This window comes from Flavobacterium panici (assembly GCF_903819335.1).
GTDB classification, from domain to species: domain Bacteria; phylum Bacteroidota; class Bacteroidia; order Flavobacteriales; family Flavobacteriaceae; genus Flavobacterium; species Flavobacterium panici.
In genome coordinates, this window is sequence record NZ_CAIJDE010000017.1 from 115,343 (window position 1) to 173,013 (window position 57,671).

Below are 57,671 nucleotides of genomic sequence, written 5' to 3' on the forward strand. Positions count from 1 at the left end.
GGTTTTAATCTTTTGCCCGAAAAATTTACTTTACTGCAATTAATGCATCTTTATGAAGAAATACTGGGAATTGAATTGGACAAATCTAATTTCCGCCGAAAAATTCTGCATATGAAGCTGCTTTTGGCACTCGATGAAAAGCAGCAGGATGTTTCGCACAGAGCTGCAAAACTCTATAAATTTGATGCCGAAATCTACAAGAAACTGACTGAAAAAGGATTCAATTTTGAGTTTTAATTAAAAAATTGAATTCTACGATTTAACTATCCATCGTACATCATTCCAGAATCCAAAACTTTGCGCTATCTTTGCCCCTTAATAAGATGCTATGAAACAATTGTTATAGCGCAATTTGCATCCAAAAAAACACTTAAAATCGATTAGAGAACTGATATATTAAAATGAAGAAGATACGTAACTTTTGCATTATTGCACACATTGACCACGGTAAAAGTACACTGGCAGACCGATTATTGGGCGCTACTCAAACTGTTACAGCTCGTGAGGAAAAAGCACAATTGCTTGACAACATGGACTTGGAGCGCGAGCGCGGTATTACCATTAAAAGTCACGCCATACAAATGGAATATACTTATAAAGGTGAAGAATATATCTTAAACTTAATCGATACTCCGGGGCATGTTGACTTTTCATACGAAGTTTCAAGATCGATTGCTGCCTGCGAAGGTGCGCTTTTGATTGTTGATGCGGCACAAAGTATTCAGGCGCAGACTATTTCTAACTTGTATTTGGCTTTAGAAAATGATTTGGAAATTATTCCGGTTTTAAATAAAGTTGATTTACCAAGTGCTAATCCAGAAGAAGTAAGCGACGATATTATCGATTTATTAGGATGTAAATTAGAAGATATTATTCATGCTTCCGGAAAAACCGGTTTTGGTGTTGAAAATATTTTAGCAGCAATTATCGAAAAAATTCCTGCTCCAAAAGGAAATCCTGATGAACCATTACAAGCTTTGATTTTTGACTCGGTTTACAATCCGTTTCGTGGAATCGAAGTAATCTTTAGAGTTGTAAACGGTGAAATTAAAAAAGGTCAGAAAATTAAATTCATGGCTACGGACAATGAATATTTTGCTGATGAAATTGGAACTTTAAAATTAAATCAAGTTCCTAAAAGCGTAGTTTCTGCCGGAGATGTTGGTTATTTGATTTCTGGAATTAAGGAAGCGCGCGAAGTAAAAGTTGGTGATACAATTACGGATGCAAAAGTTCCGACTACGAATATGATTACTGGTTTTGAGGACGTAAAACCAATGGTATTTGCCGGAATTTATCCTGTTGATACTGAAGATTACGAAGATTTACGTTCTTCGATGGAGAAATTACAATTGAATGATGCTTCGTTAGTATTTACTCCTGAGAGTTCTGCAGCGTTAGGGTTTGGTTTCCGTTGTGGATTCTTAGGAATGCTTCACATGGAAATTATCCAGGAACGTTTAGAGCGTGAGTTCGATATGACTGTAATTACTACAGTTCCTAACGTTTCGTATTTGGCTTACACTAAAAAAGAGCCTGAAAAAGCATTAATTGTAAACAATCCTTCTGATTTGCCGGAACCTTCAAAACTGGACAGAGTTGAAGAGCCATATATTAAAGCTACAATTATTACAAAATCTGATTTTGTTGGAAACGTAATGAGTTTATGTATCGAAAAACGTGGTTTAATTACAAACCAAACGTATTTAACGACTGAAAGAGTTGAATTGAATTTTGACATGCCTTTGGCCGAAATTGTATTCGATTTTTACGATCGTTTAAAAACAGTTTCTAAAGGTTATGCTTCTTTTGATTACTCTCCTATCGGAATGAGAACTTCGAAATTAGTAAAACTTGACGTTCTTTTAAATGCTCAAACGGTTGATGCGCTTTCTGCATTGATTCACGAAGATAACGCATATAACATCGGTAAAAAAATGACCGAGAAATTACGTGAATTAATCCCAAGACAGCAATTCGACATTCCGATTCAGGCTGCAATTGGTGCTAAAATTATCGCTCGTGAAACGATAAAAGCACTTCGTAAAGACGTTACCGCAAAATGTTACGGTGGAGATATTTCGCGTAAGCGTAAACTTCTTGAAAAACAGAAAAAAGGTAAAAAACGTATGCGTCAGGTAGGAAACGTTGAGATTCCGCAAGAGGCGTTTATGGCTGTTTTGAAATTGAACGATTAGATTTTTTTTTATTTTTAGAAGAAAGAATAAAGAGAATAGAATATAGATTTAACCCGATGACTGACGTTATCGGGTTTTTGTTTTTTTTGGAGTTGTGGATTTTGATTGTGTAGATGTAAAGCTAATTATTTCTTTGTTGATCTACTGGATCTAGACGCACTGCTGTGCGTCTCTACGGATATACTTTGTGAAAAATATATTTCTACTACGTCTAATTTTCCCGTACAGAATTGTAGAGACGCACAGCAGTGCGTCTACGCAAAGTATGTCGACAACAGCAAAAACCAAAAGAAATAAAACATGGATTTACTGGACGTAGACGCACTGCTGTGCGCCTCTACGGATATACTTTGTAAAAATATATTTCTACTATGTCTATTTCCCCACACAAAATTGGGTAGAGACGCACAGCAGTGCGTCTACGCAAATTATATCGACAACAGCAAAAACCAAACGGAATAAAATATGGATTTACTGGACGTAGACGCACTGCTGTGCGTCTCTACAGATGTACATTATGAAATATTTCTAACCTGCCTATTTACGACACAGAATTGTAGAGACGCACAGCAGTGCGTCTACGCAAAGTATGTCGACAACAGCAAAAACCAAAGGGAATAAAATATGGATTTACTGGGCGTAGACGCACTACTGTGCGTCTCTACAGATATAAATTATGGATAATTTAACCAATTAATCTGTCCTAATTTGAGACAGGTTTTTTATTTCTTTAAACTCTGAACCTTTGTATCTTTGAACTTTGTAACTTTTCAAAAAACCTAAACCTCCAAAAAAATGCTCGACGAAAGCCCAAAACGATTTGACCGAATTGTTGCCATCCTGATTCAATTACAATCTAAAAAAATTGTAAAAGCTCAGGAATTGGCAGATCGTTTTGATTGCAGTCTGCGAACAATTTATCGGGATATTCGAACTCTTGAAGCTTCTGGCGTTCCTATTTACAGCGAAGCCGGAGTTGGTTATGCTTTGATGGAAGGTTACCGACTTCCGCCTGTAATGTTTACGCGCGAAGAAGTAAGCAGTTTTATCGCTGCTGAAAAACTGATGCAGAAATTTACTGATCCATCTTTAGGAAATCATTATGCATCGGCGATGTACAAATTGAAATCGGTTTTGCGAAGTACTGATAAAGATTGGGTTTCAAACATAGAATCACGAGTTGTAATGAGCACGGCGGAGCCAATGTTCAATAATAATTCACCTAATACTTTATCGCTGCTTTTTGAAGGTATTGCAGAGAAAAAGCAGATTTTACTTTTGTACAAAACGTTTGATGCTGATGAAACTACACAAAGAAACATAGAACCTGTGGGCGTTTTTCACGATAATAACAATTGGTATTTTTTAGGATATTGCCATTTGCGACAAGATTATCGTCAGTTTAGAACAGATAGAATTCAGGGTATTAAAAAAACAGATTGTGATTTTACAATCGAACACGATGCTTTAGAAACTTATTTAAATAAAACAGAAACTTGCCCAACAACAAAAGTCCGCATTTTAATTGAGAAGAAAATTGCAAGATATTTGTCAACCGAGAAAAAATATCACGGTTTTATTTCTGAAAAAGAAATCGACGACAAAATAGAAATGACGTTTATGTGCCGCGATATTGACAGTGGTTTTCCGCGTTGGTTTTTAATGTTTGGAGATCATGCTGAAATTCTTGAACCGCAAATTTTAAAAAAACGAACTTTAGAATTACTGGAAATTAACAGACAAAGACTTTTATAAAAAAACTCCCGAGAGATTATCTTTCGGGAGTTTTTTATTTTATTTCTGTTTTACAACATTATAAAAATTATAATCTGTATTTGAGGCGTCGGTAATTCCGATGTTTCGTCCCATTGTTACAATCTGGCCTCGGTGATAAGTGCCGTGATTAATAACCTGAATTAAATAATCGGCAATTGGCTGTTCGCATTCAAACCACGGATTAACGATTTTAACTTCTTTAACTAAATCTTCTTCTGACAATGAATTAATAAGATGTTTCAATTTTGTCGATGAATTTAATAAGCCTGCAAAGATTTCTTCTTTAGACAATTCGGTTTCCGGTTTCTTTTCTGACATGTCTTTTTCAGCAATAACAGAAAACCAATATTCTTCGGTAGACCAAATATGATCGAGTGTTTTTACAATTGTTGAAAAACTCGAAGGCACTTCTGCATACAGCAGTTCATCAGATTTCGGCGAAAGCCAATTTATAAATTGCTGATTTACCCATAGATTATAATCTGCATAATTGGTCATTATCTTTTTTAAACTCATAGCCATTAATTTTAGATTTATTCAATAAAGTTACAATTTTATCAGATTATCTTTCCCAAAAAAATGGCGGTTCGATATTTAAAGCTCTTAAATACACATAAGCCTGTCCACGGTGATGAACTTCATTATCAATAAAATATAAAATATTCTGAATAACAGGAAACTCATATTGTCCAAAAAGATTAAAGGTTTCGCTGAAATCTTCAATAGACAATTGTTCCCAATATTTATTGATTTCTGCTGTCGCTTCGTCCCATTTTTCAAGATACTGCGCTTTAAAAATCAATTTTTCTGCTCCTTCTGAGAACGGTGCGGTTTCTTTAGTTACAATTCCTTTCAAACCTGGAACCGCAATTGCTAAAAGTTCATCAACTAATTTTGCAAAAGGACGCATTCCGCCAATTGAAAATTCGAAGAAATCTTTCTCTGGAAAAATTTCAATTAAACGACGTGTAAGGGCACGGTGACCTTGCCAGTGTTTTAATAAATCTTCTGATGTAATTACTTGTGCTTCTAATGTTTTCATGATTTTAAAGTTTTTAAATTTCTATACATCAAAAGTAAAATGGGCTGGTGACAACAGTTTGTCAGCAGGAAAAAAAATAATTTAAAATATTTTTTTTCCTGCTGTTGAAACGCACGGTAGAGGTGCATTGTATAATTGTAGAGATGTATGGTAGAGACGCACAGCAGTGCGACTCCCGCAACGTAACCCCAATTTATTAAAAAAAATAAAAGTGATAAATTAGATATATGGAGCAAATTGTGGTTACTGGATCTTAGACGCACTGCTGTGTGTCTCTACAATACATTTGTACCAAATAAACATGCTAGAAAAAAACTTAGCGTCTTAGAATTTCAGTCCCGATAGCTATCGGGATAGCATCTTTAAAAAAAACCTTTGTACCTTTGCCCCTCACAAACTTTGGAACTCAGAAAAAATGATCGAAGATAAAAATCCGCAGCGTACCAGTTTAGCACAATTAGGCGAGTTTGGCTTAATTGACCACTTAACCCGAAATTTTGATGTTACTCAGGAATCTACTTTAAAAAGCATTGGCGATGATGCCGCAGTTCTTGATTTTGCGGCTAAAAAAGCCGTTATTTCTACAGATTTATTGATAGAAGGCGTACATTTTGATTTGGCTTATATGCCGTTGAAACATTTGGGTTATAAATCAGTTGTAGTAAACCTATCTGATATTTGCGCAATGAATGCGAAACCAACTCAAATTACGGTTTCTGTTGCGGTTTCTAATCGTTTTCCGTTAGAAGCATTAGAAGAATTGTTTGAAGGGATTACACACGCTGCAAAAGAATATAAAGTTGATGTTATTGGAGGTGATACAACCTCATCTCAAAAAGGATTAATTATCAGCATTACGGCAATTGGTGAAGCAGATGAAAATGAAATCGTTTACAGAAACGGTGCAAAACAAACTGATTTATTAGTTGTAACCGGAGATATTGGCGCTGCTTATATGGGATTACAGGTTTTGGAACGTGAAAAACAGGTTTTTCAGGTAAATCCAAACAGTCAGCCAGATTTAGATCCTTATACGTATTTGGTCGAAAGACAGTTAAAACCAGAAGCAAGAACTGATGTTCGCACACTTTTGCATGCTCTTGAAATTAAACCGACTTCAATGATTGATATTTCTGACGGATTATCTTCAGAGATTATTCATTTGTGCAAACAGTCAAAAGTGGGTTGTAATTTATATGAAGATAAACTGCCGTTAGATCCGCAGTTTATTTCGACTTGTGAAGAATTTAATATCGACAGCACAACGGTTGCTATTAATGGCGGAGAAGATTATGAACTTCTTTTTACTATTGATATTAATGATTTTGATAAAATTAAAGGGAATCCAAACTTTTCAATAATTGGACATATGGCCGATGAAAGTGAAGGCGTTCATTTAGTAACTCGTGCCAATACTAAAATTGCTTTAAAAGCTCGCGGCTGGGATGCTTTGAGTGAATAAATGATTCTTTAAATTTTCAATAAAAAAATTCCAAATTCCAACATGATTATCAGTTTTGGAATTTGGAATTTTTTATTTGGAATTTCATTCTAAAAAAGCCCTTTGCTTTTTGCTTCTTTTACTAAATCATCATCAGAGCCGGATCGTATTTTAAGGAGTTCTTTAAGGCTTGTTCTGCGTTTCTCGATTTCGGTTATCGAAATAGGAATGTATTGCGGCATTTCCTCAACTTCGGTTCCTTTTGATAAGTGAAATAAAATTTGTTTATCAAACTCATCAATTTCTATTGAATTGTGCGGTGATTGATTGAGCATTTTTACGACAGACTGACTGTAATATTTTTCGCTTTTCATTACTTTATCAAATGCAAAAAGCAATTCATCAAAAGTCAGATCGTTTTTAATAATTAATCCGTTTGGGTTAATTGTTCTTATGATTGTTTTGATTTTGAGCAGTTCTGTGTACATTGTCAATAAAACAATTTTGCAGTACGGCATCTTCTTTAAAATCAATTTTGCCAGGTCTTCACCAGAAAAAAGGTTTTTTTCTTCATAAGCCGGCATACTGATATCTAAAAAAGCGATTTCAAACTGCGGCGTATTTTCGTCTTCTAATAATTCATAAGCCGATCTACAGTCGTGCGCCTGCGCAATTATAAAATCATATTCTTTTGGGTTATACCGTGTTATTGCATTTTTATACCCTTCGATGATAAAAGGGTGATCATCAACAATTAAAATGTTAGGCTGAATTAATTCCGAATTTGGGTCTTTGAAATTAAGTGTCATTTGTCTGTAGGTTTATTTTTTGATCAATTGGAACTTTGACAACTAAGAGTGTTCCTTCTCCTTTAGCAGATTTTATGGCAACGGTGCCTTTACATTCTGCCGCTCGATATTCAATATTATGCAATCCAATTCCATTTTTGGTGCGTTTGGTATTAAATCCAACTCCGTTATCCATAATTGACAAAACCAAATGATCAATTTCGCTTTTAAATTCCACCTTAATTGTATCTGCTTTTGCGTATTTATTGCAATTTTGAAGTGCTTCCTGAACAATCCGATATAAATTGATTTTTACCATATTGTTTACAAGCTCCCATTTTATATGGGAATCAAAAGATGTTACCAGTTTTGAAGGATATGTATTCTTTTGATTTTCAAATAGCTTTTTTAATATTACGACAAAGTTATTTATTAATTCAGATTTTTCTCTATTTAGGTCATGCGAAATTTCCCTAATATCTTCTTCAATATGTTTTAGCTCTGCCAAATATTTTTTTCGTTTCGCGGCCGCTTGTTCTTCATCCATTTTATCTAAACTATCCAAGCTTATTCGAATACCAAACATTCGGCCTAAAACGCCGTCGTGTAATTCCTGTGCTACTTTTTTCTTTTCTCTTATTCGGGTCGATTCAATTTCATTTTGCTGCGAAATCATTAGATTATAAACATCTTCATTTGCAATTTGCTGCTGTTGTTTAAAAAGTAATTCCCGGTTTTTTGCCTGCTGTGTTTTGTAAACATAAAAAAACAAACCTATTAAAGTACAAATACTAAAAACATAAACCAGCGTTTTATTCTTCTCCTGCAAACTTGAGTTCTGATCTTTTATTTCATTCGTTTCGTATTCTATACGGGAGAATTTTTCTCCCATTTTACGTTCTGCTTTCAGCATTTTATCATTAAGCTGAATATATTCTTTAGAATATTTAGAGGCATTTTTAGGATCAACAATAGCTGTTTGTTTAAGCGCTTCTAAAGTGTTTATTAATTTACTGTTTGTTCGTGATAATGTTAAGGCTTGTTTTGATAATTGCAATGCTTTAAAAGTATCTTTTTTAAAAGCAAAATACTCTGACAAATGTATTTTACTCGAAACTACTCCGGATGTAAGTCCAAGACTGTCCCGGATTTTTAAAGATTCATAAAACAAATCAGGTAATTTATTTGATTCTTTTAGTTTGAATTTAGCATAACCCAGATTATCAAGCAAAATTGCATATAAACTTGCTCTGTCTTCAAATAGTTTATCTTCTTTTAAACCTCTTTCAAAAAAAACTTTTGCCTGTTTGTAGTTCCCCATTTTCAGATATATAAAACCTACATTATTTAATGAAGCGGCTTTATACTGAAATATGGAGGATATTGATTTGTCTTCTAAAGTTTTTAAGGCTTTATTTTGAAACTCTAAGGCTTTTGAATATTCTTCTCTTTCATTGTATAATATGCCCAGCAAATTATAGCTTTCATAATAAAGGTCATTTGCTTTCTGCAGTTTCTTTAAACTGCCCAAAGCTTTAAAAACGGCAATTTCGCTTTCGAAAAAATCACCTTCGTTATATTGCAGGCTTGCTTTATTTAAAAATGTTTTTGCCAGATTATACTGGTCATTTAATTTTAGATAAAGTTTTTCTGCTTTAAAATAATGCATAAAAGCACTGTCTGAAACAGATTGTGATGCATAATAATCTCCCAGATAAGTATAGGCTTTTGCCATATGCAATGAATCTTTAGACTTTTGTGTTCGGTCTAAAATCAGTTTGGTGATCTTTAAATAATCTTTCCAATCGCTCATATTGTAGTAACGATTAGCAACTTTAAACAGATTTACTTTATTAAGCGAATCATCTTTTTGATTTAAAATTATATGTAACGCTCTTTGATTGTAATTCTGTTTAATATCTAAAGGAAGATTATTTTCATTTGCTAATGAAAGATAGGTAGAAAGGCTATCTACTAAAGAAATTGTATTTTTATCTAATTCTTTTTTCTGGTTACAAGCCATAAAAACAAAGAATAGAAGTAATAGTATTTTACAATTTTTTTTCAATTGCGATTTTGTGTTTTCATCAAAAATACTAAAACTATTCACACAAAAAAAAAGCTGCCAAAAAATTGGCAGCTTCAATGCTTATTTAAAATGTAGTTAGTCTACTTTTTTATCTGTTCCGATAGATTGATTAACACTCGAAAAACCTAGTTGTTTGTTTACTGCATGAAAATCTTGTTTCTTTTGACCTCCTGTTGCTCCTCCGTCAATTGTTGGTATTCTTAATTTTTCATTTGAAACGATATTTGGGTTTGCAAATGAAGTTGCTACTGCTACTAAAGAAAATAATCCGAATGTTAAAGCTGTCTTTTTCATAACTCTTAATGTGTTTAATTTGATTTTTGTATTTGGGGTTTTTGATTGCTTTTGTGAGCGAATCATGGTGTAAAACTAACACCATAACCCAAAAAAATCTATATGAAAAAATAGCTTCGTGGTAGAACGTACCCAATTGATAGTCAATGGATACCAAATTTATGTAACCAGCTAATTACTAGATCTCTAGATAATTACCTTTTGAGAAATCAGCAATAATTAAATCGACGTTTGCTTTGTAGGTTTTTGAAAAAGGAATCTTTTTCGTAGAGTTTTTTATATAACAAACTGAGTTTCCGTTATGAATTCTTGCAATGTAGTTGCGATTAATAATATAACTGTTGTGAATTCGAATAAACGGATAGGTTAACACCTGTTCAAAATGTTTCAGCGTTTTGAAAGCAGTTACCATATCACCCGAATTTAAATAGATATCGGTTGAATTATTATCGGCTTGAAAATAACAAATATCGTCTGCGTTAATATAACGATGATCACCGTACGATTTAATGCAGATTACAAGTGGTTTATAAAACTCTTGATTTGTATTTTGATCTGGAATTGCTACAGGAATGTTTTCTGCCTTTAAAACAGGTATTTCATTGGCAATATTAATATCAGGTTTGGTTTCTATAGATCGTGACTCTTTGGGCTCTAAAAACATCCTTTCGAACTTTAAAAGCGTTTTTAGTAAATCTATATGGGTTAAAGGTTTTATGATGTAATCAAAAACGTTGTATTGAATGGCTTCAAAAGCCAAATCTTTTTTAGTTGTGGTTACAATGATTTTTGGGATAATTGATAAATACCGGTATAATTCGCCAATAAATGAAAGTGATAAATGACTTAGTGAATCTTGGGGATCAATTTCTAGAAACACAAAGTAAGGACGATGTTCTAAAACCAAATTAAGTCCCTGACGGTAATTCGTAGCTGAAGCAATAAAAGTTAATTCTGAAAAACCTTCTGCAACGATTCTGGTTTTCAAAACACTTTCAGCGTCATTGTCAACAATAATATACGAATACTTCTTCAACTTTAACTTTTATTGATTTTCATAACTTCCTGACAGCGTTTCCTCAATGCTTAAAAAAATGTTTTGAGGTATAGAAAATGCCCAATTAAATTTAAGCATTTCAATTATCCAAACATTCTATTGTTGATAGATTAATCGATTATGTTAATACATAAAGATGAAATGCTAAAAAACTCGTCGAAACGCAGGATTTAAAATTAAAAAAATCCCAAACTCCACAGAGGAATTTGGGATATTTATATCATGTTAATTAAAAAATTACATTTTCATCAACCAGTTTTTCATCGAAACTTCGTTTTCAATAATACCTCTTAATTCAGATATCTTAACGCGATCTTGTTTCATTGTATCTCTATGACGAATTGTTACTGTTTCGTCTTCAAGAGTTTGATGATCTACTGTAATACAAAATGGTGTTCCTAATGCATCTTGTCTTCTGTAACGACGGCCTACTGCATCTTTTTCATCATACGCCACATTGAAATCCCATTTTAAATCTTCGATGATTTTTTTAGAAACTTCCGGTAAACCATCTTTTTTAACTAAAGGCAATACCGCTGCTTTTGTAGGTGCTAAAACTGCTGGCAATTTTAGTACTGTTCTTGTTGAACCATCCTCTAAAGTTTCTTCTTGCAACGATGTTGCAAAAACTGCCAAGAACATACGATCAAGACCTACAGACGTTTCTACTACGTATGGCACGTAGTTTTCGTTTAGTTCAGGATCAAAATACTGAAGCTTTCTTCCTGAATATTGTTCGTGCGCTTTTAAGTCAAAATCGGTACGAGAGTGAATACCTTCAAGTTCTTTGAAACCAAAAGGGAAATTAAACTCAATATCTGCAGCTGCATTTGCGTAATGCGCTAATTTTTCGTGATCGTGAAAACGGTAATTCTCTTTCCCTAATCCTAAAGATAAATGCCAGTTTAAACGAGTTTGTTTCCAATGCTCATACCATTGCATTTCTTCTCCCGGACGTACAAAAAACTGCATTTCCATTTGTTCGAATTCACGCATACGGAAAATGAATTGTCTTGCAACGATTTCATTTCTAAACGCTTTACCTGTTTGAGCAATTCCAAAAGGAACTTTCATACGGCCTGATTTCTGAACATTTAAAAAGTTCACAAAAATACCCTGCGCTGTTTCCGGACGTAAATATAAATCCATTGCAGACTCTGCAGAAGCTCCAAGTTTAGTTCCGAACATTAAGTTGAATTGCTTAACGTCTGTCCAGTTTCTTGAACCAGTTTCAGGATCAGCAATTTCAAGCTCTTCGATTAAAGCTTTTACATCTTCAAGATCTCCATTTCCTAAAGAACGTCCTAAACGCTCTCTAATTTCTTTTTCTTTTGCTAAATATTCAACTACTCTGGCATTTGTAGTTACAAATTCCTGTTCGTTGAATGCATCACCAAAACGAGCTTTTGCTTTGTCAATTTCTTTTTGCGCTTTTTGGTGAATTTTTTCAGCAAAATCTTCCACTAAAACGTCAGCTCTATATCTTTTTTTAGAATCTTTATTATCAATTAACGGATCATTGAAGGCATCAACGTGGCCTGAAGCTTTCCAGGTTGTTGGATGCATTAATATTGCAGCATCAAGGCCCACAATATTTTCATTCATCTGAACCATTGATTTCCACCAATATTCACGGATATTCTTTTTTAATTCGACTCCATTTTGTGCATAATCATATACTGCACTCAATCCATCGTAAACTTCGCTTGACGGAAAAATAAATCCGTACTCTTTTGCGTGCGAAACCACATTCTTAAATAAATCTTCTTGTTTTGCCATAGTAATGCAAAAATATAAAAAGTACTTATAAAAAAAAGAAAAATAAAAAAGATTGAAGTTTAAATTTGGTTAGTTTTGTAACTAAATTCTTTCTATTTGTGTTTAATTTTATAATTGATCTCTTTTTCCCTAAAGTTTGCTCTGGCTGTCGTGCCGTTTTAATGACAAACGAAACCGTTTTATGCACGAATTGTCGTCATGAACTGCCTCTAACTCAATATTATTTAGATTCAAATAATGAAGCCGTCAAAAAGTTTTATGGTAAAATAGAAACCGAACACGTTTCTGCCTTTATTTATTTCATTAAAAAAGGAATTGTTCAGGAACTCATTCACAACCTGAAATATAAAGGCCACGAAGAAATTGGAACCGTTTTAGGAAATTGGTATGTAGAGGATTTAAAAGAACTGAAACTTGATACGCCATTTGATGCAGTAATTCCCGTTCCCTTGCATCCGCGAAAATTTAAGGAGCGCGGTTACAATCAGGTTACCACTTTTGGAAAGGCTTTAGCCGAAGGTTTGAAAATTCCGTATAACGGCTCGATTTTATATCGAAAGAAATATTCTAAAACACAATCAAAAAAGAATCTCTTGGGAAGATCTGAAAACATCGAAAATATCTTTGATGCAATTTCAACCGAAGAAAATCATAATAAACATTTTTTAATTGTTGATGATGTACTTACAACCGGAGCAACACTCGAAGCTTGTTCAAGGGCATTATTAAAAATTCCGGGAACAAAAATCAGTATTGTTTGTATGGCGATGGCGAACTCTTAAAAAAGGAAATTCCAAATAAATAATAAAATTCCAATAAAAAAGAAATTCCAAATTCCAATTAAAACTTGGAATTTGGAATTTAAAATATTGAGATTCAATAATTTTAGTTGACTATTATTTTCTTAACTGTTCTTCTGTTTCCATCAATAACAGTAACTAAATAAATTCCTGCCGAAACATTTGGAAGCTGAATGTTTTGATTAAAATCTCCAGATGCTGCGAAGGTTTGGGTGTAAACACTTTTTCCTAAAATATCGTGTACAAAAACCTGAACATTATTTGATTCACTTGCAAATTGGACTGTAAAACTTCCTTTATTTGGATTTGGATAAAGTGCAAAATCAAGAGTTTCAAAATCGTCTGTTCCTAAAGTAAATGTTTTGGTACAGATGTTGACTGATGCTGAATTTATTGTTCCAAACATTCCCGAAACAGCGTCACGAACTCTAAATGTCCATGTTCCCTGTTGTGTCTGCCCATTAAAAGCACTCAATTCATTAACCGGAATAACAATTTGTTCTGTTATTTTGCTGCAATCTAAAGCATTTCCTGAATCATCAAAATTAAGAATCAATGTTGAGTTTAAACTTGGACATGATTTATTAAACAAACGAACTGTTGTTCCCTGCGGACTCACGATTTGGATTTCAAGATCAGATAATCGTTCGTGTGTAACATTTACCAAAACATTTACATCTGAAATTGTTCCTGTTGCACTTGGAACGCTAACTGCTTTTGTTGTATAACTTGTTGAAGCTATAATATTAAAAGGACTTTCAAAACTATAGTTATTACAGCTTGTTGTTGTTGTATACCCAATAGCAAACGGTTTGCTGTTTAAAGTATAATAGATATTTGCCGTTGGTTCAATAAGAAGTCTGCAATTTGTAGATGAAGGAATACTAGCAGGCAGAGCAATAACTTCTGAACCATCATTTGGTGTATTAGCCGCTAAAGTTGTTGGAAAAGTTAAACCGCCATCTGTAGAAAGTTTGATATTTACTAACGAAGATCCCTGCAGATTATTCGTATTGTTAACGCTCCAGGTAATAGTTTGACTTGAGCCTTGCTGCCAGCTTACATTATCGCCATTATGCGATGTTACTGCAAAAGGTCCGGCTGTTGAAACCACATTAACAAACATTGCACTTGTATTGGTCTGCGCTGTACCTAAAGCTGCATTATCTCTACCTGTTAAAGTAAAATTTAATGTTCTGGCGATAGACGAAACAGACTCCCAAGTTGTGGTCAATTTATTTTGTAATACGGAATCATAACTTGGAAAATAACGAATAGGTGAAGTTGTTGGAGCAAATGATCTGAACAAAGGCCCGTCTGGTTTTGTTGGATATGCAATACTGTTTGCTTCAGATGTCGTAGTAGCATTATCATATTCTTCCCAAGTGTACGTGATAATATCCCCTTCTGGATCTGAACCGGTTCCTTTTAAAACAAATGGTGTACCAATTGGGATCGTATAATTACTTCCTGCACTAATTACAGGCGGATTATTGGTTAAATTGGTGCTAACCGGACAGCTTTTTCCAGCAAGCGTATTCTGAATCTGTAAAATACTTGCATATGCAAAATAGTCATCAGAATTATTTTGAATATCATAATCACCCGTAACTCCGGCATATCCCATTATTGTAGAACCGCTTCCCGGCTCAACATTCACTGATGTTCTTTCCCCTGAATCGTATGAAAAAGTATGATTTGCTCCCAATTGATGTCCAAATTCATGTATCACAAAATCAATATCAAAAGTATCGCCTTCAGGTTTTCCGTCTGAAGGAGACGTGAAAGCACTTCCTTTTGCTAAAGGATCACCTGTTGTTGGATTTGAACAAATACAACCTATGCAGCCGGCATTACCTCCTCCGCCAGAAGCTCCGAATAAATGTCCAATATCATAATTACTATTTCCTATAACATTTGTCAACGTTGTTTGAACTTCCTGATTCCATGCGCCATCTGCACCATCTGAAGCTTTAGAATAAGGCTGAGTTGCAACATTGGTATAAATTACAGCATCATTATTGGCAATCAAAACCAGTTTTAATGCTAAATCTTTGTTTAAAATGCCGTTGACTCTTGTTAGTGTTGCGTTCATTCCTGCTAAAGCTCCGGCTTTTGTTCCACCAAAATACGCTGTATATTCTGCTGTACAGGACAATGCTAAACGAAGTGTTTTAAAAACTTTATTATTAGATGTTGTTTTTGCAGTTTTTCCTTCTTTGTTATTTATAACGGCATCTATAGTTTTACATACTAATTTTGCTTTTGAAGCTGCATCTTTTGAAGAAAACAAAACATATTCTGCCTTGTTATCTGGGTTTTGCTCTATAAACTCAGTCGGTTTATCAGCCCTAAAAAGCATTGTTTGAAGCCCTCTTGGCGAAAGACTAAAATGTATTTTTGCCGATTTATCGTCTAAACCACTTCCTTCGTAAGCTCTAATTTCCGGGTATTTTGCCTGTAGTTCAGGATCAAAATTTGAAGATTCCCAAACCTGAAATCTTTCTAAAACTCCTTTTGCATTTGGAATCGTAATTTCGGCATTTGAACTTAACGAAGATTTTTGAGTTGTTTTGGCCAATTTTGCTGTTAAGGATTCTGTATTTAATTTATAATACAGTTTATCAGAATCAGTTACTGAAGCTTTTTTTCCAGAGACTGAAACCGAATTAACCTTTTGCCACAGGTCGTCATTTTGGGCATGAAGTTGTACAAATGAAAAGATAATCAGAAAATAAAGTAATTGTTTCTTCATGCTTAGTGATATTTTTTATGAAATCAAATTTAGTCGAATTAAATCAAATTCTTACATCTAAACGACATTTAACGTTTTTTAGTCGACGAATCCGTGATTTTTTCGACAAAAGAAGTATAATATTCCTAAAAAATCAATTGCCCTTAGTACAAAATTTAAAATAGATAGTATAAATTTGCAGCATCTTAAATAATTTGTTTTGAAGCTCTTTCATTCTATAAACGATTTCCATTCGACCAAGAAAACAATTTTAACTCTTGGTACTTTTGATGGCGTACATATTGGTCATAAAAAAATTCTGGAAAGAATTACTCAAAACACGGAAAATGGAAAATACGAAAGTTTAGTACTTACATTTTTTCCGCATCCGAGAATGGTTTTACAAGAAAAATCAGAAATAAAATTGCTCAATACTATTGCTGAAAAAACAAAACTTTTAGAAGCAACCGGAATTGAAAATTTAGTTATTCATCCGTTTAACGAAAGTTTCTCAAGATTAACTGCCGAAGAATTTGTGAGCACTATTTTGGTTGATCAGTTTCATATTCAAAAAATAATTATTGGCCACGATCATCGTTTTGGAAGAAACAGAACGGCCAATATTGATAATTTAATTGCTTTTGGTGCCGAATATGGTTTTGAAGTGGAACAAATTTCTGCAGAAGAAATACAAGATGTTTCTGTTAGTTCTACCAAGATCAGAAAAGCTTTAGACGAAGGAAATATGGAATTAGCCAATGAATATTTAGGCTATGACTATTTTTTGAGCGGTGAAGTTGTAAAAGGAAGACAGTTAGGAAGAACAATTGGTTTTCCAACAGCAAATATTCAAATTGAAGAAGAATACAAATTAATTCCAAAAAATGGAGTTTATGTTGTGAAGGCTTTGATTGATAATTTGGAAGTTTTCGGAATGATGAACATCGGCTTCAATCCAACAGTAAATGGACAAAAACAAACTATCGAAGTAAACCTTTTTGATTTTGATGCTGATATTTACGGCAAAAAAATTGAGATTTCATTATTGCAATATCTTCGCGGAGAACAAAAGTTTGGCTCACTTGATTTGCTGAAAGCTCAATTAAATCAGGACAAACAAGATTCTTTAGATTTTGTGAGTAAGCTTCAATAATTACTTTTAGATATGTAGTCCCTACGGGACAAAATGGAATGGTTTATAATATATTTTACCAATATAAAATCTCTATGAGATAAACCCCGTTAGGAGTTAAATATCGGTAGCAAAAAAATACCACACCTGTATTAATGTCCTGTAAGGACTTCACTCGAGATTCTTTGAGTAACTTCAACAAATAAAATATATAGTCCCTACGGGACAAAATAAATACTTGAAAATTGTATTCTACCGATATTAAATCTCTACGAGATAGATTTGTTAGGAATTAAAAATCAACCGCAAATATTACGCATCTGATTTCCATCATAATAAACTCTCTAGAAATACTCCGTTAGGAGTTAAATATCGGTAGCAAAAAAAATACCACACCTTTATTAATGTCCTGTAAGGACTTCACACGTTTCAACAAAAACATTATTCCAAAACGTTATTTCTTGATCTATAAGATTTTACCAATTTTAGATCATCGTAGTTATTTTTTTAGTAAATTTGATATAGGACTCTGTTTCCCAAACATTTACTATTAACTTCTTTAAAAATAACCACTATGAAATTACCTAAAGAAATAACAAACGGTTTTTTAATATTCCTTGGAATTGGCATTTATTTTTTATTGATGAATTTATTAGGTCTGGCAGATTTGTTTTACCTGCGTACGCTCAATGTGTTTTTTATATTTTATGGCGTAAACAGAACCATGCAAATGAATCTTCATGAGGGAGAAACTGGTTTTGTATCAAATGCTGTGTCAGCTATGACAACTTCTGTTGTTGGTGTATCACTAAGTGTTTTAGGATTATTAATTTACAGCTATGCACGAGGCGGAGATGCTTATGTAGGAACATTATCTGAAGCATTTATGTTTGGAGGAAATCCTTCTGTACCCACTTATTGTATTTGTCTGCTTTTTGAAGGGCTCGCTTCATCGGTAATTGTTACTTTAATGATGATGTTATACTGGAACAATAAATATGCTGCCGATTAATTATTCAAAATAAAAACAACCATTTAAGCGCTCAAAAATCATAAAAACCTATAATTTTATGATTTTTGAGCGCTTCTTTTTTAAAAGACTTGCCAAATATTCAATTACAACAATCAGTGTTGTTGGTTACTACAATTTAATTACTTTTAAAACTTCAAAAAAAATTGTATCCATGAGCATAACAAAACACAATTGGACAAAAGACGAAATAATAGCAATCTATAATAAACCACTAATGGATTTGCTTTATGAAGCTGCAACGATTCACAGACAAAAACATGATCCAAACGTCGTTCAGGTTTCTACTTTATTATCAATAAAAACAGGCGGATGTCCTGAAGATTGTGGTTATTGCCCACAAGCTGCAAGGTATAATACCGGAGTTGAAGGAAATGACTTAATGACGGTGAGCCATGTAAAAGCTCAGGCCTTAAGAGCTAAATCCAGCGGATCTTCCCGCGTTTGTATGGGAGCTGCCTGGAGAAATGTAAAAGATGGTGAAGAATTTGATCAGGTTTTAGAAATGGTTCGTACAATCAATAAACTTGATATGGAAGTTTGCTGTACTTTAGGTATGCTTACAGAAAATCAGGCACAGCGTTTAGCCGAAGCTGGTTTATATGCTTACAATCATAATTTAGATACTTCTGAAGAATATTATAAAGATGTAATTTCTACGCGCGGTTTTGAAGACCGTTTACAAACTATCGAAAATGTTCGTAAAACAAATGTTACGGTTTGCAGCGGTGGAATTATTGGAATGGGAGAAAGTATTGAAGACAGAGCCGGAATGCTTGTTGCGCTTTCAACTTTAAATCCGCAGCCGGAATCTGTTCCTATTAACGCTTTAGTTGCTGTTGAAGGAACTCCGATGGAAGAAGAAAAACCGGTTGAAATCTGGGAAATGATTCGTATGGTTGCTACAACCAGAATTGTAATGCCGGAAACTCAGGTTCGTTTATCTGCCGGAAGAACTAACATGACTCGTGAAGGTCAGGCAATGTGCTTTTTTGCAGGAGCAAATTCAATTTTTGCAGGAGATAAATTATTAACTACTCCAAATCCTGATGTTAGCGAAGATATGAAGATGTTTGAAATGTTAGGATTGGTTCCGCAAAAGCCTTTTATAAAAGTTTCTCAGCCAAAAACAGTAGAAGCTGCTGATTCTCAATTTAATTCTTTAGGAGAAAAACCGAGATGGTCAAGACCCGGACATACAATTGAAAGAAACGTTGAAGCTTCGATCAAATCAAAAATTTAGGCAAAAGAGTTAAAAAACTTCAATAAAATTTTTTAAATTGCTTATGACACAGAGTTATAAGCAATTTTTTTATTTATAAAAATGAAGTTAAAACAGATAGAAAGGGTCAAAAAAATCTCTAAGGAAGATTTTATTTCCCAATATGTAAAAAAACAAATCCCGGTTGTTGTTGAAGAACTAACGGAAGACTGGCCCGCTTATCAAAAATGGAAATTATCTTATATTAATGATATTGCCGGTGATATTACGGTTCCTTTGTACGATGATCGGCCTGTAAACCATGAAGAAGGTTTTAATGAAGCTCATATGACAATGAAAATGAGCGATTACATTAACCTTTTGGAATCAAAACCTACCAATTATCGCATTTTTCTTTACAACTTAATGAAAGAAGTGCCACGGTTAAAAAATGATTTTTTATGGCCGGATATTGGACTAAAACTTGTTAGGCAATTACCGATGTTGTTTTTTGGAGGCGAAAATGCCAGAGTATTTATGCATTACGATATTGATTACTCGAACATTTTGCATTTCCATTTTCATGGAGAAAAACAATGTATGATTTTTGCGCCAAACCAGTCAAAGTATATGTACAAGGTTCCGCATGCTTTAATTTCGAGGGAAGACATTGATTTTGATAATCCTGATTATGAAAAATTTCCTGCACTTAAAAATGCTGAGGGATATATCACTAATCTTAAACATGGAGAAATGCTGTATATGCCCGAAGGTTACTGGCATTATATGAAATATTTAACTCCCGGATTTTCAATGAGTCTGCGGGCTTTTCCTAAAAACATCGTGAATTTATCTAAAGCTGCATACAATGTTTTGATTATGCGTCATTTTGATATTATGATGCGGAAATTTAAAGGACAGAAATGGATTGACTATAAAAATAAAAAAGCAATTCAAAACACGCATGAAAACCTTCGAAAGAGTGCTTAATAAAAATAAAAGCCGGCTGCAGAATTAATTTTACAGCCGGCTTTTTATTTCAGTTTATAAATTAATGAAACGTAATTTTTCTGGTGGTTGTTTTTCCGTTTTCCAAAGTCACTTTTACAATCAAAACCTGATCTCCTGACTGCAGATTTGGAATCTGTAATTCGGTATTTTCAATCTTTTTATTGTTGTAAATCAATTTTCCTGAAATATCAAAAATGGAAACTTCTTTTATATAATCATGCGTTGAATTTACTTTAATGTTTTTATTCTTAACCGAAACAAAAAGATTGTTTTCCTGACTTTCAAAATCATCAACTCCTAAATTTACTGCAGCATATTTCAGAACAAAGCGGTCCAGAAAAGTCCCTATTGATGTATTAAAAGTATATTTTCCTGTTTGCAGATTATGTGTCGTATTGTTCCATTTATCTTCTAAATAAATGGCATGATTTGCTAAATCACCATCTGCATGATCTATTGCTATTGAAAATTCGCCTTCAATTCCAGATCTGTATCCTAAAGGAACAACATCAGTATCCTGAAAAGGTACAGCGCGACCCTGAACCGTTAATTTTCTTCCTTCGTTAATACTGTAAAAATCTACATATATATTTCCGTTTATGGTAACTCCATCATAATTATTGTCCCAGGTATCAGTTGCTCCTTCTATATATCCTACTAACAACTGTTTAAAAAGCCCCTGAGTATTTGTCATATTAAGCCAGACTCTGTGTTTTTCAATTGTTTCTTTATTGCTTTCTGCTGTTTTAAAAAACTGGCTATTGTTTCCGGGAATTCTCATTGAATTTGTAAAAACAGCGTTTCCAGTAGTTTTTGCTTTTACGAAAAAAGCCTGCCCAGCCGCTATATATCCTAATGGAGGAGTTTGATTTCCGGGTGTTCCTGCTCCTTGTCCACTCAGGCTGCCTACACTTGTACTTCCGGTTAAATTATAAATAGCATAATCATCGCTATTATAATTAAATTGAGCATCACCGGGAACAGAGCTGCTTGGTGCGGAATTATGAGTCCAAAAATATAATGTTCCATACAAATTGGCAGCATTATCAAAAATAAATTGATCTGCATATATTGCCGAAGGATATGGATTACCCAGCAAATGAGATTTCTCTGCAGCTACTAAAGGGACGGTAATTGTACCATTATTAGGAACTCCTTCTAAAAATGAATTATAAACTGAAGGAGCGGATATATCGAAATTTTGAGGTGCTCTGACAATATAACCATACCCCGGACTCATTTCCATCGTTCCATTATAATTTATTATCCACCCACTAATAGCATTATGACTATAATACTTATCTGACAATGTGTTTGGTGACAAATCGTGTAATGTAAAAGCCGGTGTACGCACAATTGGCGAAGACCAATACGTAAAATCATATCTTCGAACTGGTGTGGTGTTTCGTTTATATATAATATTACCCGTATTTACGACATTATTAACCTGCATTAAACTGGCATTGTTTTCAAAAGTCAATAAACCTCCGTTGTTGCTCACTGAATTGGTAATCGTTAAAGTATGATTAGAATTTATCGTAACATTTGCACCTGCATCAACAACACAAGAACAACCGCTCAAATCACCAGTTGTAGAATAATTACCTGAAAACCGAACTGCATCTGTAACTATGGGCGGACTTCCTTTTGACCAACTTGTACCATTCCAAATATTTGTAACCGGAGCTTTTATCTCCAAATTAATAGTTGGTAAAGAAGGACAAATATTTATATCATGTATTGTAAAAGTATAATTTCCGGGAGCCAGATTTGTTATGGTATAACTAGTTCCTGATGAAGTATAGGTTTGAGAAACTGTTCCGTTTTGTGTAATTGTCCAATTTGGTGATGCCAATAAGCCAGTCAGATGTACGCTTCCGTTTGGATTAACACAAGTTGGCTGTGTAATAATTGCCAATATTGGTGTAGATGGTTTTGGTTCCACATCAATTCTTGTTTCTATTGCAAATTCTTCAGGGCAAGTTCCGTTTTTTACCACAGCTCTATAGCTGGTACTTGTTGTTAATACTCCCGGCTGATATGTATTTGACGTATTTGCAAAAGGCTGCCAAACGTATGGTATAGATTCGGCATATTCCCATCTTACAATTGTTCCCGTATAATCTGTCAAAGTTAATAACGGACTTGGATCTCCCGCACAAATATGATTTCCTCCATGCACTGCACCACGTTCAGTTTTTGTTACCGTTGTAGTATTGCTTGCGCTTGTATTTGAGGCACATCCTATTGAAGAATAACCAACAGTTACTGTTTTACTTCCAACGGTAAGCCATTGTAATGTTACGGTATTACTTGACGCAGACAAATCTCCTGAAGTAATTATATAATCTGTATTCAAAACTCCCGGAACATTCCAAACATAATTTGATTGTCCGGTTTGAGTCGTATACGTAACATCTGTATTTACACAAACAGAAGCTGCGGGCTGCGTTGTAAATGTTGGCGTTGGAATTGGATTAATTGTTATTGCTGCTGAACCTCCGGTAAAACCAGAATTTCTAGCACAGGTATTTGCACCCGTTACTGAAACTAAAGTATAAGTTGTCGTTGTGATAACTGGGGCTGTAAAAGTGGCGAATGGAGTTCCGCTTACAACTCCTGAAGCCGTGCGATCTGCTCCACCATTTTCTTTATAAACAACTGTGTATGGGCCAGTTCCTGAAGTAGCAGTAAATGTCAATTGTCCCGCCCCAGTTGCACAAAACGGACCGTTAGCCGTTAAACTTCCCTGTGGTAATGGATTTACTGTTATTGTAGTTGAACCTGCTGTAAAACCAGAACTTCTAACACAGGAATTTGCTCCTGTTACTGAAACTAAAGTATAAGTTGTTGTTGCGGTAACTGGCGTTGTAAAAGTGGCGAATGGTGTTCCGCTTACAACTCCCGTTGCTGTGCGGTCAGCTCCTCCGTTTTCTTTATAAACAACTGTGTATGGACCTGTTCCTGCTGTGGCAGTAAATGTCAATTGTCCAGAGCCTGTTGCACAAAATGGGCTATTGGCACTCAAACTTCCCTGAGGTAATGGATTAACCGTTATTGTAGCTGAACCCGTTGTAAAACCAGAACTTCTAACGCAGGTGTTTGCTCCCGTTACTGAAACTAATGTATAAGTTGTTGTTGCAGTAACTGGCGTTGTAAAAGTCGCGAATGGTGTCCCGCTCACAACTCCCGCTGCAGTTTGGTCAGCCCCTCCATTTTCTTTGTAAACAATTGTATATGGACCAGTTCCTGCTGTGGCAGTAAAAGTTAACTGCCCCGAACCTGTTACACAAAATGGACCATTTGCTGTTAAACTTCCCTGTGGTAATGGATTTACTGTTATTGTAGTTGAACCTGCTGTAAAACCGGAACTTCTAACACAGGTATTTGATCCTGTTACAGAAACTAATGTATAAGTTGTTGTTGCGGTAACTGGCGTTGTAAAAGTGTTAAACGGTGTTCCGCTTACAACTCCCGTTGCAGTTCTGTCTGCTCCTCCGTTTTCTTTATAAACAATTGTGTATGGGCCTGCTCCTGATGTCGCTGTAAAAGTTAACTGTCCTGCGCCCGTTTCACAAAACGGACCATTCGCCGTCAAACTTCCCTGTGGTAATGGATTAACTGTTATTGTTGCTGAACCTGCTGTAAAACCAGAATTTCTAATACAGGTATTTGATCCTGTAACTGAAACTAAAGTATACGTTGTCGTAGCTGTAACTGTGGGAGTAAAAGCGGCAAAAGGCGTTCCGCTGACAACTCCGCTTGCGGTGCGATCTGCTCCACCGTTTTCTTTGTAAACAACTGTATATGGACCTATTCCTGCTGTAGCTGTGAAAGTTAACAATCCGGAACCAGTTGCACAAAATGGACCGTTTGCTGTCAAACTTCCCTGCGGCAATGGATTGATAGTTATTGTAGCTGTGTTTCCTGTAAAACCAGAACTTCTCGAACAAGTGTTTGCTCCGGTTACTGAAACTAATGTATAAGTTGTTGTTGCGGTAACTGGCGTTGTAAAAGTGTTAAACGGTGTTCCGCTTACAACTCCTGTTGCAGTTCGGTCTGCTCCTCCGTTTTCTTTGTACACAACTGTATATGGACCCGTTCCTGCCGTAGCTGTAAAAGTTAATTGTCCGGAACCTGTTACACAAAAAGGACCATTTGCTGATAAAGTTCCTTGTGGTAAAGGATTAACTGTTACTGTTGTCGCTATAGAATTTGCAGCTGTACAAACTCCATTTTGAACAACAGCTCTAAATTCAGTTGTTTCACTAAGCGGTCCAGAAATATAAGTATTTGTTGTATTTGCAATATCAGTCCAGGTTGAAAATGGAGCTATAGAATATTGCCATTTTTGAATTGTACCTGTTTGTCCTGCTAAAGATAAAGCAGCACTTGTTGCTCCAGCACAAATTGTTGTTCCGCCTGAAACTGTTCCACCAGCTGAAGGAGCAAAAATTGTAACTGTTGTAACGTTTGAAGTAGATATAGCTGAAGAACAGACTCCGGATGTTAAATTAGTAACGGTAATATTACTTGTCCCAACAGTGTTTAAACCTGCTGCTGTAAATGTTCCCGTTCCGGCAGTAGTCACAGTCATTATTGCTGTAAGTCCTGTCGCACTTGGATTGCTTCGACTGTATGTCACGGTATAAGTTCCTGTTGGTAAAGACGCAGCAGATGATGTCAATGTTACAACTGAAGTAGTTCCAAGATTACTGCAAACATTTACTGCCGAAATTCCTGTAATACTATAAGTAGGGCAAGTATAGGTTACTATAACCTGACCAGATGCTCCTGATCCTCCAGGCTGAGCAGCAGCAAGAGCAGAACTCATTGAGCCACTACCTCCTCCTCCTGGGGCAGCACCGGGGTTTCCAACTGTAGTTCCAAGAACTAAGCTTGGCACAGATGCTCCTCCGGCTCCTCCTCCGGGACTTGCTCCATTTCCTCCTTTTCCGGAACTTAATAAAAGTGCGGCTAAAACATTTCCTCCAGTTCCTCCTGCTTCACCAGCAGTTTTTGTAGTACCAAAAGAGGCTGCTGTAGATCCACCAGTACCTCCGGCAGGTGCTCCACCTGCATTGTTAGCCAAACCTCCTGCTCCACCTGCAGCATATATTACTGTTTCATAACCGGTAATGGTTGAATGCCCGCCTGCAGCTCCATTATTTACTGTACCGGCTACTGTACCGGCAACTACAACATTTAAAGTATTGCTGGCTGTTACATTGATATTACTTCTGGCATAAGCGCCTCCGCCTCCTCCGCCTCCGCTTCGTCCTTCAAGTAAACCTGAGCCGCCCGCGCCGCCACCGGCACCGCCTCCGCCCCAAGCTTGCACATCCATTACCGTAACACCAGCGGGAACGACTATTGTTCCATTAGATGTCAATGTATGTGGGGGCTGTGCCCATAAGGAAAAACAAAAAAAGGAGAATAAAAGTGAGAGTTTAATTTTATTTGATAAAAAATTCTCTTGGCATTCATTGAATAAAGAAAAACAACGAATAAAAAATTGAGGTAAGATTAGAAAGATTGGTAATTTTTTTTTCATCGCACTATTTTTTAATTAACAGAAAAAGATTCACCAGTGAGAGAAAGTCTGGTTTAGTTTAATTTCTAAATACCTCAAAAAATAACATTGACTTCAAAAATGATTTTGAAACAAAAGCAAAGAATAGTTAGCAAATGTTCTCTTTTGTGGTATTTAAATAAGCATTAAATAGTATTTGGCAGATAAAAAATAAGTTACATTTTGTTTAAGGGGTTTGAAAATGTATATTAACGGCTTTTATGTTATATTCGTCGATTGACTGTTAAAACAAGGTACGATTTTTTTTACATCAGATTTAGAGGGAAAATGTTAAATATTGTAGATTTAACACTTTTAAGTTGATAATTTAAAAATTGTGTAGGTTGTGTTAATTTGCTCAACAAATTGATTAAGTGTAATTTATACTTATAAAAACTATTCAAAAAGAAAAATCCCCATACATAAATATGTTGGCGGATTATCTACATTGATAAAAATTCTAGTTTAGAAAATGATCTTTTTTGTCTTTGAAAAATCATCTTCTAAAATTACTTTCACTAACATGATTTGATGAACAATTCTTAAATTTGATATTACTAATTCAAACTCGTTTAGTTTTCTTTTTTCGAAAAGTAATTTTCCATTAATATCATAGAGCTGAACATTTTTTAGTTTTTGATTTTTCGATCTTATATTGATTATTTTATCTTTTGACGAAACCAAAATTTCATTTTTAGTATTCTGAAAATCATCAACACTTAAATTTTTATTAGTAAAATGAAGGATGAATCTATCTGTAAAAACTCCTATTTCACTATGAAAGGTGTAATCTTTTAGGGTTAGATTGGAAATACTATTCATTAGCTTGTCTTCTAAATAAATTTCCTGCTCTGACAAATTACCATCAGAATGATCTATCGCTATTGTAAAACTATCGGCGATTACCGTTTTATATCCTAAATTAATTTCATCAGAATCCTGAAAAGGTAAAGCTCGTCCCTGAATTACTAATTTTTTGCTTTCACTAATACTATAAAAGTCTACAAATTGGTTTCCATTTAAGGTTTCTGCATCATAATTTAGATCATAAGAATTTGTTGCACCTGGCAGGTATCCAATTAAAATTTGTTTAAAAGCACCATTATCATTTTGAAGATTCAGCCATAATCTATTTTTAGCTGCTTCTTTCTTAGTCTCTGTTTGTCTTTTTACAGGTTTAAAAAACTTATTATTTGTTCCGGAAATTCGCATGCTATTATTGAATTCCAAAAGTCCTAACTGATTACTTTTAACAAAAAATCCTTGACCGGAAGCAATTTTACCATCGGGAATTGTTTCATTCATACCTTTAGAAATTGCTTTTGTACCCACCCCGCCAACTAAATTATAAACGGCATAGTCATCTGATGTATATTCTAAATTTGTTATTTGTGTATTATGTGTCCAGAAATAAAGCGCGCCTTTGATTTTAAATTCGTTTTTACTCAAAAAAATATTCCCATCAATAGCAGATGGATATGGATTTCCAATTAAGTAAAACCTATTGTTTTCTTGTAAATCAACTTCAACCTTTCCATTATTTGGAACACCTGCAAAAACTCCTTCATATATAGATCGTTCAAACTGAGAAAATTCCTGAGGAGATCTTATTATATATCCTTTTCCTAAAGTCATATAACTGGATGGTTCTTCAATTTTCCAGCCTGGCAATGCAGAATTGTACGACTGATATTTATCAAATAATGTGTGAGGTGAAAGATCAATTAGTTTTTGATTATTGACTGGAGAAGACCAATAGGTATAATCAAATTTTAAAACAGGATTTGTTTTTCTTTTCATCTGCATAATTCCAGAATTTACCATATCATCATCTGATTGGTATAAACTGGCTGAATCTTCTAAAGCTAATGTTCCTAAACCGGAATATGAAAATTCAATTCCTAAAGTATTTCCACTTAAAAGTGTAACTTTTTTTCCTGCTTCAATGCTGCAGCTGCAAACATTCGATGAATTTAAAATCGGAAAATCTTCTTTAAAAAAGATTTCTTTTCCTCCAGACGGATAGCCATTTGACCATGAACGACCATCCCAAATTGTTGATTCGAGACAAAGTTTTAACCGACAAATTCTATGCTTGGAAAATCCTGAAACAGAATTAAAATTTCCTCCTATTAAAAGTCTAAAATCGGATGTAATACTTAATGCAAAAATTTTATTGTTTACTGATGCATTGAAGGTGTTATCAAAATCTCCTGTTTTTAGCAATCTTATTAATCTTAAAGAAGGGTAATTTTTATAAGTTCCTGAAAAGGTTCCGCCAACTAAAAGACGATCATCTGGCTGTACCAAAATTGCACGAATATCTCCTTTATTAAAACCTGTTCCGGAATCAAAACTGCTGTCTAAACTTCCGTTAGAATTTAGACGAAGAATTCGTTTTTGCGAACTTTTATTATACATCAAAAAAGACCCGCCAACAACTATTTTTCCGTCTGATTGTAATGCAATTGCGTAAACATTTTTATCAAAACCTTCTCCAATATTAAAACTTGTATCGATACTTCCATCTGTATTTAATCGAACCAAATGCTGATAGGACTGATCATTAAATTTTATAAATCTTCCTCCGATTAAAATTTTTCCGTCGGGCTGAATTAGAATATCGTCTATTATAGCATCTGCGCCAAGACCTGTATTAAAAGTTGGATCTTGTGAACCATTGGGCAGTAACCTTACAATCCTAATTATTGAAAGATCGCCATTGTAGCGTGTAAAGTTTCCTGCAACAATAATTTTATTATCGGACTGTAAGGCCATAGCATAAATTTGGCTATTGAATCCTGAACCCATATTGAAGGAATTATCAATTGATCCGTCTTGAAAAATTCTAACAATTCTATTATAAAGCTGATCATTATATTTGGTGAAATTTCCACCCAAAATAATTTTACCGTCTGCTTGAAGAATAGCTGTTTTTATTAAGTTATTTGCTCCGGTTTGGCCAGTATTAAAATCGGGGTCAAATGATCCGTCTTCTAAAAGTCTTGCAATTCTAAAAGCAGGATTATTATTGAACTTCGTAAAGTTCCCAAGTACTATTGTTTTTTGATTTTCTAATGGAATGATTTTTAAAACAGAATTATCAAAACCAATTCCAGAAGCCAAATAACCGGTATCTTGCTCCCCTTCGAAATTCACTTTTGCCAGTCTTCCCTGATTTTGTCCATCGAAAACAGAAAATGTTCCTCCAATAAACCACGATCCTTCTGAGTCATTTGCGAGTGTCCAAACAGTAGATGCCGGCCCCGTACCCATATCAAAATCAGGTTTTATTGTTCCGTCTGAATTTAAGAAAGCCACATGATTAACAGTTACTCCATCATAGCGACCGGTAAAAGATCCGCCAGCCATGATATTTCCTTCACTATCAATTTTGATAACTTGAACAACATTATTAAAACCTGATCCAAGAAAACTGAAATCACGGGAGCCATCTGGATTAAGACGCACAATTCTATTGGCAGTAATTCCATTATATGATGTAAAACTTCCTCCTAAAAGTATCTTACCATCGGGTTGAACTTCAATAGTATTTACATTATCATCAAAACCAGTCCCGATATTAAAATCTTTATCTATACTTCCATCAGAATTTAGCCTGATTATTCCATTAGAGTCAAAATCATTAAAAGAGGTAAAATTGCCCACAACTAAAATCTTCCCATTAGTCAAAACGTGAACATTTGAAATGAGTAAAGCAGAACCTATACCTATTTTAAATGAAGTGTCTATTAAGCCGTTTGGCAGTAATCGTGCAATTCTGTTTACGGCTGTATTACCATATTTTGTAAAAGTCCCAGCAATTATAATTTTCCCATCTGACTGCAAATCTATATCATGAACAATTCCTGCTCCTGAACTAGCTGCAACGACTGTGTTAAAAGATTCATCATAAGACCCATCATTGTTTAGGCGAACGAGCCTTCCCGCATTTTTTCCATTATAAGTTGAAAAATTTCCTCCAACTAATATTTTACCATCGGGCTGAACATTTGAAGAATAAACTTTACCATTAAAGCTAGTTCCTGTATCAAAACTTTCGTCTATTGTTCCGTCCGGTTTTAAACGAGTTAAGTATGAAGATGGAATTCCGTGCAGACTTGTATATTCACCTCCAACAATCAGGTTATTATCTGGCTGCAAAAAAAGAGTTCGGACAGTCGCGTTAAATCCATCTCCTTTAGATCCGTCATCGATTGTATTAAAAGTGTTATCAACTTTTCCCTGTTGGGCAATAAGAGTGTTTGTGAAAGGCAGAAAAATGAGGAACAGGATGTATTTTATCAAAGTCGTAAAATAGTAAATTAATATTTGTAAGAATTAACCGAAATTAATTTACTTTGAAAAATAATACAATACCCACTTTTGGTGATTTTTTATTTATTTTTAAAAACAAAAAAACCATTCCGTTTTGTCGGAATGGTTTTTATTAGAAGAAGTTTTTTATCATTTAAAGATAATCTTTCTTGTTACTTCTGCTTTGTTTTCAAGTGTTACTTTTACCAGTAAAACCTGTTCAGCAGCATGTAGATTTAAGATTGACAATTCTGTCGTTCCAACTTTCTTTTTATTGTATAAAAGTTTGCCGGTGATATCAAAAACTGAAACCTCTTTAATGTTTTCTTTTGAAGAAGTTACTTTAATTACTTTATCTTTTACAGAAACCAAAAGTCCGTCTTTTACATTTTCGAAATCTCCGGTTCCTAATGTTTTGTTAGTATAACGAAGCGTGAAACGATCTGTAAATGTTCCTATATCGGTAGTAAATTTATAGTTTCCAGCTTTTAGGTTATAAATTGTACCTGTTTTTTTATCTTCAAGATAAATTGCCTGATCATTCAACAATCCATCCGTATGATCTATTGCAATTGTAAATTCTCCTGCAACAGCAGTTCTGTATCCAAGCGGAATTAAATCTGTATCCTCAAAAGGAAGTCCACGCCCTTGAATAGTTAGTTTTTTAGCATCATTTAAACTGTAAAAGTCTAAATTGACACTTCCGTTGAGTGTTGCCGCATCATAATTTTGATCCCAGCTGTTTGTTGCTCCTTCAATGTAACCAATTAGTACCTGCTTATACAATCCTGTAGCATTTGAGATATTAAGCCATAAACGGTTTTTTTCAAGATTGGTTTGAACGGTTTTAAAGAACTGACTGTTATTGCCTGCAATTCGCATACTGTTTGTAAAAACAACATTATTTCCTGTACTGGCTTTGAAGAAAAACCCCTGAGCTGCTGCAATTTTCCCACTTGCAGGCGGACCATTTGAAGTTCCTGTGCTTCCTGATAAGGTATATACCGAATAATCATCCGGGTCATAGTTGTAAGTTGCATTTCCATTGGTGTTTTCGTCAGGCTGGTTACTGTGTGTCCAGAAATACAATGCTCCAACACCAGCGTCATTAATCAATCTATCGGCATCTATTGCTGATGGGTATGGGTTTCCAATTAAATTCCATTTTGTAGCGACTGGAGTAACCGTAATATTTCCATTGTTTGGAACTCCTGTAAATGAGGCCTGAAAAACAGCTGGACTTACATTACCTTGTGGTCCTCTTATGATATAACCCTGCCCTGGTGTCATGACCAAAGTTCCGTTATAACTAGTTACCCATCCACTTGATGGATTAAAGCTTTGGTATTTATCTGCCAATGTTGTTGGCGATAAATCATGAAGCGTCATTCCGGGTGTTGCCGTAACCGGTATTGACCAGTATACATAATCATAACGATTTACAGGCGTAGTGCTTCTTAAATAAGTAATGTTTCCAGTATTAACTGCATTAGTAGTTTGAACCAAACTTGCATTATTATCAAAGGTTAATGAACCGCCTGAATTAACATTTAAAGAGTTAGTAATTGTTAAAGTCCTTCCAGATGGAACTGTCATGTTAACACCACTATTTATGGTACAAGAACAAGCAGTTAAATCTGCTGAAATTGCAAACGCTCCAGAAAAAACAGCTCTTTTTGTTGCAGTTGGAGTTCCGTTAGACCAAGCTGTTCCATTCCATGTTGTCGAAGATTGATCTGTAATTGTTGCTCCTAAACTCGATGGTGACTTACAGCCTCTGGTATTATCTGTTACTCTAAATGTATAAGTATTGGCAGCTAATAAGGGGATTGTTGTACTAGTTCCTGAACCTGTATATGTAGCAGATCCCGGGCTTCTTTCTATAGTCCAAGTTCCAGTTGCTGGTAAGTTATTTAAAATAACACTTCCTAAAGCAGCGCATGAAACATCGCTTATTGTGCCAATGGTTGGTGGTGGCAGTAAATCTATGGATGTTGAAATATTATCTGTATAGGTATGTCCCGAAATATCTTCAACGACATTTAACGATGGATCAGTTCCGGTAACTTTTGCAGAATTAACAACTCTTCCAGTAAGTACATCATTACTAGTAATCGTATAAGTTCCGGTTAATGTAGCAGTTGCTCCGGCGGCTAAACTAGCAATTGGGTTCCCTGTTATAGTGACTCCTGGCATTGGATCAGTTACACGAACATCTGTAATAGGAACTTCTCCTGTATTTTTTACATTAAAAGTATAATTAATAACATCTCCAGCTTTCCCGCATGATGGCATCGAAGCTGTTTTTATAAGACTTAATTCAGCAATTTTTAATGAATTTGTATTAAAAGCAATAAAAGCACAATCTGAACTGCCTGAAAAAGTTACTACAAAACGGTCAACCTGAGCAGCGTTTGCAGATGTTATTCCAAATTGACTGGTTTCGATTGCAAGCATTCTAATGTCTCTTGTTGATGCGGCAGCAAATCCGAGAGTTCCATCCATTTTAAATAAATCAAGACTATACGTACCAATCGCAGTTACAGCATCAAACTTTATAGATAATTCAGTTCCTACGGTATTTCCTAATGCATCGATAAATTTAAAAGTATCTGGTGTTCCTCCTGGATCTGCAACCTGGGTTACAATTAAATCAGGAATTCCGTCACCAATACCTGAAAGATTCAGGTTATTGGTACCTACTTTAAATTCAGCTGTTCCGGCTTTTATATTAGCAACACCTGTACCAATTGAAAGTCCGCTTGCTCCATCAGTTAATCTTGATGCAAGTTCAGCTCCAGTAGCACTTGAACCAGCTAAAGCGGGTCTTAAAATTGCCGAACCCGCTGATTCGTCTATCATAGAACCTTGCAAAAAGTATGAGCTTGATGTTGAACCAAGAGATTGAATTTTCAATGCTCTAAATTTTTGTGCATTATAAACTACAGAGTGCGAATCTAGAGTCGTATTACTTACTCCTGTTGAATAAGTAGTTCCATTCCATGAGAATGCCAATAGGTTGTTTTCTCTGTCTGGACGATTACCAACTCCAGTAGTAGAATTTGAAGTCCAGTATCCGTTCCAATCAGTGTGGATTCTTGAAACAGCTGTTAGCTGCGCTGACATTTTTAAAGAAACCAATAAAAATATAAACAGTATCTTTTTAAATAAAGAACGGGTAAACAAAAGTAATTTTTGGGGCATACAATTTGTATTTGGTTTGATTCGGTTATTAATAATGATTTAATTCTTAAAAAAATTTAAACTTATTTTTACTTTACTCTTTTTATTTAGTACGTTCATTACATGGAAAAATCCGGCAGCTTTCACTGTCGGATTTTTTTTATATTTTATTTTAATTATTTGAAAATGATTTTCCTTGTTGTTGCAGAGTCATTTTCAAGAATAACTTTTACTAATAAAACCTGATTGGCAGACTGCAGATTCGAAATCGATAATTCTGTCGTTCCTATTTTATTTTTACTATATAAAAGCTTTCCTGTAATATCATATATATTTACTTCTTTAATGTTTTCTTTTGAAGAAGTGACTTTGATTGCTTTATCTTTTACAGAAACCAAAAGTCCGTCTTTTACATTTTCGAAATCACCTGTTCCTAATGTTTTATTCGTGTAACGAAGTACAAAACGATCTGTAAATGTTCCTATCTCAGTAGTAAATTTATAGTTACCGGTTTTTAGGTCGTGTACTTTACTGGTTACTTTGTCTTCCAGATAAACTGCCTGATCATTTAGTAATCCATCTGTATGGTCAATTGCAATGGTAAATTCTCCCGCAACTGAGGTTTTATATCCAAGAGGAACTAAATCTGTATCTTCAAAAGGAAGTCCACGTCCCTGAATCGTTAGTTTCTTGGCGTCATTTAAACTATAAAAGTCTAAATATGCACTTCCGTTAAGTGTAGCTGCATCATAATTCTGATCCCAGCTATTTGTTGCTCCTTCAATGTAACCTATCAGGGCTTGTTTAAATAATCCTGTTGTAGTTGACATATTCAGCCATACACGGTTTCTCTCTATATCGGCAGCTGTTTTAAAGAACTGGCTGTTTTCACCTGGTATTCTCATACTGTTTGTAAAAACTACATCACTTCCCGTACTTGCTTTGAAGAAAAATCCCTGACCTGCTGCAATTTTTCCACTTGCTGCCGGGCCATTAGAAGTTCCTGTACTTCCTGATAAGGTATATACCGAATAATCATCCGGATCATAATTGTAAGTTGCATTTCCATCAGTATCTTTATCTGGCTGGTTGCTGTGCGTCCAGAAATACAATGCTCCAGTTCCTGCGTCGGTTATTAATTTATTTGCACTAATTGCTGACGGATATGGATTTCCGATTAAATGCCACTTTGTAGCTACAGGTGTAATGGTAAAATCTCCATTATTTGGAACTCCCGTAAAAGAAGCTTGAAAAACAGCAGCGCTAACATTTTCCTGCGGTCCTCTTACAATATATCCTTGTCCAGGTGTCATAACCTGAGTTCCGTTATAACTAATTACCCATCCACTTGATGGATTAAAACTTTGGTATTTATCTGCCAGAGTAGTTGGTGATAAATCATGAAGTGTCATACCTGGTGTTGCTGTAACCGGTATTGACCAGTATACATAATCGTAACGGTTTATAGGAGTTGTGCTTCTTTTATAAGTAATGTTTCCTGTGTTAACAACATTTGCAGTCTGAACTAAACTTGCATTGTTATCAAAGGTTAAAGAACCGCCTGAATTAACGTTTAATGCGTTAGTAACTGTTAGAGTTCTGCCACTTTTTATTGTAACGTTTGCTCCGCTTGCAATTTTACATGAACATCCATTAATATCTTTGTCTAAGCTATAATTGGCATCAAATTCTAATATATCATTTAACGTTGGATCTGAGCCACTAGACCATGTCGTTCCATTCCATTTATTTGCTGATTGTATAGTTACGACTGAAGAATATACTGATCCACAATTACTTTGTATTGCAAAACTATAATCACCAGGAACTAATCCTGAAACCGTCATTGTTCCCGTTCCTGAAATACTGTAAGTTCCATTTGTTGAATTTGGTCCATTAAAAAGTAACGTTCCGGAATTTGGCAAACCACTCAATGTAACACTTCCCGTTGGAACTAAACAAGTTGGTTTAACTATTGTTCCTGGTACTGGAGCAGTATAAGAAGTCTCGACTGTTGTTGTTGAAGAAGCCGGAGAGGCCGCTGAACATCCGTTAGAATTTCTATAATTAACTGTTACTGTTTTACTACCTGTCGTTAACCATCTTAATGTTACTGTATTACTTCCTGTCCCGATTCCTCCTCCAGTAATAGTGTAATCACTTCCACTATTTCCAGATATTGTCCAGGTATAATTTGCCTGTCCGCCTTGTGTAGTATAAACTACGTTTGTTCCTGTACAGGTACTTGTTCCTGCCTGACTTGTAAAAGTAACTGTTGGTAAAGGATCAATATCAAAGCTAGTTTCGATAGCAGCAAAACCTTGTGGACAACCAGAAGTTTGTGCAACCGCTCTGTACGCTCTTTTTGCGTAAAGTAATTCCGTTGGCTGATACTCAATTAGATTTGCAGTACCAGCTATGGGAATCCAAGTTACATTGTTATCATCACTATATTCCCATCTTACTACTTTTTCAGGATAAGAATATGCTGCTCCCTGATTAGGGGCATCAGCATTTGCCAAAGTCAATTTATTAGGCTGAGTTCCATAACAAATATGTCTACCTCCATGTGTACGTCCTCTGTCTGTTGTAATAACTGTTACTGCTACAGCATTTGATATCACTGTAGAACCGCAACTTCCATTAACTTCTACAGTATAGTTTCCAACATTTGTAGTTGTTGGATTTGTTAAGGTTAATGTATTTGTTCCTTGTCCATTTACACCGCCGCCATTTGTAACAGCTGTTCCATCTTTTTTCCAAACATATGTTAATGTGCTTCCTACTGCTGTAACTGAAATTGTTTGTGTACCACTTCCTGAACATGCAGCAGCAGGAGCAGTTGGTTGTACTGTTATTGCTGTTATGGCATTTACTGTAATTGTTCCTGTAGCATTAACCGCAGTTGCCCCGCAGCCATTAACCGGAATACTATATGAAAAAGTTCCTGATGCTGTTGGTGTGCCACTAATAGTAATCGTATTAGAAGCCCAAGATGCAGAAACTCCTGCTGGTAAACCATTTGCTCCGGCAACACCATTATTAGCTATTCCTGTTACACTTCCTGCAGTTGTATGTGTAACATTCGTTATCGCTGTATTGATACAAACATTTGGACTAGATGATGCTGCTCCAATGGCTTTATTTGCATTAACAGTAATTGTTCCCGTTGCATTTACTGTACCACATCCCCCATTTAATGGAATGCTATAAGTAAAATTACCTGATGCTGTTGGCGTACCACTAATAGTGATAGTATTGGTAGCCCAAGATGCAGAAACTCCTGCCGGTAAACCGTTTGCGCCTGCAACTCCATTGTTAGCTATTCCTGTTGCGCCAGTTGTAGTATGTGTTATATTTGTTATTGATGTATTAATACAAGTAGTTGGACTTGATGATGCAGCAGTCACTGTATTTATCCTAACGGTAATTGTTCCTGTAGCATTAACCGCAGTTGACCCGCAGCCATTAACTGGAATGCTGTATGAAAAAGTTCCTGATGCTGTTGGAGTACCGCTAATAGTAATAGTATTAGAAGCCCAAGACGCAGAAACTCCTGCTGGCAGACCATTTGCTCCGGCAACACCATTGTTAGCTATTCCTGTTACACCTCCAGTAGTAGTATGTGTAAAAGCTGTTATTGCTGTATTGATACAAACATTTGGACTTGCTGAGGCAGCACCCACAGCTTTGTTTGCATTAACAGTAATTGTTCCCGTTGCATTTACTGTTCCACATCCGCCATTTAACGGAATGCTATATGAAAAAATTCCTGATGCTGTTGGAGTACCACTAATAGTAATAGTATTAGAAGCCCAAGATGCAGAAACTCCTGCTGGTAAACCATTTGCTCCTGCGACACCATTGTTAGCTATTCCTGTTGCGCCAGTAGTAGTATGAGTTACATTCGTAATAGCCGTGTTGATACAAACATTTGGGCTTGATGAAGCAGCTGTTACTGTATTTGTTCTAACAATTATTGTTCCTGTAGTATTTGTAGCATTTCCACACCCTCCAGTCAGTGGAATATTATAGTTAAAAGTTCCAGCAGCGGTAGGAGTTCCGCTAATAGTGATTGTATTTGATGCAAATGATGCTGATACACCTGCTGGCAAACCATTTGCGCCAGATACTCCATTATTAGATATTCCTGTTGCGCCAGTAGTACTGTGTGTTATATTTGTTATTGCTGTGTTAATACATACATTTGGACTTGAAGAAGCACTCCCTACTGTATAAGAAGTAGATCCAATTGTAATTGTTGAAACTGTAGAATATGAAATATTAGTACAAGGTGAATTTCTAACAACAGCTCTGTAGTAAGTAGTTTGTGTTAAATTTTGTACATCAATTCCGTTATTTGTATTATTAATCGTTGTTGTATTGCTTACAAAATTATCTGTAGAGGATTCCCAACGAATAACTGAACCAATATATCCCGTTAAATTTAAGTATGCAATATAAGTATTTGGACACCCACTTGCAGACGGCAATGTACCTCCGTTGCTCGTTTGTGCTATTGTTACAAATAAACTTGATGGACCTGAAGTACCACAAGCATTTGTTGATGTAACCTGAATATTTCCAGAAGTAGCTGAAGCACTAAAAGTAACACTTGCAGAAAGACCATCAGCCGCTGGTGTAATAGTTGCACCTGTTCCTGAATAAAACCAATTGTAAGCATAAGAACCTTGAACGGCGCTAATTGTATAGCTAGTTGTAGAACTTTGACATTGAGTTTGAGAACCTGCTAAATTTGATGGTGCTCCTCCAGGTCCATTCGTAACATAAATTGTTCTGGTTGCTGTTCTTGCTGTAGGGCAATCTGTTGTTGATGGAATTGTATAAGTAACAGTAGCTGTTCCGTTTGCAGTTGCAGTAATTGCACCTGTACTTGAATTGATTGACGCTATACCAGATGGGCTTATGGTCCATGTTCCTCCCGGAACTGTAGATGCAAAAGTAGTAGATGTACTTCCGTAAGTACAAATATATTGATTACCGGAAAGAGTTCCAGCAGATGTTGGACAATCATAAGATATAACAACTTTACCCGCTGCACCTGCACCACCAGCTCTGTTTCCAGCTATTTGTGATGTTCTTCCTCCACTGCCACCTCCACCATAAAGACTTCCAGGATTACCAGCTGCTGTATTACCAGAACCACCTACTATTGCCCCTCCTGTTCCTCCTGTTGGGCCGGAACCAGTTCCACCAACACCAGAGTCTGCACCATTATTACTTTCTCCATTTCCTCCATTACCGCCCGCAATGACCTGTACTCCACCAACATTTCCAGTTGTTCCTCCAGTTCCTCCCAAAATAGGATTCCCTCCATTAGTATTTCCCGTTCCTCCAGATCCTCCTGCTGCATATATCAAACCAGAAGCTGAAGTTCCATTTATACTTACAGTAGAAAAACCTCCATTACCACCACTTGCACCACTAGCTGCTGTTCCGGCAGCCCCAACTGTAGCATCAAGTACATTTGTTGGTGCAACTGTTAAGTTACTTTTTGCATAAGCTCCTCCGCCTCCGCCTCCGCCTGTTCTTGCAGTAGCTCCAACAGCATTTGTAGATCCTCCTCCAGCTCCACCGCCGCCCCAACATTCTACTACCACAGTTGTGACACCAGCAGGAACTGTAAAGGTTTTAGGAGTTGTAGCTGTCACATAAGTTTTTGTAACGGTTTGTCCGAAAGAAACAAAGGAAATTACAAAAAATAAAAAACTAAAAAGTAATGTTTTCTTCATGTTATATGTTTTCTATCAGGTTGTTATGCGAGCATAAGAGTTGTCTTGCCCGCAAAGATATATACATATACGTTTTAGAAATTATCAGGGTTTTTAGAATAGGCATATAATCGATAAACCGATAAAATAATCGATGAAATGCACGGCAAAAACCATGATTTTATGGAATTTCTTATAAAACAAGTAAATTAAAAATAAGAAAAATCCTTAGTAATAAGCGTTTTAGTTTTGTTTTTTTGGGATAATAATCGAAAAAACGTCTGGTTTTGTAAAAAATCCTCAAAAAAGCAATATTTTACAACTTTGCGTTATTTTTTATTCCGTAAGGAATTTAAGATATTTTCAAATAAAAATTTAATATTTAAAGTGAGGCAAAAAATGCAATTCTAAATATCTTTTTTTGATGTTTATTCTTGCTCTAATTCTTTAACTTTTTCATAAACAAGACTACTTTCATAACCTCTTCGAAGAAGATAGTCACAAAATTTTTTGCGCTTTTTTAAATTATTTTTTTCCTGAATACTATTCCAGCATCTTTCAGATAAATTTTCAAAAGTTTCAAAATATTCTTCATTTGAAATTTCTTTAAGAGCGAGATTTATATTTGTTGAAGAAATATTTCGCAATTTAAGCTCATTTGTAATCCTGATTTTTCCCCAATTTTTGATTCTGTGTTTACCTCTTGCGAAGCTACAGGCAAAACGTGTTTCATTCAAAAAATTATTTTCAATTAACTGAACAACAATAGAATCAATTTCATCAGAAGTCATTTTTAAGCTATAAAGTTTCGAAACAACTTCGTCATGACAGCGTTCCTGATAGGCACAAAATCGTTCTAATTTCTGTAATGCTTCTTTTGGAGTAAAAATTACATTCATGAGTATTTTCTTTCTTTTTAACTATAAGTGGTAAAAATAACCATTTAAATGTTAAATTATGATGTGTTTATTGCCTTTTTGACAAAACTATTTTTTCAAAACCTTGTTTATGTTGAGAATTATAATATTTTTGTGGGTAAATTCTGTTTGTTAAATTGCCCTGTTTATTAAACAGTTATTAATAAGAATTTAAATTCAAAATTAGTCTTTCGTTATAACGAAACTTGAAATTTTTTATTTGAATTTAAGCCAAAAACAAATTTAATACCACGCCTACTATGATTCGAAAACTACTTTTGTTCGTTCGTTCTTTATTTTATTTTACCCAAAACAATTGTGATATTGTTTTTTTTGACCATAAGAAGGTTTCTTATTTAAAAATGCGATTTTCTCATTTGCTATTCGCTGGTCTATTTTCTCTTTTTTCTGTAAATTTAGTAGGAGCACAAGCAGCTTCTAGTACTTGGGCTTTAACTGCAAATGGAAATGCAACAACGGTGACGGGTAATGTTACCAGTGCAGTATTAGCAATAGGAAGTGGTATTGATACACCAGTTTATTCAACTGCTGCAGGTGTTTCAACTTCTGGATGGGCAAGTAGTACATCAAGACAAACAGATGAGTACTATGAATTTAAAGTTACACCAACGACTAATAATATTTTTAATGTTACGGCTATAAATTTTGAACATAGTAGATCGACAGCGAATTTAACAGTACAGGCCTATTATTCTACAGATAATTTTGCAACTTCTACAGCTATTGCTAGTTCTTTCACTTCAAATAGCTCAACTCCAGCTGCTAATAATAACACTGTAAACATACCCGTAAACGGAACTACTTTGACTGTTCGTATTTATGCTTGGAGTAATTCAGGGACTCGTAATTTGCGAGTTAGAAACGTTGTTATTAGTGGTACAACTTGTGCAAAAGCAAATGCAGGTGTTGATCAATATAGCAATAATCCTTCATTTACATTAGCTGCCAATACTCCCACAACTGGTACAGGAACATGGTCGATAGCAAGTGGTCCAAATACATCAGCAAGCCAGTTTGCCAGTCTTACAAATCCAACAACTACATTTACACCTATTGGATCAGGGACATGGGTATTGAACTGGACAATAAATAGTTGTAATTCATCTACAGATCAGGTTGTTATTACCAATTGTTCTGGTAATTTAATTACTAATGGTGATTTTAGCAATACCGCCGTTGGTTGGACAGCTGCTGTTAATTCAAAAGGACCTGTTAGTGCTACTTCTTATGTTGAGGTTTTGACTGAAAGTGTATATTTTTCTAATGGTAATAGTGATAATACAGCAGAATTAGATTCTGAGGCATCGCTAGGGCAAACTGTAACAGTTATTCCCAATGTTCCTTATACATTAAGTTTTCTCTATGCTCGAAGACCTGGGTCTCCCGCATCTGTTGCGGTTGATGTTAGAATAATAGGTGCAGCATCACCTACATCAATAAATTATACTACGAGCGACACTAATAGTACTCCTCAGATAGGTACTTTTACGTTTACGCCAACAAGTTCTTCAATAGTCATTGAATTTTACAACTCTTTAGGAACAACAACACTTGGGGCTATTATAGATAATATCGTTTTAGTTCCATCTTCTCAGGTGGTTCCCGTTGCGACAACAATTCCTAAAGGCAGCTACAAAACTTTAACTGTTTGTATAGGAGCATCTGTTACATTGGATGTAGATAACATTTCTACAGCAGGTGTAACTTATGCATGGTCAGCATCTGCAGGAGCGGCATTTTCTTCTACCAGTAATATTAAAAGTCCTACGGCAACATTTTCAACAAGTGGACTTAAGCAATTTACAGTAACTGCTACCAATGCAGGGGGCTGTGGAAATATTTCTTCTACAACATTTGTAAATGTAATTGATCTTCCAGTCGTTTATAATGTTACTGGAGGAGGATCATATTGCTCTGGCAGCACCGGACTTGCAGTTGGTTTAAATAATTCTACTACAGGTGTTAACTATCAATTGAAAATGGGAGGTACTGATATAGGAACAGCTGTTGCAGGAACTGGATCAGCGATTAGTTTTGGTTCTCAAACAGTTGCAGGAACATATACGATAGTTGCAACAAATGCTACCGGTTGTACTTCAAACATGAGTGGTTCTGCAGTAATAACAGTAAGTGCTCTGCCAATTGTTAGTATCACAGGTAGTAGTAATATTTGTGCGGGATCTACAACTACTTTATCTCCTACATCCGGTGGTACATGGGTAAGTAATAATCCTGCAGTTGCTTCGGTAACGAATACTGGAATTGTAACAAGTATAGCAGCAGGAAGTGCTACATTTACTTTTACCAACATTGCTACACCAAACTGTTCTGCAACTACAGGAACGGTAACAGTTTCGTCATTATCTACTGTTTTTAATTCTTCAAGTACTTATAATGTTCCCGCTGGCGTAACAAGTTTACAAGTAGAATGTTGGGGTGGAGGAGGATCCGGAGGAGCCGCTTCTGTGAACCCATCGGCTGGTGGAGGTGGAGCTGGAGGTGCTTATGTTAAAAATACATCTATTTCGGTTACACCTAACTCTACATATACGGTTACTGTTGGTAGTGGAGGGACTGTCTCTACGAGTGCTTCTGGAGGACAAGGTGGGTCATCTTGGTTTGGTTCAACGACAACAATTTTAGCCACAGGAGGTAATGGCGGAGTGTTAGGAAATGGTACAACTGCTAATGGAGCCGGTGCAACTGCTATTACAACTGGAAATGTTGGTGGTACAGCTACTAATCTATATGGTTTGGGTGGAGGTTCTGCAAGTGGAACTGGCACTGGTCGTACAGCAGGAAGCGGAAGCGCAGGAGCAAATGGAGGAGGTACAGGAGGTGTCGGCACTACTACTAATGCTAATGGAGCCATTGGAAATACTCCTGGAGGTGGAGGAGCAGGTGGACGTAACACAAGTGGTACTGCTAGATCTGGAGGTATTGGAGGTACAGGTAGAGTAATAATTACAATATCTACTCCAACGGCAAGTGCAGGAGGCAGTCAGACAATATGCCAAACAGGGACAGCTTTAGTAAGTGGTGCGAATGCAACCAATGGAACTATAGCATGGACACATAACGGTGCAGGTACATTAACCAATACAACAACATTAACACCAACTTATGCGGCAGCACCAGGAGATGCAGGAAACACAGTTACTTTAACTATGACGGTATCAAATGGACCTTGTGTAACACAGGCTACTGCAACTTATACTGTAATTGTTAACGCATTACCAGTAATTACAACGCATCCACAGCCAATTGCGGTATGTGAAGGAAAAAATCATACATTTACTATAGCTACTTCTACTGGAAGTCCAACATATCAATGGCAGTATTCACCAGATAATGCAACATGGACAAACACAGACGGAGCTGCTGGTGTAACTGGTCATACAACTGCATCATTAAATGTAGCAAACATACCACTTTCATACTCTGGAAATTATGTTCATTGTATCATTACAGTTGGAACATGTTCAATCACTTCTAATTCTGCTTTATTGACCGTAAATCCAACACCAACTGCGCCAACTGCATCTGTAACAACTCAGCCAACATGTGCTGTGCCTACAGCAACTATTACAGTTTCAAGTCCGGCTCCAGCTGCAGGAATTACTTATAGTATTGACGGAACAACTTACACTAATACTACTGGTATATTTACTGGAGTAGCAACAGGATCATCATATAATGTTACTACTAAAAACAGTTCAGGATGTGAATCTCCAATTACAGTTGTTACTGTAAATACTTATGCAGGTAAAACATGGAATGGTAGTGTAAGTACAAACTGGAACGTTGCCGGAAACTGGACTCCAAGTGGAGTTCCTACTGTCGATGACTGTGTAGTGATTCCAGATTTAACTTCAATCGCAAACAAGCCAGAAATTACAGGAACAAATATTGAATATAAAGCTCATTCAATTAATTTGAATAATAATAGCTCTTTTATAGTAAGAAGTACAAACACTCTAACCGTTACAAATGCAGTAACAGTTAATACAGGCAGCACTTTAACTTTTGAGAACAATGCAAGTTTAGTTCAAACAACCAATGCTGTTAACAGCGGAAACATTACTTATTTAAGAAGCACTACGCCTGTAAACCGTTACGATTATGTTTACTGGTCAGTACCAGTTACTGCAACACCGGGTATAACACTTCATGATTTATCACCAACTACTCTGGCAGATAAATACCAAAGTTTTAATCCAACAAGTGGATGGGTAATTAGTTATAACGGAACTCAGGTTATGACACCGGGACAAGGATATATTGTAAGAGGACCTCAGGAAAATGTTAGTGCTGCTGTTTTTCAAGCTTCTTTTACGGGGGTTCCAAATAATGGAGATTTTACCATTACACCTGTAGCTACAAAGTGGCATTTAATCGGAAATCCATATCCGTCAGCAATTAGTGCAAATAAATTAATAACCGACGCAGGAACTGGAGCATTGTATTTCTGGACACACACTAATCAGCCAGACGAAAATACCACTGGAAATGAAACATATAACTATGATCCAGATGATTATTCGGTATATACCTTATCAGGAAGTACAGGAACTTCTAATGGACCGGCAGCAAGTGGAAAAATTGCAGCAGGTCAGGGATTCTTCTTTAAAGCAAGTACAGGAAATAATGTTGTTTTTACAAACAGTATGAGAATACCAGGTGAAAACAGCCAGTTCTTTAAAACAGCTGCCGATATAGAGAGAAACCGTGTATGGCTGAATATGTCAACTACAAGAGGATTATTTAAACAAGCCCTGATAGGTTACATTGAAGGAGCAACAAACAGCTGGGATCAGAATTATGATGCAGCTACACTTAACGGAAGTGCATATTTAGACTTTTATAGTTTAAATGAAGCCAAGAAACTAACGATTCAGGGGCGTGGACTTCCTTTTGAAGATACAGATTTAGTTCCTCTTGGATATAAAACTTCAGTTGCGGGAGAATTTACTATTGCAATTGACCATACAGATGGATTACTAAACGATCAGGCAGTTTATCTGGAAGACAAAGTAACCAGTAAAGTACATGACCTAAAAGCAGGAAACTATAAATTCAATACTGAGATAGGAACATTTACAGATCGTTTTGTACTTCGTTATACGAATAAAACATTAGGTACAGGCGATTTTGAAAATGTAAAAGACGGACTTTTGGTTTCTGTAAAAGATAAAGCAATCAAAGTCACTTCTTCAAAAGAAAACATTAAAGAAGTTTCTGTTTTTGATATTACAGGAAAACTTTTATACAACAAAAAGAAAGTTGAAACGACAGAATTTTCAATCTCAAATCTACAGGCTGCTGAGCAGGTTTTATTGGTAAAAGTAACTCTTGAAAACAAAGCCGAAGTAACAAGAAAGATTATCTTCAAATAATAAAAACTTCTTCCAATAAAAAAATCCATTCCGCAAAACGGAATGGATTTTCTGTTTTTAAATATGATGAATTTTAGGCTTTTTCAATTAAAATACTCACAGCATTTCCACCAAAACCTACTGCATTAACTAAAACCCTTTTAATTGATTTGTCTTGTTTTTTTGATTCCGAAAAAGGTGTTTCTATAAAAATATCATTCTGGAGCATCAAAAGTGCCAATTCTAAACTCAACATTCCAGATGCTCCAAAAGTATGTCCGATCTTCCATTTATTAGTCGTTAATAAAGGGGAATTAGATCCAAACACTTTTTCAATCGCTCGTAATTCTGTCAAATCTCCTTTTATTGTTCCGGGCGCGTGCATTACAATTGCATCCACACTTTCTAAATCAATATCTTTTAAAGCCATTTTCATCGATTTTTGGAAACAGTCCGCTTCCGCAGAAATTGAAATATTATGTTCTAAAATTTCAGTCGCATAACCAACACCGATCACATAGGCGATTGCATTTTCTTTTTCTCCAGCTTCTAAACAACAAACCGCTGCGCCTTCGCCCAAAATCATTGTGTTTTGTGTTTTCTTGAAATCAAAAGCCAAATTTGGCCACAAATCAATATCCTGATCCATTCGCGAATAAATTTTCAAAGCCCGCATTTGTCCAATGGTAAAATCGGTTAAAGGAGCTTCGCTTCCTCCAACCAAAAACTTATCAGCCATTCCGGATTTTAGCCATGCAACTCCATTTAAAAGTGCATGAAGTGCCGTTGAGCAGGTAATCGAATGCGAAATTTCAGGGCCTGCGCTTTGTAAATCGTGTGCTATCCAGGACGAAATATTTCCTAAAGTTGTTGTTGGTGATGCTAAAGTTTGTGCTTTTCCTGTTTCAAGATATTCTTTGTAATGTTTTTCGAATAAATCTGTAGCGCCTCTTGAAGAACCTATATTGATTCCGAAAATATCATTGGAATTCCAGCCTGCATTTTCAATTGCTTTTCGCGAAGCTGCTAAAGCAAATAAAACAGAATCATCTAGAAATTTATATTTAATATCCGATTCACGGATTTCAACCACAATTTGTTTCGATTCAGCATCCAGAGCAGCAACAGAAGTTTCCTGCTGATCTAAAAACTGTTTTGTAAAACAATGGTTATTATCGAGATATTTTTCCCAAACTTGATCAGCATTATTCCCTAGCGGAGAAATGGATGAAAAAGCGGTTATGGCAATTTTTGGTGTATTCACAATAGTTTATTTATAACAAAGGTCTGTAAAAAAATGGCACACTGATAAAGCGGGTTGAACAGATTTACACGGAGGAAATAATTAATTTGTGTTCATCCGTTTGATCCGTTAAATCTGTGGGCAAAATCACACCATTTCAATGGCTTCTTCAATTGTAGTGTATACTTTATGAAGCTGTTCATCTGTCATTATATATGGCGGTAAAATATAAACGATATTTCCAACGGGGCGTAAAACAACTCCTTTATCAATAAAGAAATTATACAATTTTGTCCGCATTGATCCGTAATAGCTTTCTTCTGAATCTGATTTTATTTCAACGGCAAAAATAACTCCCAAAGTTCTGGCAGTAATTACTTTTGGATGATTCTCAATTTTCTTTTGAAAATCTAAATGACTAGCATTTATTCTTTCAATATTTTGCTGCATTTCTGTTGTCTCCAATAAATCCATACTTGCTAAAGCCGCCGCACAACCTGTTGGATTCGCTGTAAATGTATGACCGTGAAATAAGGCTTTGTTGATATCATCATCATAAAATGCATCAAAAATATCCTGAGTAAAAGTTGTAATCGCCATTGGAATTGTTCCTCCGGTTAATGCTTTCGAAAGACAAATCATATCCGGTTCTTCTGAAACATAATCCATGGCGAAAGTTTTTCCGGTTTTTCCAAAACCCGTCATTACTTCATCAGCAATTGTTAGGACATTATTTGCTGCACATATCTGAATCAATTTTTCTAACGCTTCAGGTTCATACATTACCATTCCTGCTGCGCCCTGTACCAAAGGTTCGAAAATAAATCCGGCACAATTATGTTTTTTAATTGCTTCTTCTAAAGCGTCAAAACTTGCCTGCTCCTGCCCTTTTATTGGAACCGGAATTCGAACTACATCTATAAACATTCCTTGAAAAGCCTGAGTATAAAATGAAATTCCGCTCGCCGCCATTGCAGCAAAAGTATCTCCGTGAAAAGCATTTTCAAAAGCAATAATCGTTGTCCGCTTTTCATTCTTATTAAAAAAATATTGAAGCGCTACTTTAATTGCCACTTCAACGGCCGTAGAACCATTATCTGAAAAGAAAATCTTCTGTTGGTTTTTCGGTAGAATTTCCATTAATCTTTCCCCAACTTTTACTGCCGGTTCATGTGTAAAACCGCCAAACAAAACGTGTTCTAAAGTCGTCAATTGTTTGTAAATAGCATCGGCGATTAATTTATTACTATGACCAAACGGGTTTACCCACCAGGAAGCAATTGCATCAATGTATTCTTTATTATTTTCATCCCAAAGTAACGCACCTTCTGCTTTTGTAATTGCAATTGGTGTTTGCGAAATTTTATGCTGTGTATAAGGATGCCAAAGGTATTGGCGGTCTTTTTCTGTTAAGCTCATTGTTAAGAAAATAGAAGAAAGAGAATAGAAAAAAGACTAAACTCAATTGTTTAAACAAAGATAGGAAACTCTATTTTCTTTATTCTATAATCTTTATTCTATAAATTAAGCAAATTCTCTCTAAATAAATCGGCGTATTCTTTAATTACATTTTGATCGAAATAGGGTTCTTCGTCAATTCTTCCGATGCAGTTTATTCTGGCTTTATTCAGAATTAAACTTTCTGTTGATTTGTTTTCGCTTCCGCTGAAGACAATCCCGGCGACTTTAAATCCCCGATTCTGAATTGCCTCAATTGTTAATAGAGTATGATTGATACTTCCCAGATAATGTCTTGAAACGACAATAATTTTATAATCGGATTGGATTAAATCGATGATTGTTTCTTTATCATTTAACGGAACAAAAATTCCGCCAGCGCCTTCAATAACTAAATTATTCTTCGTTTTCGGTTCCTGAATTTGATTTAATTCGATTGTTATTCCATCAATTTCTGCCGCCAAATGCGGACTTGCCGGTGTATTCAGTTTATAACTGTTCTCAAAAATTTGAGTTTTTTTATTAGAAATTCTGGATTGAACTTTATGACTATCAGAATTATCTAAATCTCCAGCTTGAATTGGTTTCCAATAATCAGCTTCTAAAGCTTCGACAATAATCGAAGAAGCAATTGTTTTACCAACATCTGTCGAAATTCCTGTTACGAATATTTTCATAGTTTATTGACCACGGGTTTTACTGATTGAACAGATTAACGCGGATTTTTTTGTTTTTTTAATCTCAACTAACAATCAGTGTAAACCTGTTACATCTGTTTTATCTGTGAGCCATCAACAAAAATACCAATAAAAACAAACCCATCATTACGATGGGTTCTGTTTCTTATTCTTCTTTTAATTCATCAATTACTTTTCTTATTTCACTGGCGAATTTTCCATAAAATTTGTGGACCCACCATTCTAAAGAAATACCCATAAAAAGTACTCCAAAAACAACAATCAAAAAGAATGCGACTAATTGCCCATTTGAAAATTCGTGATCAAAAAATCCCGGAATTTTTGAAAACGCATAATAATAAAGTCCCAAAAGATATAAAACCAAAAACGGCGTTAAGGCAAACCCAAATGTTTTGTACAATTCCATATTCAGTCTTATGTCAAAATAAGTTTCATACAAACTATCTTTTGTTGTTAAAGTGGTATTATTTAGTCTTTTATAAAAGAAATAAAGCTTTAGTAAATAATAAACACAAACGGCCACAAAAAGACTAAAAAGTAAATAATAAAAAAAAGTCCATTTTGGCGGCAGATTAGCAATCAAAGGAACTGTGCCAATGAAAACTATCGACAGGATTTGATAATAAAATTCTGTTTTTAGATTTTTTTTAATTTTATCCAAAGGTGTATTTGCCGATTGTATTTTTTCTAAATTATGGGGAACAACGACGTTTTTTGGTTTATCGTTATTCCATGCGTTTTGTATTTCATCAAAATCCATATCCTTGGTTTTTAATTATATCTTTTAATTTTTCTTTTGCCCGATTCAGTTTTACTCTGGCATTTCCCTCTGAGATTCCAAGGTTTTCTCCAATTTCTTTATGTGAAAACCCTTCTAACTGATAAAAAATAATCGCCTTGTCAATTTTTTCCAGTTTTTGAACGGCTTTATAAAAGTGTTCGATTTGGTTTTCTTTGATTTGAGAATCGCCTTCTTCTTCTTTTACATTTTCTGAAACGATTTCATATTTATCAACTTTCCGCTTTTCTTTCTTCAGGAAAACAATTGCCGTATTTACAGCTACGCGATACATCCAAGTTGAAAACTGACTTTCATTTCGAAAAGAATCATACGATTTCCAGAGCTGGCAAATAATTTCCTGAAATAAATCCTGCTGATCGTCATGTGTATCCATGTACATTTTAGAAACTTTGTACAAAATTCCCTTATGATTTTCAATCCGATTTAAAAACTCTTGTTCCCTTTCTTTCAAAATCTATTAATTCAGAATTGGTTTTACCTTGTAACCTGCTTTTCTTAATAAATTAATAACTCCAAATTCTCCTGCTAAATGTGCTGATCCAACGGCAAAAAAGACACTTTGTTTTTTCATTATTTCAGGCATATTTTTTGCCCAATTTAAATTTCTTTCTTCAAGAATAATCTTTTTGGTCTTTTCGCTTGTATATTTTTTATCCGTTGTAAAATCAAACATTAAATCAATATTCTCGGTTTTATAGGCCGAAACTAATTTAGCCGATTCTTCAGGAGTTGATTCTTCTAACATCGAAATCATTTCATCAGTTGAATAGGCTTTATCAAACATCCCGAATTGTTCTTTTACAGTTTCAAGCCCGCCAATTTCAATAGTTCTTTTTTTAGCCTGCTCAATAAATTCCATTTCGTAGAATTTTAAATCGGCGCAGCCAAAACTTTTCATCGAAATCAAACTCATTACAGTCAGTAAACTAAAGCTGTCAACTTGCTGCACGGTCATTCCTGTAGTTTTCTTGAGAATTGCATCTAATTTTGTCAACTGTTCCGGAGTCAGTTTTTTGCTTAAAGGTTCTTTTCCCATTGCCAATTGCTGCATTTCTGACATTTCTTTTGGGTCAGAAAAGTTGATTTCTAAAACTAGCTTTTCAGAAGATTCTAAAGCTTTCTTGTTTTTTTCCGTTAGAAAATAATCCGAAGAACAAATCATATGAATTGTTCCATATAAATAAGAAGGTTTCGAAAGCCCGTTTCCGGAAACTTCCCATAAAAGAGAATTTTCTAATTTAGGAGATTTGGTTTGAGCTGGTGATTTTATGCTAAAAGCAACTAATATAAATGCTATAAATAAATGGAATATTTTTTTCATTTTGAAGGGTTGGTTAGGTTAATGACTGAAACTCATTTTGTAATTACAACTCGTAAGTATAGGAATAGTCGAAACGTTACAGAAAAATATTAAAAATTATTTTAGCCCACTGATAAAATGTAAGATTTCGTTAACCAAATGTCACCCTGAGCGAAGTCGAAGGGCTCGCTAACTAAATAAGGGCTTCGACTTCGCTCAGCCTGACAACTACATCTTAAAATATGAAATCCCGCAAAAGTTCTAATACCGAAGTAATTTCTTCTTCAGAATTATAACTGTGAATGCAAAAACGCAAACGTTCCTGACCTTCAGGAACTGTTGGAGAAAGTATTGGTTTTACATCAAAACCTTTGTCTTGTAATTGTTGGGCTAACTTCTTGACACTTTCATTTCCCTGAACAATGGCAGACTGAATTGCTGATTTACTTCGAACAAACATTGGTTTTAGACCTAATAAGTTTTTTTGCTGATTGAAGAAAATAATATTTTGACGCAGTTTTTCGATTGCTTCTTTTTCAATTTCCAGCTGTTGATATGCCGTTAAAATTGTGGCGACAGAATGTGGAGATAATCCTGTAGTATAAATAAAACTTCGGGCAAAGTTTATTAAATATTCTTTGAGTTCCGGACTTCCAAGTACAACCGCGCCGTGACAGCCTAAACCTTTTCCAAATGTCATGATTCGGGCAAAAATTCTGTTGTGCAGTTCTAAATATTGAAGAAGACCTTCTCCTTTATCTCCAAAAACCCCCAAAGTATGAGCTTCATCAACTACTAAATAACAGTTGTATTTTTCCGAAAGCTGTACTAATTCTTCTAAGTTCGGACTGTCGCCATCCATAGAAAAAACAGTTTCGGTAACTATGTAAATATTGGTATCTGGAAATTTTAGAATAAGTCGTTCTAAATCTTCAAAATCATTGTGATTAAATTTATATGATTTTGAATTTGACATTACAATTCCATCCCGAATGGAAGCATGACTTAACTCATCATACAAAATAACATCATTTCTTTGCGGTACAGCGCTAAAAAACCCCAAATTGGCATCATAACCCGAATTGAAAATTAAAGCGGCTTCTGCGTCATGAAATTGTGCAATAAAGTTTTCTACAATATGATATAAAGAATGGTTTCCTGAAATTAATCTTGAACCTGTCGCTCCATTTTGAAAAATTTCATTTTCATGCAGATAAGCATGTGTTAATTTAAAAATTGATTCGGATTTTGAAAATCCGATATAATCATTCGAAGAAAAATCCACCAGATTATTAAACACGGGGAGTTTGCGAAGCGAATTATTCTGCTTTCGGTTTTCAAGTTTCTGATTAAGATTTTCAGGTAATTTCATAAAAACAAAGTTATGAAATTGAAATTTGATATAAACAAACAGCGGGTTTTGATATTTCCCGCTGTTCATTATTGTATTCTAAATTGCGCTTATAAATGGCGATTGCCTGCTATAATTTGACTCAATCATTTCCTTAACCATAAATTCAGCAATATCAAACGCGCTGATTTTATCTCCTAAACAATCTTCGAGATTAACTGCTATATCAGAACTATTATCTGTGAATTCAATAAAAGGAACACGAACCTGCGTCCAGTTTGCATCACTTTCAACTAAAAGATTATACGCTTTTTGGCGATCTTCCTGAATTACAGGAAAATTGGTTTTCATCCAGTCTGTTGCCATAATAGTTTTTGGACTTTTTTTATCGAATGGCGTATCGATATTAAGACCCGCAAGAAGAACATAACGTTCAATTCCATATTCATTCATTACTTTTAAGATATTCTTGGTTACTGCACTTGCAACCAAAGGTTCATCTTTTCTCTGACTAATTGTACTTACAACAGCTTGACAGTCTTTCAACAATAATTTTATGGATTCAAAATCAAGCGCGTCTCCCGTAATGATTTCAATTTTAGGATTTTGAATTTCGAAATTTTCAGGATTTCTTAATAACAGTTTTAAACTAAATCCTTCTTTTAATAACTGGTTTACAAGATATTTTCCAGTTCTCCCGCCACCGCCCAGAACAGCGACTTTTGATATATTTTTCATAGGTATTCTTTATAAAATTTGACATAAATAATTTGCGCTTTATCAGGTCGATAAAACGAAAACATAAAAGCTTACTGAGCTTTTATAATTGAATCAATATTTTATAAAGAGATTTTAATACTTCAAAAGTAAAAAATATTTTTTGAAGCATCGCATAAAAAAAAGCCACTCACTATGTGAATGGCTTTTAAGATTATTTCGAAATTGTTGTTAGTCTACTAAAACAATTATCTTGTTATCTTTCATTTCGATTGTTCCTGACGTAATATCTAATGTATAGGTTTGGTCATTCACTTTCGTAAATTTATTTGCTACCTCTTTAGAAAAATCAAAGCTTGCCGCTACAATTTTAATAGTTCCTTTTTCTAGAATAGAAACAATAGGAGCGTGATTATTTAAAATCTGAAAGCTTCCATCAACTCCCGGAAGTGTAACTGAAGTTACTTGTCCTGAAAATAATTTTGCTTCTGGTGATACTATTTCTAAAATCATAACTTTTTTTTAAATTCCAAATTATAAAATTCCAAATCCCAAAATTGGAATTTGGAATTTTTATTTTTTAATGTTTATCAAGCTATGCCTGATTATGCTTCTGCTAACATTTTTTCTCCAGCCTCAATAGCATCCTGAATAGATCCTTTTAAGTTGAAAGCTGCTTCTGGAAGGTGATCTAATTCACCATCGATAATCATGTTGAAACCTTTGATAGTATCTTTAATATCAACTAAAACTCCAGGGATACCTGTAAATTGCTCTGCTACGTGGAACGGCTGAGACAAGAAACGTTGTACACGACGAGCTCTTGACACAGAAAGTTTATCTTCTTCAGATAATTCTTCCATACCTAAGATCGCGATGATATCTTGAAGTTGTTTGTATTTTTGTAGAATTTCTTTAACTCTTTGTGCACAGTCGTAGTGCTCGTTTCCTAAAATTTGAGGAGTTAAAATTCTTGAAGTAGAATCTAACGGGTCAACCGCTGGATAAATACCTAGCTCAGCAATTTTACGAGACAATACTGTTGTAGCATCTAAGTGGGCGAAAGTTGTAGCCGGCGCCGGGTCAGTTAAGTCATCCGCAGGAACGTAAACCGCTTGTACTGATGTAATAGATCCTTTGTTTGTAGATGTAATACGCTCTTGCATAGCACCCATCTCAGTTGCTAATGTTGGTTGATAACCTACCGCAGATGGCATACGTCCTAAAAGTGCTGATACCTCAGAACCTGCTTGTGTAAAACGGAAGATGTTATCAACGAAAAACAATACATCTTTACCTTGATCAGTTCCAGCCCCATCACGGAAATACTCAGCGATAGATAATCCTGAAAGTGCTACACGAGCACGAGCTCCAGGTGGCTCATTCATTTGTCCGAAAACGAAAGTAGCTTTAGACTCTCTCATTCCTGGCATATCTACTTTAGATAAATCCCATCCTCCATTTTCCATAGAGTGCATGAAATCATCACCGTATTTAATAATTCCTGACTCTAACATCTCACGAAGTAAGTCATTTCCTTCACGTGTTCTTTCTCCTACTCCTGCGAATACTGAAAGTCCACCGTGACCTTTTGCGATATTGTTGATCAACTCCTGAATCAATACTGTTTTACCAACACCAGCACCACCAAACAATCCAATTTTACCTCCTTTTGCATAAGGCTCGATCAAATCGATTACTTTAATACCTGTGAATAAAACTTCAGATGAAGTTGATAAATCTTCAAATTTAGGAGCTTGTCTGTGAATAGACAAACCGTTTTCTCCTGTTTTTGGCAAGTTTCCTAAACCATCAATTGCATCTCCAATTACATTGAATAAACGTCCATATACGTCTGGACCGATTGGCATTTGGATTGGATTACCAGTTCCAACTACCTCATATCCTCTTGACAAACCGTCTGTAGAGTCCATAGAGATTGTACGAACAGTGTTTTCTCCAATGTGAGATTGTACTTCTAGAACTAATAAAGTTCCATCTTTTTTAGTGACTTCTAACGAATCATAAATTTTTGGAAGTTCAACATCTTTACCGTTGAAAACTACGTCTACTACTGGTCCAATGATTTGAGCAACTTTTCCTATTACTTTTGACATTACTTATGTATTTATTAAATAGCTATTTAGGTTTATCGAAAATACCTCTTTTTTCAGAGCGCAAAGATAATTTTTTAAAATATAAAATCAATTTTTTTTTCATAAAAAATAGCATGATTTTGTTTGATTCATAAAAACAGACTTTTAAACTGTCGTTTATATCATTTTTTAACGAAAAAAAAAGCCACTACATTTTATAAAACGAGTGGCTTTCTTAATTAAAAAAATGGTATATTATAATGACGCCGGGTATTGAATTGGGTATAAAGCCAAATCAACATGACGAAGTGTAGAACCATACTTAGCGTTTATTGCATCAACAAAAATATTAGCAATCAAACCATATCCTCTTCCGCTTGGGTGAATTCCATCTAAAGAAAAAGCACCACCGGTTACATAAGTTGACGACATTGTATAATTTCCAAATCTATATCCGCCGCTTGCCAGTTGAGTTAACAAAGCTCTTGTATCAACGAAAGCCAAACCTTTTTCTTTAGCAACGGCATCGATAGTTACATTATAAGCATCTGTTGCTGTTTTAATTTCTGCAATTTCTGTTGGGATTAAAACATGTTTGTCCTGCAAAGGAAATGTTACTCCAAATTTATCTAATGGCGCAGGCGGTGCAATCCCAAGTCCAGAATCTGAAGCTTTCGGAGCGGCACCAATATCTGTTCTTGTTGGTAGTACCACTAAGTCTGTAGCTTTTGCTTGTCTTGCCTGTCCGAAAACTGCTCCATAAAAAGCTGCAGTCTGTGCCCCTAAAGAAGGCGTAAATGCTGCTGTTAATTGAGCAGACAGATTAGGAAGTGACTCGTCTTTTATCAATACTGGATTTGCAGCCGTTTCAGATAATAAATTAATTCTATCACCTGCCTGAAAAGCTGTTAATACTTGTTTTAAAGGTCCGTATAATTGTGTGTTTAACGCTTTAATTGTTGCTTTACCTACTGCTTCATTATTTCCTCCAAGAGATTTTGCCGTAAGCGGATTATAAGGTACTGTTGTAAAATAAGGCAAAGCTGTAATATATGGAAGATTTGCCACTACTCCTTTTGCTCCATTTGCTGTTAGAGTTGTTGCCAATGCAGTATAAACATTTGCAAAAACAGCTGGATCTGTAATATCATTTGGTCCATACGTAGCAGGATTTAGGTTTCCTTTTTGATCTTTTCCAACTCCACCAGAAATTGCATAACTTAAAACATCATTTCCTCCAATGAATAAAGAGAAAAATGTTGGCGCTTGTGTTGCTGCATCAGCCAAAACTGTTGTTGAAGGCGTACTTGCAAATCTTGCAAAATAAGGATTCGCTGCTCCTGTAGCTACACCTGCAACATTTCCATATCCCGGTGCAACTAAGTGAAAACTTTTCGCACCCGGAACTCCCATATTATTAAACGAACCTGTAAGATGTGCTGTTATTTCTGTTGTTGGTTTTCCTGCCACATTTACCGGAGCTTGTCCATTAAAATATAATCGGGTTGCGGCAACGACATTTCCTCCTAACAATAAACCACCAAGATTATCATTCATATATGGAGTTGTAAAAGCTCCACCGCCAGCAGCCACAAATTGCTGCGCTAAAATATTAGTATAGGCTCCTTCTTGTCCTTTTTTGAAAAGAGCATTATCACTGTAACCAGCCGCAAAAGAATCTCCAAGGGCAACATATTTTGTAAAAACTGCCGAACCGGGAGTTACCGGAACTTCTTCGACAGTATTATTATCATCATCACTATTACAAGCCGCCATAAAGGTTAAAGAAACCAATAATAGCCATTTTATATTTTTTTTCATGTTAGTACTTTTTAAATTATTACCTCTTCATTTTCATTGAACCGCTTCAGGGAAGCCAAATCAATTTCACACAAATAATTATATCATTTAAGGATTAATTGTCCACGAAGCAAACCATTGCTGACCTATCATTCCCGCTCCAATTACCTGAAGATAATCTGATCCGAAAAGATTTGTTGCACCAACTTTTATAACCGATTTTAGTTTTGGTATTGCATAGTTTATCTGAGCATCAAGAACAGTATTTTCTGGAATTATTCCGTCTCCAAAAGAAGATTCCCATAAATATTCTGTATTCCATCTAACATTTACATTGAATCCTAAATTTTTAATCACTTTAGCATTTCCTAATGAAGCTTTAATTCTGTGTTTTGGAGTATTAAATCCTGCAACGAAATCAGGGTCATCTTGCTGCTTAAAGTTAAATTGAGCATAGTTATAATTAACACCTAATTCAAAATCTTTGTATACTTTTTTAGACAAACCAACTCCAAATCCTAATGAAGAAATCTCTGCTGTTGTATTTGTGTAAACCTGATAAACTCTTCTGTCTCCAAACGCCAAGGCTTGGTAACTTAGCGGTGTTCCAACTGTTCCATAATAAGGAGAAATAACTCTCGCCGTATTCATGAAATCATTGTAAATATTGTAATATCCGTTAATATCAATTGATAAATCGTTTTGAACTACTGTACG

At 35.2% G+C, this 57,671-nt stretch carries 35 protein-coding genes (2 of these 35 running past the window's edge); 10 read left to right on the plus strand and 25 right to left on the minus strand.

Annotation, left to right across the window (positions count from 1 at the left end):
* From FLAPXU55_RS00615 to FLAPXU55_RS00625, 3 genes are all read left to right on the plus strand, one after another.
* A protein-coding gene (locus FLAPXU55_RS00615) for an NUDIX hydrolase (protein WP_053473428.1) crosses the window boundary here: on the plus strand, window positions 1–237 show its end. Its footprint begins 498 nt before the window's first position; the window shows 237 of its 735 coding nt (coding positions 499–735); the start codon falls outside the window, past its left edge; it ends in the stop codon at window positions 235–237.
* A 164-nt stretch (window positions 238–401) separates the two neighbouring features.
* Window positions 402–2,198, plus strand: a complete 1,797-nt coding sequence (lepA, locus tag FLAPXU55_RS00620; protein ID WP_053473429.1) for a translation elongation factor 4 — start codon at window positions 402–404, stop codon at window positions 2,196–2,198.
* A 795-nt stretch (window positions 2,199–2,993) separates the two neighbouring features.
* Complete coding sequence (locus FLAPXU55_RS00625) at window positions 2,994–3,953, plus strand: helix-turn-helix transcriptional regulator (protein WP_180856005.1); 960 nt, start codon at window positions 2,994–2,996, stop codon at window positions 3,951–3,953.
* A 39-nt stretch (window positions 3,954–3,992) separates the two neighbouring features.
* On the opposite strand, the gene FLAPXU55_RS00630 is transcribed toward FLAPXU55_RS00625, so the two are convergent.
* Entirely contained in the window at window positions 3,993–4,490 is a 498-nt protein-coding gene (locus FLAPXU55_RS00630) for a DinB family protein (RefSeq protein ID WP_053473455.1), read from the minus strand.
* Window positions 4,491–4,536: 46 nt separating this feature from the next.
* On the minus strand, window positions 4,537–5,016 hold the full coding sequence (locus tag FLAPXU55_RS00635; RefSeq protein WP_053473431.1) for a DinB family protein: 480 nt from the start codon (window positions 5,014–5,016) through the stop codon (window positions 4,537–4,539).
* 415 nt (window positions 5,017–5,431) lie between these two features.
* Between FLAPXU55_RS00635 and thiL the strand changes: the two genes are divergently transcribed.
* On the plus strand, window positions 5,432–6,478 hold the full coding sequence (gene thiL, locus FLAPXU55_RS00640; RefSeq protein ID WP_180856006.1) for a thiamine-phosphate kinase: 1,047 nt from the start codon (window positions 5,432–5,434) through the stop codon (window positions 6,476–6,478).
* Window positions 6,479–6,567: 89 nt separating this feature from the next.
* Here thiL and FLAPXU55_RS00645 read toward each other — a convergent pair whose 3' ends face one another.
* The 5 genes from FLAPXU55_RS00645 to FLAPXU55_RS00665 form a co-directional block, all read right to left on the minus strand.
* Window positions 6,568–7,266 carry a response regulator gene (locus FLAPXU55_RS00645; protein WP_180856008.1) on the minus strand — a complete coding sequence of 233 codons (699 nt, stop codon included), beginning with the start codon at window positions 7,264–7,266 and terminating at the stop codon, window positions 6,568–6,570.
* A complete protein-coding gene (locus FLAPXU55_RS00650) occupies window positions 7,256–9,268 on the minus strand; it encodes an ATP-binding protein (protein WP_053473434.1) in 2,013 nt (670 codons plus the stop codon). Before FLAPXU55_RS00650 ends, FLAPXU55_RS00645 begins: the two co-directional genes overlap by 11 nt.
* Window positions 9,269–9,409: 141 nt before the next feature.
* A complete protein-coding gene (locus FLAPXU55_RS00655; protein WP_123924579.1) occupies window positions 9,410–9,628 on the minus strand; it encodes a hypothetical protein in 219 nt (72 codons plus the stop codon).
* A 178-nt stretch (window positions 9,629–9,806) separates the two neighbouring features.
* Window positions 9,807–10,664, minus strand: coding sequence for a LytR/AlgR family response regulator transcription factor (locus tag FLAPXU55_RS00660; RefSeq protein WP_180856010.1), 858 nt, complete (start codon window positions 10,662–10,664; stop codon window positions 9,807–9,809).
* A 258-nt stretch (window positions 10,665–10,922) separates the two neighbouring features.
* Entirely contained in the window at window positions 10,923–12,464 is a 1,542-nt protein-coding gene (locus tag FLAPXU55_RS00665; protein ID WP_180856012.1) for a glycine--tRNA ligase, read from the minus strand.
* 161 nt (window positions 12,465–12,625) lie between these two features.
* On the opposite strand from FLAPXU55_RS00665, the gene FLAPXU55_RS00670 reads away from it, so the two are divergent.
* Window positions 12,626–13,246 carry a ComF family protein gene (locus FLAPXU55_RS00670; protein WP_053473438.1) on the plus strand — a complete coding sequence of 207 codons (621 nt, stop codon included), beginning with the start codon at window positions 12,626–12,628 and terminating at the stop codon, window positions 13,244–13,246.
* A 103-nt stretch (window positions 13,247–13,349) separates the two neighbouring features.
* Here the strand turns inward: FLAPXU55_RS00670 and FLAPXU55_RS00675 are convergent, their stop codons facing one another.
* Window positions 13,350–16,019 carry a zinc-dependent metalloprotease gene (locus FLAPXU55_RS00675; RefSeq protein WP_180856013.1) on the minus strand — a complete coding sequence of 890 codons (2,670 nt, stop codon included), beginning with the start codon at window positions 16,017–16,019 and terminating at the stop codon, window positions 13,350–13,352.
* 199 nt (window positions 16,020–16,218) lie between these two features.
* On the opposite strand from FLAPXU55_RS00675, the gene FLAPXU55_RS00680 reads away from it, so the two are divergent.
* From FLAPXU55_RS00680 to FLAPXU55_RS00695, 4 genes are all read left to right on the plus strand, one after another.
* Window positions 16,219–17,151, plus strand: a complete 933-nt coding sequence (locus tag FLAPXU55_RS00680) for a bifunctional riboflavin kinase/FAD synthetase (RefSeq protein ID WP_180856015.1) — start codon at window positions 16,219–16,221, stop codon at window positions 17,149–17,151.
* 553 nt (window positions 17,152–17,704) lie between these two features.
* Window positions 17,705–18,142, plus strand: a complete 438-nt coding sequence (locus tag FLAPXU55_RS00685; RefSeq protein ID WP_053473441.1) for a hypothetical protein — start codon at window positions 17,705–17,707, stop codon at window positions 18,140–18,142.
* A gap of 172 nt (window positions 18,143–18,314) precedes the next feature.
* A complete protein-coding gene (bioB, locus tag FLAPXU55_RS00690; RefSeq protein ID WP_053473456.1) occupies window positions 18,315–19,403 on the plus strand; it encodes a biotin synthase BioB in 1,089 nt (362 codons plus the stop codon).
* Between the two features lie 81 nt (window positions 19,404–19,484).
* A complete protein-coding gene (locus FLAPXU55_RS00695) occupies window positions 19,485–20,351 on the plus strand; it encodes a cupin-like domain-containing protein (RefSeq protein ID WP_180856017.1) in 867 nt (288 codons plus the stop codon).
* Window positions 20,352–20,412: 61 nt separating this feature from the next.
* On the opposite strand, the gene FLAPXU55_RS00700 is transcribed toward FLAPXU55_RS00695, so the two are convergent.
* From FLAPXU55_RS00700 to FLAPXU55_RS00720, 5 genes are all read right to left on the minus strand, one after another.
* A complete protein-coding gene (locus FLAPXU55_RS00700; protein WP_180856018.1) occupies window positions 20,413–25,764 on the minus strand; it encodes a T9SS sorting signal type C domain-containing protein in 5,352 nt (1,783 codons plus the stop codon).
* Window positions 25,765–26,409: 645 nt separating this feature from the next.
* Complete coding sequence (locus FLAPXU55_RS00705; protein ID WP_180856020.1) at window positions 26,410–30,252, minus strand: T9SS sorting signal type C domain-containing protein; 3,843 nt, start codon at window positions 30,250–30,252, stop codon at window positions 26,410–26,412.
* 159 nt (window positions 30,253–30,411) lie between these two features.
* The gene (locus tag FLAPXU55_RS00710; protein ID WP_180856022.1) at window positions 30,412–33,387 is read right to left on the minus strand and encodes a DUF7507 domain-containing protein; all 2,976 of its coding nucleotides are present in this window, start codon (window positions 33,385–33,387) and stop codon (window positions 30,412–30,414) included.
* A gap of 233 nt (window positions 33,388–33,620) precedes the next feature.
* Window positions 33,621–39,197, minus strand: coding sequence for a T9SS sorting signal type C domain-containing protein (locus tag FLAPXU55_RS00715; protein ID WP_180856024.1), 5,577 nt, complete (start codon window positions 39,195–39,197; stop codon window positions 33,621–33,623).
* A 407-nt stretch (window positions 39,198–39,604) separates the two neighbouring features.
* The gene (locus FLAPXU55_RS00720; protein WP_053474015.1) at window positions 39,605–40,075 is read right to left on the minus strand and encodes a regulatory protein RecX; all 471 of its coding nucleotides are present in this window, start codon (window positions 40,073–40,075) and stop codon (window positions 39,605–39,607) included.
* A gap of 380 nt (window positions 40,076–40,455) precedes the next feature.
* Between FLAPXU55_RS00720 and FLAPXU55_RS00725 the strand changes: the two genes are divergently transcribed.
* Window positions 40,456–45,510: a T9SS sorting signal type C domain-containing protein gene (locus FLAPXU55_RS00725; RefSeq protein ID WP_180856026.1), complete on the plus strand. Its 5,055-nt coding sequence runs from the start codon at window positions 40,456–40,458 to the stop codon at window positions 45,508–45,510.
* 73 nt (window positions 45,511–45,583) lie between these two features.
* On the opposite strand, the gene FLAPXU55_RS00730 is transcribed toward FLAPXU55_RS00725, so the two are convergent.
* The 12 genes from FLAPXU55_RS00730 to FLAPXU55_RS00785 form a co-directional block, all read right to left on the minus strand.
* Window positions 45,584–46,753, minus strand: coding sequence for a beta-ketoacyl synthase N-terminal-like domain-containing protein (locus tag FLAPXU55_RS00730; RefSeq protein ID WP_180856028.1), 1,170 nt, complete (start codon window positions 46,751–46,753; stop codon window positions 45,584–45,586).
* A 126-nt stretch (window positions 46,754–46,879) separates the two neighbouring features.
* A complete protein-coding gene (bioA, locus tag FLAPXU55_RS00735; protein ID WP_180856030.1) occupies window positions 46,880–48,151 on the minus strand; it encodes an adenosylmethionine--8-amino-7-oxononanoate transaminase in 1,272 nt (423 codons plus the stop codon).
* Between the two features lie 98 nt (window positions 48,152–48,249).
* The gene (gene bioD, locus FLAPXU55_RS00740; RefSeq protein ID WP_180856032.1) at window positions 48,250–48,867 is read right to left on the minus strand and encodes a dethiobiotin synthase; all 618 of its coding nucleotides are present in this window, start codon (window positions 48,865–48,867) and stop codon (window positions 48,250–48,252) included.
* Window positions 48,868–49,033: 166 nt separating this feature from the next.
* Window positions 49,034–49,648, minus strand: coding sequence for a hypothetical protein (locus FLAPXU55_RS00745; protein WP_180856034.1), 615 nt, complete (start codon window positions 49,646–49,648; stop codon window positions 49,034–49,036).
* Window positions 49,638–50,069: an RNA polymerase sigma factor gene (locus tag FLAPXU55_RS00750; RefSeq protein ID WP_379703201.1), complete on the minus strand. Its 432-nt coding sequence runs from the start codon at window positions 50,067–50,069 to the stop codon at window positions 49,638–49,640. Before FLAPXU55_RS00750 ends, FLAPXU55_RS00745 begins: the two co-directional genes overlap by 11 nt.
* Before the next feature lie 78 nt (window positions 50,070–50,147).
* A complete protein-coding gene (locus tag FLAPXU55_RS00755) occupies window positions 50,148–51,011 on the minus strand; it encodes a TraB/GumN family protein (RefSeq protein WP_180856038.1) in 864 nt (287 codons plus the stop codon).
* A gap of 214 nt (window positions 51,012–51,225) precedes the next feature.
* Window positions 51,226–52,362, minus strand: coding sequence for an aminotransferase class I/II-fold pyridoxal phosphate-dependent enzyme (locus FLAPXU55_RS00760; RefSeq protein ID WP_180856039.1), 1,137 nt, complete (start codon window positions 52,360–52,362; stop codon window positions 51,226–51,228).
* A 78-nt stretch (window positions 52,363–52,440) separates the two neighbouring features.
* Window positions 52,441–53,079: an NAD(P)-dependent oxidoreductase gene (locus FLAPXU55_RS00765; RefSeq protein ID WP_180856041.1), complete on the minus strand. Its 639-nt coding sequence runs from the start codon at window positions 53,077–53,079 to the stop codon at window positions 52,441–52,443.
* 210 nt (window positions 53,080–53,289) lie between these two features.
* A complete protein-coding gene (locus tag FLAPXU55_RS00770; RefSeq protein WP_180856043.1) occupies window positions 53,290–53,571 on the minus strand; it encodes a F0F1 ATP synthase subunit epsilon in 282 nt (93 codons plus the stop codon).
* A gap of 92 nt (window positions 53,572–53,663) precedes the next feature.
* Entirely contained in the window at window positions 53,664–55,175 is a 1,512-nt protein-coding gene (gene atpD, locus FLAPXU55_RS00775) for a F0F1 ATP synthase subunit beta (protein ID WP_026984148.1), read from the minus strand.
* Between the two features lie 234 nt (window positions 55,176–55,409).
* A complete protein-coding gene (locus FLAPXU55_RS00780) occupies window positions 55,410–56,975 on the minus strand; it encodes an SGNH/GDSL hydrolase family protein (RefSeq protein WP_053474003.1) in 1,566 nt (521 codons plus the stop codon).
* Between the two features lie 87 nt (window positions 56,976–57,062).
* A protein-coding gene (locus FLAPXU55_RS00785; protein WP_180856045.1) for a carboxypeptidase-like regulatory domain-containing protein crosses the window boundary here: on the minus strand, window positions 57,063–57,671 show its 3' portion. 2,163 nt of this gene lie beyond the right edge of the window; 609 of the gene's 2,772 nt are visible here — the last part of the coding sequence; the start codon falls outside the window, past its right edge; the stop codon is at window positions 57,063–57,065.

What these genes read in the sequence shown, in the direction of transcription:
- FLAPXU55_RS00780 (WP_053474003.1), bottom strand. Translation starts at nt 56,975, where the DNA reads ATGAAAAAAAATATAAAATGGCTATTATTGGTTTCTTTAACCTTTATG.
- FLAPXU55_RS00710 (WP_180856022.1), bottom strand. Translation starts at nt 33,387, where the DNA reads ATGTCAGCGCAGCTAACAGCTGTTTCAAGAATCCACACTGATTGGAAC.
- FLAPXU55_RS00770 (WP_180856043.1), bottom strand. Translation starts at nt 53,571, where the DNA reads ATGATTTTAGAAATAGTATCACCAGAAGCAAAATTATTTTCAGGACAA.
- FLAPXU55_RS00675 (WP_180856013.1), bottom strand. Translation starts at nt 16,019, where the DNA reads ATGAAGAAACAATTACTTTATTTTCTGATTATCTTTTCATTTGTACAA.
- thiL (WP_180856006.1), top strand. Translation starts at nt 5,432, where the DNA reads ATGATCGAAGATAAAAATCCGCAGCGTACCAGTTTAGCACAATTAGGC.
- FLAPXU55_RS00685 (WP_053473441.1), top strand. Translation starts at nt 17,705, where the DNA reads ATGAAATTACCTAAAGAAATAACAAACGGTTTTTTAATATTCCTTGGA.
- bioD (WP_180856032.1), bottom strand. Translation starts at nt 48,867, where the DNA reads ATGAAAATATTCGTAACAGGAATTTCGACAGATGTTGGTAAAACAATT.
- lepA (WP_053473429.1), top strand. Translation starts at nt 402, where the DNA reads ATGAAGAAGATACGTAACTTTTGCATTATTGCACACATTGACCACGGT.
- FLAPXU55_RS00650 (WP_053473434.1), bottom strand. Translation starts at nt 9,268, where the DNA reads ATGGCTTGTAACCAGAAAAAAGAATTAGATAAAAATACAATTTCTTTA.
- FLAPXU55_RS00670 (WP_053473438.1), top strand. Translation starts at nt 12,626, where the DNA reads ATGACAAACGAAACCGTTTTATGCACGAATTGTCGTCATGAACTGCCT.
- FLAPXU55_RS00765 (WP_180856041.1), bottom strand. Translation starts at nt 53,079, where the DNA reads ATGAAAAATATATCAAAAGTCGCTGTTCTGGGCGGTGGCGGGAGAACT.
- FLAPXU55_RS00645 (WP_180856008.1), bottom strand. Translation starts at nt 7,266, where the DNA reads ATGACACTTAATTTCAAAGACCCAAATTCGGAATTAATTCAGCCTAAC.
- bioA (WP_180856030.1), bottom strand. Translation starts at nt 48,151, where the DNA reads ATGAGCTTAACAGAAAAAGACCGCCAATACCTTTGGCATCCTTATACA.
- FLAPXU55_RS00750 (WP_379703201.1), bottom strand. Translation starts at nt 50,069, where the DNA reads ATGTACATGGATACACATGACGATCAGCAGGATTTATTTCAGGAAATT.
- FLAPXU55_RS00760 (WP_180856039.1), bottom strand. Translation starts at nt 52,362, where the DNA reads ATGAAATTACCTGAAAATCTTAATCAGAAACTTGAAAACCGAAAGCAG.
- FLAPXU55_RS00695 (WP_180856017.1), top strand. Translation starts at nt 19,485, where the DNA reads ATGAAGTTAAAACAGATAGAAAGGGTCAAAAAAATCTCTAAGGAAGAT.
- FLAPXU55_RS00655 (WP_123924579.1), bottom strand. Translation starts at nt 9,628, where the DNA reads ATGAAAAAGACAGCTTTAACATTCGGATTATTTTCTTTAGTAGCAGTA.
- FLAPXU55_RS00720 (WP_053474015.1), bottom strand. Translation starts at nt 40,075, where the DNA reads ATGAATGTAATTTTTACTCCAAAAGAAGCATTACAGAAATTAGAACGA.
- FLAPXU55_RS00755 (WP_180856038.1), bottom strand. Translation starts at nt 51,011, where the DNA reads ATGAAAAAAATATTCCATTTATTTATAGCATTTATATTAGTTGCTTTT.
- FLAPXU55_RS00725 (WP_180856026.1), top strand. Translation starts at nt 40,456, where the DNA reads ATGCGATTTTCTCATTTGCTATTCGCTGGTCTATTTTCTCTTTTTTCT.
- FLAPXU55_RS00625 (WP_180856005.1), top strand. Translation starts at nt 2,994, where the DNA reads ATGCTCGACGAAAGCCCAAAACGATTTGACCGAATTGTTGCCATCCTG.
- FLAPXU55_RS00635 (WP_053473431.1), bottom strand. Translation starts at nt 5,016, where the DNA reads ATGAAAACATTAGAAGCACAAGTAATTACATCAGAAGATTTATTAAAA.
- FLAPXU55_RS00665 (WP_180856012.1), bottom strand. Translation starts at nt 12,464, where the DNA reads ATGGCAAAACAAGAAGATTTATTTAAGAATGTGGTTTCGCACGCAAAA.
- FLAPXU55_RS00715 (WP_180856024.1), bottom strand. Translation starts at nt 39,197, where the DNA reads ATGAAGAAAACATTACTTTTTAGTTTTTTATTTTTTGTAATTTCCTTT.
- bioB (WP_053473456.1), top strand. Translation starts at nt 18,315, where the DNA reads ATGAGCATAACAAAACACAATTGGACAAAAGACGAAATAATAGCAATC.
- FLAPXU55_RS00745 (WP_180856034.1), bottom strand. Translation starts at nt 49,648, where the DNA reads ATGGATTTTGATGAAATACAAAACGCATGGAATAACGATAAACCAAAA.
- FLAPXU55_RS00630 (WP_053473455.1), bottom strand. Translation starts at nt 4,490, where the DNA reads ATGAGTTTAAAAAAGATAATGACCAATTATGCAGATTATAATCTATGG.
- atpD (WP_026984148.1), bottom strand. Translation starts at nt 55,175, where the DNA reads ATGTCAAAAGTAATAGGAAAAGTTGCTCAAATCATTGGACCAGTAGTA.